Consider the following 57,671-nt stretch of genomic DNA (forward strand, 5'->3'; position numbering starts at 1 on the left):
AGTGTAGTGTTGATTGGACACCACACTTCATTTTTATTTTATGATTTAAAAGAAGATTTTAAATGATATGGCCCATCACCAATTAATGCTAGGCTGATTAATCCGACAATCCAGAACGCTGGATATTCCCAACCACCATTGGGATTGGTAAACCAGAAACCTGCCGCACCATGTACAGTAAAGATTGCACCAAGTAACACGGGAATCAGTGCCAGTGCTGCCAAACGTGGTTTAAAGCCTACTAGAAGTGCAATTGCTCCTACCACTTCCCAAGTGATCGTCACGTATGCCATCCAGCCAGGAACCCCCACAGATTCAAAAAATTTGGCTGTACCTGCAGGCGTAAAGACGAAAAATTTTAGCCCTGCATGTGCAAAAAATAAAATCGCCAGACTCACCCGCAACAGCAAAGCGGCATAAGGTGCGGTTCGTGCAGTATTCATGATGATTTCCTTTAACCATGTCGTTATGGAAATAGCATAATTATTTTTAATCTGTAGATTAATCACATAGCAAGCAAAATATTATTTCCAATTTGGAAACAATTTATGACCCTGATTCGCTTAGATCCCATTCTGGGCGGTTTTGGTAGTAATTTTTTAGAAAGTCAATCAAGCGTCTGACCTTGTTTGCCAAATGCCTTGATGGTGGATAAACCGCATATAGCCCACTGCTTTTGATCCGATAATTCGGCATGATTGGAATCAATTGCTTGGCTTTTAGTGACTGCCCACAAATAAAGGCAGGCATTCTACAAATCCCTAAACCCGCCAAAGCTGCTGTATGGCAAGCTTCAGTATTTGCAAAATGAATTCGACCCTGTATTTGTACCACTTCTTGTTGTTCAGGCTGTTGCACAGTGTTAAAACGCCACAATTCAGGCTCTTTAAAATTACGATCAATAATGCATTGATGCTCTAGTAAATCTTGTGGATGCTCGGGTAACTGTACCTTCTGCAAATAACTGGGTGCAGCCACAAGTAAAATCTGTATATCTAGCAAATGTCGGGCAATCAGGTTGCTGTCTTTTAAAGAACCAATTCGGATCGCAAGGTCAAAGCCTTCATCAATCACATTCACCAGACGATCGGTAAAACTGACATCAAGTTCAATTTCAGGATATAGCTGGGCAAAGTCAACTAGTGCATGACTTAACTGGTTCACACCAAAAGAATTGGGAACACTAATTTTAATACGCCCACTCGGTGTTTGTGACTGATTTTTAACACTCACTTCAAGCTCATCAAACTCAGCCATGAGTTGCTTGACTTGCAAGTAATAGGCCTGCCCAATTTCTGTAGTACGCAAAGAACGTGTTGAACGGTGCAGCAATTGCACACCCAATTCATTTTCCAGACGTGCAATCAGTTTAGAAGCCTGAGCCACACTGGTCAGACGCTGTTCGGCAGCTTTAGCAAAGCTGCCTTGTTCTATTACCGCAATCAACATCCGATTACATTCCAAGCGATCCATATCTGCAACTTATAACAATTTCATCCCAATATATTGATACTACAATAAAATCGTTTTGGGATAAAAAATCTTATCTGTATCTTAAAGCGCTATCCTTTTAATAAAATAATTACGTTGTAATGATGCAGTATATTTTTATGGTTTGACTCATTTGGCTGTTCACCAGATGCTTTAACTGATTGAAGTCAAAATATAGATAGAATGAAGGTTTTCTTTCGGAACTTTTTGAGTTGTATCAAATCCTCAATACAAAACTGGATCATGATTTGTCAGTAGAAAATCGGGCGCTGTTTGATATTTAGATACAATATAAAACTACATCTTTTTTTTACATCCGTGCATTGTAATAGAGTCGGTTAGAAAATCGTCAATCTTATAATTTTAGAAAAGGATGAATAAAATGACTAAGCAAAAACACACTAAGGATGAATTAGGGTCTAACAAAACTGAAGAGCAATCAAGTCTAGAAGATGCTCCAACTCAAAAGAACCCTAAAGATAAATCTAATGAGCATGAGCAGCATAAATCAAGCCATTATCATCAGCATCATGATAGTACCAGCAACTATAAGCAACCCCATTGAGCAGTTCTATATAGCTCTAAAGAATAGAAAGCATAAATTGATATTTATGCTTTCTAAGGGCTGCCGAGTTTGACAATATAATAAATAGTGAATAGATAAATTCTGTCGTTAGAGGCGATACATTAAATTATCTAATTACATGAATTTTCTACGATTGAAACCGTTCTTTATACTGAATAAAGAGGTGTTTCAATAATTCTGTCGTTATGTTCAGTAACTCGTATTTTATTCTGTGCTTCGTAAAAACATTAGAATTCAAGTGAGTGTAAAAACAACTTATAAAAAATCAGTGCAAAATAAACTGAAAACTTACACGGGTAAATGCTTATTACATAGTGCTTACATGGATTTATAAAACAAAAAACCACTTAGGATTAATGCACCTAAGTGGTTGTTTTATATGGTGGGCCCACACAGACTTGAACTGTGGACCAACGGATTATGAGTCCGCTGCTCTAACCAACTGAGCTATAGGCCCTATAAATTAAAAACATTATATATCAATGATTTTAATGTTTCTGAATAATACACAACTAGAAAAACCTTTGCAATAATTTTCTTTGTAGACGTTTTGTAGGCGCTACAGAATATTGCATGCTATTGTATATTAGTGCTAATGCGGGAATCGTACACTATGTCGGGTGAAAAAACAAAGCTAACCAAAACTTTTGTTGATTCAGTACCTTTATCTCCAAATCATGCAAAATTCTACAGAGACTCAGAACTTTTAGGTTTTGCACTGCGTGTGCTTTCCTCAAAAGTCTACATTGTTGAACGAAGAATTCACGGTAAATCTTCTGTACGCGTAACGATCGGAAAACATGGCAATATTACTGTTGCTCAAGCAAGAGAACAAGCACGATTCCTGCTCGACCAAATGTCACAAGGCATTAACCCAAACAAAGAGAAGCTACATAAAAAACAGAAACAACAGGAAAATGATGACATCGCTGAGCAGCAACCTTCTCTACAAAACACCTACAACGCCTACAAATCTGAGCGACAACTTGGAGAAAAGACACTAAAAGACTACGAACAATGCATGAATGATTATTTGGGTGACTGGAAAAATATCAGGCTTATAGATATCACGCAAAAAATGATTCAAGAAAAGCATGGCGAACTTACTCAAAGATCAGAATCCAGAGCAAACTTAGCAATGCGTTTTTTGCGAGCCATTTTCAATTTCGCAACTGAGCACTACTTAGATGTAAATAATAAAAGTATTATTGGTATCAAAAATCCTGTTTCCACTCTCACTACAAAAAAATCATGGAATACAGTCAAATTTAGAAAAAACTATATTCAAAACGATCAGCTATCCGACTGGGTAAAAGTCATTCTATCTACCCAATGGGTTGGGCAAAATTACTATAATTGCAATGCATACACCAATCAGGATTTCATCCTGACGGTTTTATTAACTGGTTTCAGGCGTGAAGAAACAGAAAAACTAGAGTGGAAGCATGTTGATTTAAAATATAAAACCATCACATCTGTAAACCCTAAGAATGGTAAACCGATTACATTACCTATGGGTGATATACTCACCTATATTATGCAGTCCAGATATAAACGATCTGCTGGTAAGCCTTACGTCTTTCAAGCCCGTCAGGGAGAAGGTCACGTCACAAATAGAAGCAAAGCACGATTGAAGATCGTTGAAGAGTCTGGAATTGAGTTTACTTACCATGATTTACGGCGCACATTCTCCAACCTAGCGAAGAGTATTAATGTTGGTTCAGATACAATCAAACGCCTTATCAATCATACTTCTGAAGATGATTCAAAAGATCTCACAGATGACGATGCACACATCTCATTTGAAGAGATGTATGACACAATGTGCAAAATTGAAAATCTAATTTTTAATGATGAAGCAAAATTGGTAATCAAAAACCGTACTTTTGATACACCACGTAGGCATCAAGCTTACTTTGAAAAATCCATAATGGAAAATACAAACCACATACATGGCATATCAAAAATAGAGCAGCTAAAAGAATTAATGAGTCAGCCTAAAGAAGTTAAAAAAACATCGTTATGATGGATTTTCTGCCTATTCAAAATACTTGTGATATCCCTGCATAAATTCGTCACTGGTTTTACATTCAGCAAATACTGGATCTTGGGTATCTCCAAGCTTTTCCATAAATTTAGTCCAAATTTATGATTGCTAGCTGTCAGCAGCCCTGAAACCTGACCAACTTCAATCCGTTAGCATGGTGCGAATACAACAGGTTCATATGTTAACTTGAGACACTGATTCGCTTAAATTTCCCCCTATCACATCACGATATTTAGCTTCATCTACATATTTGCTTTTTAGGGTTAACTTAACTCTTGGCTTTGAAATAATTCAGCGGTAATTTTAAATAAGATATTCCATTTTGCTCTGGCTTTGGAAAATTACCTGCAATCATATTAATTTGAATTGATGGCAAAATCAGTCTAGGCATGCTTAATGTCGTATCACGCTTTTGACGCATTTCAACAAAATCGGTTTTTTTTATGCCTATATGAATATGGATATTCGTTTGTTTTTGGGTTTTGATATCTGTTTCACAAATGTAATGATCGCGAGATTCTGGCAAATAGTCATGGCATAAAAAAACGCGTGTATCTTCAGGTAATTGATACAGTTTTTGTACCGAATCAAATAAGGTTGCTGCATTTCCCTTTGGAAAATCGCATCGTGCCGTACCATAGTCGGGCATAAATAGCGTATCTCCAACAAAAACAGCATTTCCAATCACATAGCTTAAACAAGCAGGTGTATGACCAGGGGTAGGAATATTGTAGGCTTGCAAATTTCCGATTGTAAATTGTTCATGATCATCAAAAACATGGTCGAAAGTCTGACTCAGACGAAGTTGATCGATATCAATGTTGTATATTGCACTAAAAGTTTCTTGTACCAATGAAATTCGATGGCTTATTGCTACTTTGCCACCAAGCTGCTGTTTTAAATATTGTGCTGCGGTTAAATGATCTGCATGTACGTGCGTTTCTAAAATCCATTCCACTGTTAATTGCTGTTCTTTAATATAATCAATGATTTGATCTGCATGAAATGTAAACGTGACAGCAGAAGCTGGATCGTAATCAAGAACACTATCAATAATTGCACATTGTTTAGTTACAGGATCTGAAACCACATAACTAAATGTATTTGTATTTATATCAAAAAAATCTTTTACATTTGGATGAAATGACATTTCCCTATCCCCTTGTCCAAAATCAATGCTTGATCGTTTATTTTATATTGAGCATATACTCAAAGTTTTAAAATCAGTTGAACTTTAATTTGTCACAGAAGGCATGGCTTGTTGCCACCATGATTTCATTCCCCCTTTGAGTTGTGTAGCGGAATAGCCCATTTTGTTAAGTATGCGTGTTGCAGGAATACTGCGGTGTGCCGATAAACAAATCGTTACAATGGGCTGATCCAGTTTGAGTCCTAAAGACTGTATTGCCGATTCTGTAAACTGAGTGATTGGTAAATTGACTGCACCTTCTATATGGCTGTGTTTAAATTCCTGAACACTACGAACATCAATGATTTTCACACGCCTGCGATTTTCCCATAATTCCTGACAAGTGATTTCAGGCACCTTACCCCAAGGTAAGTACATCAGAATATTCAATATTATTTTTCCCTATAAATATCTGTCAATTGCAAATTGAATAACACCACACTTACAGCAATGTAACTTTCTTTCTTGTCTGATCTACTCCACATAGATATGATCTTGATCAAATACATCTAGAATATAACGTGGATCGTACAAATTCGATGTTTTCAGAACTGCCTGTCCTGTATTGAATTTGCTCTTTCGAATACAGTTCACTAATAAACCATCTACCATAGTCTTACAGTAGAAGTTAAAAAAGCGACCTGTTGGCCGCTTTTTATTGGATAGTGATTTATTCAAAATTTCCATTAGCAAAGATTATTTTTCCTAATGAAAATTCTGTATTTAACTTCTTAATGATCACTTTATAGAATATGTCATCTATAATATTTACATGAGTAGATTGATTTGTAGGTTTTGCGAAATATATTTTTTCATGAGTATGTGAAGATTCAAATTTGTATATATCAAAAACTCTAATGACCTGTTTTTGATAATAAAAATGTACTTTATTTAAAGAAATATCTGAAACCTTAATATCTTGATCAAGAATTCTGTAAAAAGATTGTATATTTGGAGGAAGATCTCCAACATTAAAATCACCACCTTCTTCTTTTTCTACTTTAAACTTTAAAAAAATATCATCTTTCGCTAAATAGATAGATGAATCATCATCATTTGGTTGATACCATTCAGATTGCTCAAGCAACGTTTTTATATCATTAATATTCATATTATTTCCTATTAAATAAAATTTTTAAAAATATATGTTGTATATATTACATACAGATATTTTTAAAAAAATTCAAGATGCTAAATTGAAAAAACCAACATCAATGATGTTGGTTTTAGATATACCAAGATTATTTCTGTGTATGTGCCTATCTGGTCACGCCTTAGAAGAGTCAGCATTCATAGATTTATCAAGCACATCCTTTGCATACGCAATTTCGTTTGCAATGGTTTCTTGACTCGCACCACCTTGAGATAATTGCGCTTGATACATATTTAGAAATGTCGAAAGATTCATTTTTTTAGTATTAATAGAAGACACTACAGCAACAACTGTTAAAATTTTCTCTGGCTTATCTTCGAAATTATGAATCGTAATATTTTGATACCACGCTGTGATATCTATTCGAAGAGCTGACTGCCCTTCAAATGCAAGGTAACAAGCTCCGATCTCATCAGTATAATCTGGTCGATTAAGTAACATATCTAACTCAAAATAAACTAGAGAACTTATTGCTGATAGAGCAGCTTCCCGAACACCTGAAAGAAACATTTTTACTTCAGAATTGATCGTGCTGCGCATCTCGACAGATTCATTCGCTGAAAAGAAACGTACTGTATTAAAATTATAAACAATTTTCTGAACAGGAAATGAATCCGTCTTATCTTGAGCGTACTGTAAATTTTCTTCAATTTTAGCTCGAAAAAGGCTCGCTTTTGCATTCCCCAACTGAATAAGTAAATCTAGGGTTTCTTTTTGAGCCATACCTTCTGATGTTGAAATATCTATTTTTCTCAAATAGTTTCTTATTGATGACATAACTTTTATCCTGTTGTTTAACAAAGGATCTATATCCCGCTTAAAGTTTGCCTTAACAGATAGGCTTTTATAATATGCATATATACTTTTTTATTGATGCATTTCATTGAATGTCGGATTTGCAGCTCGGCATCAGTAAATACTTATCAACTGTACAGGAAGTAATATACTTGATAAAAGTCGCGCGGAGTCATAAACAGGATTCTTCATCAGCGATGGCTTTTTTGAGTTGTTTCAGATTGACAAAACCATAAGCGCTGTCCAGTTGGTAATTTAAATACGAACTATCAATCCACGCACCATCGTCACAAAGCATCAAAGCCTTATCGTTAGGGTCTTCAGATGACTTTTTGTATTCAACCCCTAATCGGTTTATATATTCAGATTCGTCACTGTCCACAGATAAAAATACATCTTTGCAAGCATCCAGACCCCGACCTTTTTCGATGATTTCATGCGACTGCACCAAGCGTTTTAGGTCACTCAGCAAAACTTCACTGTCCGAATCTAAATGCGAGTAGTAAGATCCATCGCTATAGGCATTGTCCCAGTGTGCATTTTTCACAACGTACTGTGCTTCAGCCCAGCCGTATTTTTTTACAAACGTATTTGCCTTCATACCACTCCTCCCCCTCAAATCCCACCTGTGCCAGATACGGCGCAAGTTTTTTACGTTGTTTAGGATGACTCAGTTTCAGCGCAATGCGCGCCGCAAGCTATTCATCGCTTTCCCCTGCTTCGGCAAACTTGCTTGACACTTCAGGATGATGTGTCAGCTTTTGAGCGAACAGGTTGATTTGTTTGTCAGAGAGCTTTTTCATTTTTGCTGTTTGATCTTGTGCCGCGGGTTGTTGCTCTCTGCTTTGGTATTTTAAACGAGCATTCAGTAACCAGCCAGCAAAGTAATAGTGCTACCAGGTTAGCGCACAGTTTTTTGTCTCTGCTATAGCGTTCAAATGGATTTTTCTCTCATTTGGCTCATGTTTTTGACAAGGTTCTTGAATCTGAAATTGATCAATTGCTTATTGCTGCAAAGTTTAAAGAAGCACTTTAGAGAACTAAGAGATGAATATGCCTGTTCCTCAAAAACTCAGTCAAAAAATTGAAAATGAATTAAAAGTCTTTTGCCAAGATCACTCTTTAGACAAACAGCAATATCAGTACCGATGCGAAATTATTGACAAGGCGTTATTTACTGACTGAGCAAGTTAAGTTGCACAGGTTGAAATTAATCAGCATTATCATGTGGTCTAAATACAGTAAATAATTTAAAAAATCCGAATATATTCAATTGAATATGCTGAAAAAATATCTGGTAATCCCATAAAAACACTCGATAAATGAGATGCAAGAAACCCAATAAAAAAACCATAAACCAAGGTTTGATAATTGAGAAGATCACGACTGATTTTAATTTTTAAGAATGGGATTTTATACAATAATTGCTGGATGGTTTTGGGATTTGACAGTGCCAATGCAATACAGAACCAACCGATATAACTGAGAGTTGGTGATTTATCCAACATCAACCACGAAGAGCTTTTTATATCATAAGCATAGGATAACCATGTTGCATGATTAGAATACAAGTAAGTAATAATTTTTCCTGGCAATAAGCCTAAATCTAAAAACCAAAAAAACCATAGAAAGTTTTTGAGTACAAAAAAACTAAATCCAACTTCGTTAAAAACATAATCTATATTTTTCTTATGCTCATCGGTACTAATTTTTGTTGAATTGTCCTTAGACCTAAACATGCAAATATCTCAAAAAAGAATCAACTGTCATTTTAGAGCATCTTACTCTGCTGTGCGTATAAATTTTAGTGAGAACAAGTCACAGATCGCCTATTTTAGAGGGTTCTGCTCTAATTTTTATTTAAAATTTAACCTCAATGCAACAAAACTCATGTTTTAACGCAAAGGCTTTACTTTACGCATCAATTTTTGTTGCTCAGCACATAAATTTGATTTTTTTATAATTAAATTAAGCATTTCATTGATTTTTTATTTTGTGTGGTGATCTGCATGAAAGTCCAAGTACGTTTTACGTGGCAATAACAGGTCTTGTTCATTCAATGGCATGACTTCTTGCAGGCTATGCAAACAACGCTGAGTCAGCTCAATATATTGCTGTGTGCCTTGAGTTTTCCATGCGATCTCTTCGACTCTTAATTCACGAATAATTTTTGCAGGGCTACCCAGTGCCAAGGTGTTGGCAGGAATCTTGGTCTTTGCCGTTACGGTGCTGTTTGCACCAATAATGGCATTTTCACCAATCTCGCAGTCATCCAGAATCACGCTGTTCATGCCAATCATGGCATTTTTTCCGACTTTACAACCATGCAAGATTGCGGCATGTCCTATATGCCCCATGTCTTCGACCACGGTAACGCTTTGCGGAAAGCCATGAATCACGCAGTTGTCCTGAACATTCGCATGGTAGCCGATGCGGATACCACCAAAATCGGCGCGCAGCACAGCCAACGGTCCAATATACGCCCCTGCATCTACCACTACATCACCAATCAACACGGCGGTTGGATGCACAAATGCCAGACGGTGAACCACAGGCATTACTCCATCAATTGCATAACATGGCATATACCGTTATCCTTTTTATAAAGTGGCAGCGAGTTCCAAGCCACCAAATCGCTTGTAAAAACTAGAATTAATCGCAGGCAGTGAACCTTCTGCAGTTTTGGCAATCGACAGAAAATATTCATCGGCCTGCTCAAAGATACGCTTGTAAATATTCACACTGAGATTTCGAGCATTGACCGCAGGCCAATCCGCAGGCAACAACTCCAACGGCAAAGATGGGTCTTTGAGTAAAATACGGCGATAATGATGAATCAATAAAATACGCAGTAAAAATGCCTGCTGCGGGCTAATTTCTTCCTGTTCCTGATTCAGCAAGGTCGCAATTTCTCGGAAATGTTCCAAAAATTTCAAATACCGCTGTTTAATCTCATCAATCGGCCAGTTGACTTGCAGCATACGCGCCACAGTGTCAGAAGAGCCTGACCACAAATCGAGGGTTTGAGCTTTAAACACCACCACCTGATCCATCATGTTCAGCTCAATCAACAGCTTTTGCAGCTTGGCTTGATCGCAACCAGGGTATGCCATCAGATTGGTGGCAATACTGGAAAAACCGAGCCATTCCAGTTCTTTTTTCAGCACGACTTTATTTTCCATCTCCACCGAACTGAGCAAAATCAAATCCCAATAGCGATCCCACTCACGCATCTGATGGTTATAAATACGCTGCTCCGCCTGCAAATACACTTTGCGACTGGCATCGGTAATCCGATAAAAACTGGTACGACCCACCTTTTGTGAATCGAGCCATTCATTTTTCACCAGACGAAATACGGCTGTACGTACCGCACGATCATTAAACCCAAACGGTTCAATCAGTTGAATCAGGCTTGCCAGACTAATATTGCCACCCCGATGCAAAATCGAATCCCCATAAATGCTCGACACCAAGGAAGTCGCACTGAGGGGTTCTTTCTCAATTAAATACTGAATAATGTGCTGAATACGTACGCTCATATCTCTCTAACTTTTAAATATGCAGGTTGTCCTGCTTAGGCGATCTTTCTTAAGTCAATGACGCGCTTTGCCTTGCCTTCCGATCTCGGCAGCATCGTTTCAGCCAGAATTTCAACCGTTACAGAAACACCAACCATAGTCTTGATTTTGTGCTGTAACTCTTGTGCGAGCTGTAATGCGGCAGTTTGCGTATATTGACTCATTTCCGTTCGGATATGCAATGTATCCATGTGCCCTTTCTTGGACACATGAATTTCATAGTTGGGAATCAGTTGTGGAATTTTAAGAATCTGCTCCTCGATCTGGGTCGGAAACACATTGACCCCGCGAATAATCAGCATGTCATCACTGCGCCCAACCACTTTTTGCATACGGCGCATGGCACAGTGCTGCCCCTGCATCAAAGAAGTCAAATCTCGGGTGCGATAGCGAATCACGGGCATGCCCTGTTTGGTAATGGTGGTAAATACAAGTTCACCTATTTCTCCATCAGGCAAGACTTTACCTGTTTCAGGGTGAATAATTTCAGGATAGAAATGATCTTCCCAAATGGTTAAACCTGTAATGTCATCTGCTGCCTGCATGGCAACCCCAGGCCCCATGACTTCAGACAATCCGTAAATATCCAGCGCCTTAATATTTAAACGGGTTTCAATTTCACGGCGCATTTCTTCTGTCCACGGTTCAGCACCAAAAATCCCGACTTTTAGAGAAGTTTCTTTGGCTGTGCCGCATTGCTTCTCTAATTGTTCAATAATATTGACACAGTAAGACGGCGTGACCATTAAGGCAGTCGGCTGAAAATCCTGAATCAGTTGAATCTGTTTTTCAGTCTGTCCGCCTGACATCGGAATCACCGTTGCACCGAGTCGCTCCACGCCATAGTGCGCACCTAAACCGCCTGTAAACAAGCCATAGCCATACGCCACTTGCACGGTATCCGAATGATCCAGCCCTGCAACACGCAAACAGCGTGCTACAAGATCGGCCCATGTATGGATATCTTGCTGGGTATAACCAACTACGGTAGGTTTGCCTGTGGTACCTGATGAAGCATGCAGCCTGACGATGTCCTGTTTCGGGACGGCAAACATGCCAAATGGGTAATTTTCGCGTAGATCCTGCTTGGTGGTGAAAGGAAACTTGGCCAAATCTGCTAGTGTGTGCAAATCATCGGGATGCACCCCCGCTGCATCAAACTTGCGCCGATACACAGCACTGTTTTCATAAGCGTGATGCAGCGTTTGCTTGAGGCGCTCAAACTGCAACTGACGTAAGGCTTCAAGTGGCAAGTTTTCATGAATATCCGTATGTTGAACCTGCATTTCTACTCTCCCTGAGTATTTTTATCTTATTATTTAATTGTCTTTAAACTGCACTGAGATTTTCCAGAATCAATGCCACACCCTGACCGACACCGACACACATGCTACACAAGGCATAACGTCCCTGACGCTGTTTCAGTTCATGGGTTGCGGTAATCACCAAGCGCGTACCACTCATACCGAGAGGATGCCCCAAAGCAATCGCACCACCATTTGGATTCACGCGAGCATCATCATCACTCAAACCCAACTCTCGCAGCACGGCCAATGACTGTGAGGCAAAGGCTTCATTGAGTTCAATCACATCCATTTGTTCTAAGCTCAGCCCTGTTTGCTTCAAGACTTTGTGTATGGCAGGCACAGGGCCGATACCCATATATTTCGGCTCCACACCCGCACTGGCATAACCCACCACACGTGCCAAAGGCTGCAACTGGTGTTGCTCGGCAAATGCCTGACTGGTCATCAGCACACATGCAGCACCATCGTTGACTCCCGATGCATTGCCTGCGGTGACTGTTCCACCTTGTGTACGAAACGGCGCTTTGAGTTTTGCCAACGCATCCAAGGTTGTCTCTGGGCGCAAGTGCTCATCTTGGGTAATCTTCGTGACCTGTTTTTTACGGTTGATGATCTCCACAGGCATAATCTCGACATCAAAACGTTTTGCCTGTTGGGCTTCTGCGGCTTTTTGCTGACTGCGTAGCGCAAACACATCCTGATCGGCACGGCTAATCTGGTATTTTTCAGCCACGTTTTCAGCAGTTTCAGGCATGCTGTCGACACCAAAATTCGCCTGCATTTTTTTATTTACAAAACGCCAGCCAATGGTGGTGTCATAGATTTCAGGGGTACGAGCAAAAGCTTCTTGCGATTTAGACTGTACAAAAGGCGCACGACTCATGGACTCAACCCCACCTGCCAGCATAAATTCTGCTTCGCCTGCTTTGACACTTCGCGCTGCCAACCCGACAGCGTCCAAACCTGAAGCACATAAACGGTTGACTGTCACCGCAGGCACACTTTCAGGCAAACCTGCCAACAGTGCTGCCATGCGCGCCACATTGCGGTTGTCCTCTCCCGCTTGATTGGCACAGCCCAAAATCACTTCATCAAGCTGTTCCCACGGCAAGTTGGGATGTTTATTTTTTAAATACTGAATCGGCAAAGTCGCCAAATCATCAGCACGCACTGAACTCAGTGCGCCCGCATAACGACCAATTGGGGTACGGATCAGGTCACAGATTACAACATTGTGCATAGTTCATTCCTTTATACTGACGCAGGCAAAGCTGCCAAATGTGAAAGTTGCTGTTGTTGAGCCAATAACTGTTTGAGATAAACACTCGGGCGATATTTTTCCTCGCCATAAAACTCATAAAGATTCTGCAAGGTTTTTAAAATGTGAGCCGTGCCGATTTGCTGTAACCATTCAAATGGGCCTTGCGGATAATTCACCCCATATTTCATGGCATTATCAATATCTTCAGCACTGGCAACACCTTGCTGCACAGCTTCACAGGCTTCATTAATTAATAAAGCAATGGTGCGTAGACTGAGCAAGGCTGGATGATCTTTTAACCAAATTACCGCAACGCCTAAACCTGCAAAAAAGGCCTCAACTTTCGCTACATCTTTAGCTTGGCAAGACAGGTTATGACTCAGCGCAATCGCTTCAGCACTGTGCCAGTTAGCATGCCAATCCATAACCACAGTTTTTTGCTGCGGATCGCTAAAATTAACGGCTTCACCGCTACTCAAGGTCACGGCAATATCATCAATCCATAACACACTCTGCTTGGCAGCGATCTGTCGAAACTCATAACTCGCCTGTATCCGTTCCACAAATGCAGGAAGGTTTTTCCAAGTGCCCACCAAAGTTAAGTCATCCCAATCGGCAGAAGTACTTTTGACTAAACTCGGCTGATAACGCACCCGACTTTCATCGGTATAGTTATAAAATCCCTGACCCGTTTTGCGACCATAACAGCCTGCATCGACCAGTTGCTGTTGCACCAGACTCGGACGATAGCGCGGTTCATAGAAGAATTGCTGATACACGGTTTGAGTCACTGAAAAGTTGACGTCTTGCCCAATCAGATCGGTCAGTTCACAAGGCCCCATGGCAAAACCACCACACTGACGCAACAGATAATCCAACTGCTCAGGCGAAACCACTTGCTCCTGCAAGGCACGAAAGCCTTCCGAGTAAAACGGACGGGCAATACGATTAACAATAAAACCTGGGGTTGACTGCGCCAAAACTGGAACTTTGCGCCACTTCAACATCAACTGCTGCAATGCCTGACACAATTGCAAAGGTGTTTTTAAGCCCTGAATAATTTCCACCAGTTTCATGATCGGTGCAGGGTTAAAGAAATGCAGTCCAACCACACGCTCAGGCTGTGGCACTTGTGAGGCAATTGCGGTAATTGAAATCGACGAGGTATTGCTGGCAAAAATGGTATCGGCTGAACAAATCTCGGCAAGTTGCTGAAACAAAGCCTGTTTGACCTGTTGTTTTTCGACAATCGCCTCGATCACAAGATCTACACTTTTTAGATCATCCAAAGCATTGGCAATCGCCAGACGTGACCATGCCTGTTCAAGTTGCTCGGCAGTCAGTTTTTGCTTGGCCACCAACTTTTCTAAAGTCGTGCGTAGTGCTGCAACGGCTTGCTGGGCTTTCGCCTGATCGGTATCGTACAAATAAGTGTGATGACCCTGACAAATGGCAAGCTGAACAATTCCCATGCCCATTGTCCCTGAACCAATGACCGCAATACGCGCATTGGACCAATCTCGATTCGCCATATCAACACCCCGTATAGTTGGGTTCGCGTTTTTGCATAAAGGCTTGTACGCCTTCACGGTAATCGTCAGAACGCCCTGCAATACGCTGTAAATCGCGTTCTAAAATGAGTTGCTGTTCAAACGTGTTATGATTGGACTGGTGAATGGCTTTTTTAATTAATGACAAACCAAATGTCGGTTGTTTCGCCAAGCGTTCCGCCAGTGCCGTGACTTTATCTTTCAGCTCGTCATCTTCGGCCACATCCCAAATCATGCCGAGCTGCTTGGCATCTTCTGCAGACAGTTTATCGCCCAGTAAAGCCAGCCCCATCGCCCGTGCATGCCCAACCGCACGCGGTAAAAACCATGTACCGCCCGAATCAGGCACCAGACCCAATCGGCAAAATGCCTGAATAAAACTGGCAGATTTTGCAGCAACCACCAAATCACATGCCAAAGCAATATTTGCACCTGCACCTGCGGCTACACCGTTTACTGCACAAATCACAGGCTTAGGCATATTCACTAAGGTTTTGATCAGTGGGTTATAAAATTTCTCAATCGAAATACCCAAATCTGGCGCAGCGGCCTCAGGATCGACCACACGATCACTCAAGTCCTGCCCCGCACAAAAGCCACGCCCTGCACCACTAATCACCACACAGCGGATATCAGGATTAATCGTCCAGTTTTTTAACACTTCCGCAACTTCCTGATGCATTGCAACATTAAAACTGTTGAGCTGCTTTGGGCGGTTCAGGGTCAGATAACCCACTTCATTGTGTTCTTCAACTAAAATATGCTGATAATCCATTATCTTATTGTCCTTTAAATACGGGTTTTCTTTTTTCAAAAAATGCACTAATGCCTTCTTGGCGGTCTTGGGTGGCAGCCAGCCAGACAAAACTTTGCCGCTCCAGTTTTAAGCCCTGACTCAAACTGGTTTCATGAATATTTTTGACGGATTGTTTAATGGCGCGTAATGCCAGTGGTGCCTGCCTAGCAATTTTTCCTGCAAGTTCCACAGCGTATTGCACCGTTAGTGCTGTAGGTGAAACCTGACTACAAACCCCATGCTGCAAGGCTTGCTCAGCACTGAGCATTTCGCCTGTCATCGCCCAGCGCATTGCCAATTGTTGTCCCACCAAACGGGCTAAACGCTGTGTCCCACCTGCACCAGGTAACATCCCCAAACCAATCTCAGGCAAGGCAAATTTGGCATTTTCACCGCAGAGCACGATGTCAGCATGCAGCACCAGTTCAAAACCTGCCCCCAGCGCATAACCATTCACCGCTGCAATCAGAGGCTTGGAAAAGCTGTCGATTTTTTGCCAAAGTTGTGGACGTTCATCAAGCTGTAAATTCACCACGTCCAGATCAGCAAGTTCTGCCAAGTCTGCACCCGCAGCAAAACAGGAAGCATGACCTGTGATGACCACTGCACCAACTTCAGGATTTTGCTCAGCCTGTTGCAACAGTTCAACCAAATAGCGCAAGGTGGCATTATTCAGCGCATTGCGTTTTTCAAGCCGATTCAAACTCAACAGCAGCACTTTTTCGGCGGGATAACTTTGCGTGATCAGTTCTTGCATCGTCATTCCCCTTACTCGTCAAAACTCAGACGTACATCGGCAGTTTTTGGCAGTGACTGACAGCTCAAGACATAGCCTTTTGCCACTTCATCCTCTTCAAGGCTATAGTTGATCAACATATCCACTTCACCCTGCAAGACCTTGCAACGGCAAGTCGCACACACCCCACCTTTACAGGCATACGGCAAATCTGCACCTGCACGTAGCGCAGCATCTAAAATACTGTCATCTTGCTGACCTACATCAATACGCAGTTCACGCCCATCCAGCACAATACTGACCTGAGCCTCCTGACGATCAGCCTGCTGTTCAGCCGAACGGCGTTTAATCTCGCCTGTATTAAAGCGTTCCGTGTGAATACGGGTTTTCTCGATACCCATTTCAGGTAAAACTGTTTCCACAGCCTGCATCATTTCTTCAGGACCACAGGCAAAACAGTGATCAAAAATCGGTTCAAGCACTTGATGATCAAACAGTTGTTGCAACTTGGCGGCATCAATCCGACCATTCATCAGTTCGCTTTCATTCAACTCACGAGAAAAAATATTGATGAGCTGTAATCGGGTTTTGAACTGGTCTTTCAAATCCATAATCTGTTCAGCAAACATGGTCTGTTTCCATGAACGGTTGCCATACAACAAGGTAAAACTGGCTTCAGGCTGTTCAAATAATACGTGTTTGATGATCGACAAGATCGGGGTAATGCCACTGCCCGCTGCCACACCTAAATAATGTCGACCACCCTGCTTGGCAGCTTTCTGAAAAAATACCCCTTGAGGTGGCATTACTTCCAAAACATCGCCCACTTGCAAATGTTCATTTGCCCATGTCGAGAACTGCCCCTGATCAATTTTTTTCACCGCAATACTGATGTCTTCGGTAGCAGCATGACTACAAATCGAATAACAACGGCGAATCTCACCCTGCTCTGTGAGATGACGAATCGTCAGATGTTGTCCTGCCTGAAAAGCAAACTGTGGCTGTGCATCATTGGGTACATCAAAGGCAATACAAATCGCCTGATCGGTTTGCGGTGTAATGGTTTTTACTTTTAATGGAATAAATGGGCTCATGGCTGATTTCCTTATCTTCAAACTCAAATGCACTTAAAATAGTCAAAAGGTTCGAGGCAACTCCGACATTGATATAGTGCCTTACAAGCCGTTGAACTAAACTCGCTAAGCAGTCGGGTATCGCTACTCTGACAATGCGGACAAGTCACACCATCACTCAATGCAACATGTGTTCCGCAGTGTTCAGCCTGACCTTGTGGCGGAGCAATCCCGTAAGCCTGCAATTTTTGCTTGCCTTGTTCAGACATCCAGTCGGTTGTCCAAGCCTCTGACAAATCCAACAAAACCTGTACTGGCTCAAAGCCCTGTTCATTCAGCGCCTGTTGAATTTGCTGTTTCAGCAAGTCTGTTGCAGGACAACCACTATAGGTTGGGGTTAAACGCACCAAAATTTCATTTGTGGCATTCAACTCCACTCCACGAATCATCCCCAAATCAATCACCGACAACACAGGAATTTCTGGGTCGCTGACACTTTCCAAAATCTGCCAGCACTGCTCAACACAATGTTGAATACGTTGCATGCCTCATCTCCCTGATTCGACTACCACACCATGTTGGGATACGTGCGTTGAATGGATTGCATTTCTGCCAGCAAATAACCCAAATGCTCGGTATGCAGACCTTGCTTTGCACCACGACGATATGCTGTTTCAGGTGCTTGTAAGCCAAAGCGTTGCAGCTCAGCAGCAATCTGTTCATCCCAAAGGCTTTTATTTGATGCAAGATCAGGAATCACGCCTGTATCTACCAAAGCCTGTTCTTCTGCAGTCAGCTCAAAAAGTTCCGCAGTAAAACGCCACAACTGATTGAGCGCTTGTTGCATACGTTGATGCGCTTCGCCTGTACTTAAGCTCAGACGTTCCATCCAGCCTGTGGAAAAACGCAGATGGTATTTGATTTCTTTTAATGACTTGGTTGCCAATGCAGCCACTTCGGCATGCTGTGCCTGTGCCAATGTACTCATTAACAAAACATGGTAATGATCGATTAACCATTGACGGACAATGGTCTGGGCAAAGTCGCCATTCGGCTGCTCACACAGCAGTAAATTCAGAAATTCACGCTCTTGACGAAAATACGCCAGTTGGTCTTCATCTTGCGGCGGGTTTTGTTGCTGCCCTGCCAAAGTTAAAAAATTTCGTGCCTGTCCCAGCAAGTCCAGTCCAATGTTTGCCAGTGCAATATCCACTTCAAGTTCAGGTGCATGCCCGCACCACTGCACCAAACACTGTGCCAGTACCAGTTGACTGTCGCCAATATGCAGCAGGAATTTTGATAATGCTAAATTCGTCATCTTGATCCTCCTTGCTTACATGTACTCAATGCCATCTGGAATGTGATAAAAAGTCGGGTGGCGATAAACCTTGTCTAACGATGGATCGAAAAATTCAGGTTTTTCATCAGGCTGAGAGGATTTGATCAGTTCAGAACGTACCACCCAGATGCTAATGCCTTCATTACGTCGGGTATAAACATCGCGGGCATGTTGTAGTGCCATTTCGTCATCCGCAGCGCGTAAGCTACCGACATGACGGTGGCTTAAACCTTGTTTGCTGCGAATAAATACTTCATAGAGTGACCAGTGATTTTTATGTTGCATGGCTGATATCCTTATTCAAAAATTTGTGTTGTTAGGCAACTTTGCTCTGAGCGACTGTTTGTTTTTGTGCATACACTGCGGCTGCATCGCGCACCCACTGACCGTCCTGCCACGCTTTACGACGTGCTTCGATACGCTCATGGTTACATGGACCTTGCCCCTGAATCACCGCCATGAACTCATCCCAGTTAATCTCGCCAAAGCTGTAATGCCCTGTGCTCTCATTCCATTGCAAATCTGGATCAGGCACTGTTAAGCCAAGCTGCAACACTTGCGGTACGGTGTTATCCACAAATTTCTGACGCAGTTCATCATTACTGAAGCGTTTAATTTTCCACGCCATGCTCTGCGCACTATTCGGTGAATGATCATCGCTTGGGCCAAACATCATCAGTGCTGGCCACCAGAAACGATTGACCGCATCTTGTGCCATCTGTTTTTGCTGCTCGCTGCCTTGTGCTAGAGCCATCATCGCTTCAAAACCCTGACGCTGATGGAAACTTTCTTCTTTACAGATGCGTACCATGGCACGGGCATAAGGGCCATAAGAAGTACGGCACAATGCCACCTGATTGACAATTGCCGCACCATCGACCAACCAGCCAATCGCTGCAACATCTGCCCATGTCAGTGTTGGATAGTTAAAGATTGAGGAATATTTCATTTTCCCTGCAATCAGTTTTTCCATCATGTCATCACGGTCAGCACCCAGCGTTTCCGCGGCACTGTACAAATACAAACCATGCCCAGCTTCATCCTGTACTTTGGCAAGAAGTACCGCTTTGCGTTTTAAAGTTGGTGCGCGGGTAATCCAGTTGCCCTCTGGCAACATGCCAATCACTTCAGAATGCCCATGCTGCCCAATCTGACGAATCAAGGTCTTACGATAGGCATCAGGCATGTCGTCTTTGGCCTCTATGGCGATGTCTTGTTCGATACACGCATTAAATTTCTGATACTTATTTTCCACAGCAGCAATCCTTTTTGCTTCACATCCATGTTTGTATTTTTTGATACATTAATCATCATGTCAACATGTTTTTATGTATCACTTTTTAAAAATAATATTTAATTTAAAATATTTAAAATAAATACAATAACTTATACTAAAAAATAAAAATCAATTAGCATAAAAATAATTAAAATATGATTGACAATCTAAAAAAAATAAAAGAAATTATGAATCATATATTTTATTAAATTAATTTTTGCGTATCATAAAATGGAGTTTTAAGATGCTAGATTTCGATACTACAAATCCAATCGAACCCAGTTCAACAACCAGTACTGCTCATAGCGAAAAAATTCTAAGTCTGGCCTCTTTTGTGTATGGGACATGGCATCATGCAACACAAGATTTTCGCGAGGTCTACCATGCAATTAGTAGCGAACCCATCTATCGGGTCAGCAGTCATGGCATCGACATGGCAAAAGCTGTCAACTATGCAAAACAGCATGGCGCTGAACTGGCAAACTGGACATTCCACCAACGTGCCAATGCCTTAAAACAGATTGCTCAGGCACTACTTGAACGCAAAGAAGAGTTTTACGCGCTAGCAATCGCAACAGGCGCTACCCGTAAAGATGCATGGGTGGATATTGAAGGTGGGATTCAAACTTTATTTGCCTACTCAAGCTTGGTTCGCCGTGAACTGAATGATGAAAAAATCATTACTGAAGATGCGTGGATTCCACTGTCAAAACACGGCACTTTTGGCGCAAAACATATTTTATCGGCCAAGGCAGGCGTTGCAGTACACATCAATGCGTTCAACTTCCCGATTTGGGGCATGCTGGAAAAGATTGCCCCTACGCTCTTGGCAGGCGTGCCCTGTATCGTTAAGCCTGCAACGGATGGTGCACAACTGACCCAAGCAGTGGTTCATGCCATTTTGGACGCCAAGTTACTTCCACAAGGCGCTTTGCAACTGATCTGTGGGCAGACCTATGATTTGTTTGAGCAACTTTCAGCGCAAGATTGCGTTACATTTACAGGTTCAGCAGATACAGGGCAAAAATTACGTCAGCACCCGCACTTAAACCGTTATTCCATTCCATTTAGCATGGAAGCCGACTCGGTTAACAGTGCCATCTTAAGCCCTGAAGCCAATGAAACCACCATTGAACTGTTTGTACGCGAAGTCTTCAGAGAAATGACCAGCAAAGCAGGACAAAAATGTACTGCCATTCGCCGTGCTTTTGTACCTAAAAACCTGCTCGATACCGTCCAGACCCAATTGATCAATAAACTCAAAAAAGTGGTCGTTGGCGACCCTTCTCGAAGCGATACAACAATGGGCGCACTGGCAAGCCTAAAACAAAAACAAGATGTTACTCACAAAGTCCAGCAACTAGCACAAGAAGCCGAAATCGTGTTTGGTGGCAATGCTGATTTTAAATTCAATGCAGAATTCCCAGAACGTGGCGCATTTTTCCCGCCGACCTTACTACGCTGTACAACCCCAGATCAGGCCTCGATTGTTCATCAAACCGAAGCTTTTGGTCCTGTTTGTACACTGATGCCCTACCAGTCCATTGAGCAACTTGCCCATCTGGTTGCCCGTGGTGAAGGGAGTCTTGTAGCATCGATTGTTAAAAACAGCGATGAGAATATCGAAACACTGGTACAAAAAATTGCACCGTGGCATGGTCGCTTGCACATTTTAGATGAAGAATCTGCTAAAGAAAGTACAGGTCACGGCTCACCTTTACCCCACTTGGTACATGGCGGACCTGGTCGTGCAGGTGGCGGCGAAGAGCTGGGCGGTATTCGTGCAGTCAAACACTACATGCAACGGACTGCCATCCAAGGATCACCTAATAGCCTGACGCAAGTCACACATGCATGGACAGCAGGCTCAACTGTCCGTGAAGACCGTGTTCATCCTTTCAAGAAAGATTTTGATGAACTGGTGATTGGAGAGCGCCTACTCACTGCGCGCCGCACCGTGACTGAATCTGACCTTGTAAATTTTGCTTGTCTCAGTGGCGATCATTTCTATGCGCATACAGACAAGATCGCTGCCGCCAATTCCTTCTTTGGAGAACGCGTGGCGCATGGTTACTTTATTGTCTCAGCTGCCGCAGGTTTATTTGTCGATGCGGCTGAAGGACCCGTGATCGCAAACTATGGTATGGACAATCTACGCTTTGTTGAACCTGTTAAAATTGGTGACTCGATTCAGGTCGAACTTACCTGTAAACAAAAGACACCAAAACCGCAAAAAGACCCGACACAAGCTGCACATGGCGTTGTAGTATGGGACATTAAAGTGAAAAATCAGCGTCAGGAACTGGTGGCAACTTACGATATTCTCACTTTGGTTGCCCGTGCAGCAAACCACTAAATCGAATGATGCTTATGTTGTTGATTCAGCATAAGCATCCCGCAATACACATGGATATTTAAAATAAAACAATGGAACTGCAATGAACAAGATCTATCCCGATAGTCAGTCGGCAATTCTCGATATTATTCAAGACAATATGGTTCTCGCTGTCGGTGGCTTCGGACTATGTGGTATTCCTGAAATGCTGATTGAAACTGTACGTGATTCCAATGCTCAAAACCTGACTTGTATCAGTAACAATGCAGGCATTGATGGCATTGGTTTAAGCTTGCTACTCGAATCCCGTCAGGTTAAAAAAATGATTTCCTCTTACATTGGTGGCAACAAGGAATTTGAACGTCAATATCTGGCAGGTGAACTGGAAGTTGAACTCACCCCACAAGGCACTATGGCAGAAAAACTGCGTGCCGCAGGTGCAGGCATTCCTGCTTTTTACACCCGTACAGGTGTAGGTACAGTCGTACAAGAAGGCAAAGAAGTGCGTAATTTTGATGGCAAAGACTATCTGCTCGAAATGGCATTACATGCAGACATTGCACTCATAAAAGCGTATAAAGCAGACAAAGCAGGCAATCTGGTCTTTCGTAAAACTGCCCGAAATATTAACCCTGACTGTGCTGTTGCAGGCAAAATCACCATTGCTGAAGTCGAACAACTGGTTGAAATCGGCGATCTGGATCCCGATGAAATCCACCTACCTGGAGTTTACATTGATCGTATTGTGGTCAATACCAACCCGACTAAACACATTGAAATTCGTACTGTCAAAACTAAAACTGCATAACGGAATACACTCATGGCTTGGACGCGTGAACAAATGGCTCAACGAGCCGCTCAGGAATTACATGATGGCTTTTATGTCAATTTAGGCATCGGGCTACCTACACTGGTTGCCAATTACATTCCTGAAGATATCCATGTCTGGTTACAGTCTGAAAATGGATTACTCGGGATTGGTGAATATCCACACGAACATGAGGTCGATGCCGACCTAATCAATGCTGGCAAACAAACCATTACCACCAAGAAAGGTGCTTCACTGTTTTGTAGTTCAGAATCATTTGCCATGATTCGCGGCGGGCATGTTGATATTGCGATTCTAGGTGCCATGCAAGTTTCAGCGACGGGTGACATTGCCAACTGGATGATTCCGGGGCAAAAAGTCAAAGGCATGGGCGGTGCCATGGATTTGGTCGCAGGTGCAAAGAAAATTGTGGTACTAATGGAACATTGCAGCAAAACTGGTGAAGCCAAAATTTTGAATCAATGTAGCTTACCGCTTACAGGCTTGGGAGTAGTTTCCCGTATTATTACTGATTTGGGGGTATTTGATATTACACCCGAAGGCATCAAAGTGGTTGAACTGGCAGATCAGGTAGAATTTGAAGAAGTACAGCAAAAAACTGGCGCATCACTTATCAACCAACAACACTATCTGCAAAGCGCCTAAAAACATGAAAAGTGATTTTCATAAAAAAAGATGCCATTCGGCATCTTTTTTTATCATGCTATCCTGCTTAACGCAAAATACCACGCTGTGACTGTTCTAAAGAATCAATCAGCAACTGAACTTCAGCCACCTCTGGCAAGATTTCTGCACGAATACGCTCAAGCGCTTCCACGGTTGTCAGACTTTCTTTATAAATGAGCTTGAATGCTTCACGTAAGCCTTGAATCACTTGTTTTGACCAACCTTTACGACGCATTCCTTCAATATTCAAACCAAAAGCATGGGCTGGATTTCCAGATGCCATCACATAAGCAGGCACATCTTTCACAATTAAAGATGCCGCACCGATCATGCTATAAGAGTCAATCTTACAGAATTGATGAATTCCAGAGTTCCCACCAACCACAACATAACTTCCAACATGAACGTGACCTGCCACGCCCACATTATTGGCAAAAATATTATGATCACCAATCTGACAATCGTGAGCAATATGTGTATTGACCATCAGTAAGTTATAACTACCTACTTTGGTTAAACCATGATCTTGCACCGTACCACGATGTAAGCTGCAATGCTCACGAATCACATTATGATCGCCAACTTCAAGCCATGTTTCCTCGCCTTTATATTTAAGGTCCTGACAGACCTCACCTACACTAGCGAACTGGAAAATCTCATTGTGCTCACCAATACGAGTATATCCGCCAATCACAACGTGAGAGTGAAGTTTAGTACCTGCACCTATTGTCACGTGAGGACCAATCACACAGTAAGGACCAACTTCTACATCTGGTGCAATAACTGCAGATGAGTCAATAATAGCGGTTGGGTGGATATATTCTTTATTGCTCATGCCTACTCTAGATTCTTTGATGAGAGATAATAATTTCAGCCGTTGTTGCCACAATACCATCAACGCTAGCAGTACAGTTGTATTTGTAAATACCGCGTTTTTGCATGACAAGCTCAGATTTCAGCACGAGCTGATCACCTGCAACAACTTGCTTCTTAAAACGAACTTTCTCTGCACCTGCAAAAAGGAACAAAGAACCTGGTTGTGGTTTTTCATTATTTAATACGAAACCCAACACACCAGAAATTTGTGCCAATGCCTCAACGATTAAGACACCTGGCATAATTGGATATTCTGGAAAATGCCCTTGAAGAAATTCTTCATTAATAGACACATTTTTATAACCAACGATACTGTTATCGGTAATTTCTGTCACTCGATCCACCAACAAGAATGGATAGCGATGTGGCAAATATTCACGAATTTGTTGAATATTCATTGGTAATTCTGGTTTATTCAAATCTTGATTTTGTGACTCTGTCATATTCATTTACGCATATTAAAAGTTGATTCAAGTGACTCAATACGAGTTTGTATATGATCTAGTCGTTTGACAATTTGGGTCAATGGCACATCTGCTAATTGTCTCAAGCGAACAATCGTACGACGCCAGTGTCCACTTTCAAACAAACCAGTTCCTGAAGAATATGTACCAGACTCAAAAATACTTTTTGTGACCATTGACATTCCCGTTAATGTAACATTGTCTACAATTTTTAGGTGTCCAGCCACCCCACAAGCGCCCGCAAGTATACAGTTTTTGCCAATCGTTGTACTACCTGCAATGCCTGTTTTTGCAGCAATCGCAGTATTTTCACCAACATGCACATTATGGGCGATTTGCACAAGGTTATCTACAATGACCCCATCTTCCAAAATTGTGTCATCTAATGCACCACGATCAATACTACAATTTGATCCAATGCGCACATTATTGCCAATTTTCACAGAGCCTAACTGTGCAATACGATGCCACTTTCCTTGATAAGGAGCAAATCCAAAACCCTCACTTCCGATCACGGTATTGGCATGAATGCGCACATTGTTACCAATTTTGCTAAATCCAGTAATCGTGACATGTGAATCAATAAAACATTTCTGCCCAATTTCCACACCATCATCAATCTTAGCATGTGACTCAATAAACGTATCATCCCCAATGACACAGTTCTCACCAATGACCACATAATGACCAATATAGGCAGTATCTGAAATCATGGCAGAAGGATGAATTTGGGCTGTACTCTCAATCCCCACATCTGTTTTTTTAATTTCAAACACATGTGTAAGCATTGCAAAAGCAAGATATGGATTTTCAACAACGATAAAATTCTGATGTGTTGTGAATTGAGATTGTAAGTCACGTGTGACGATTAAAATAGCGGCCTTCGAAGCAAGTGCTTGCTCTAAGTATTTATCCCCATTCACAAAAGAAATCTGCTGAGATGTCGCTTGCTCTAAACTAGACAAACCTGAAACTTTCGTTTCAGGTTGTCCAATTAATTCACCATGTACTAAAGATGCTAATTCTTTAAGTGTATATGAACGCTGAATCATTGATTATTTCATCGCATTAACCTTTTGAATCATTTTATCAGTTAAGTCGTTCTTAACGTCATAGGCAAGTGCTGAATTTTTATTCAAAACGAAATCTAAACTGTTTTCTTTACGCAATTGTTCTGCAGCTTGCTGCACACGTGTGGTAAAAGTTTGCCCTGTCGCCTGAGAAGTAGACTGTACGCGCTGCTGAATGTTTTGTTCCAATGAATTAATTTCTTTTACTTTTGCATCATATTGTGTTTTAAGCTGCTGCACTTCTGCTGGTTTAGCTGTGGCTGCTTTGTTTTGCAAATCCTGGATCTCTTTATTTAACTGCTCAACACGTGTAGCAGCAGGTTTTACTGCTTGTTGTAAACCATCATTTTGCTGTTTCAAATAAGTACTGTTTTCAACAACACGTTGCATGTCAATCACACCATAACCCGCAGCGTGTGCCATACCCATAAAACCTAAACCTGCTACTAATGCTACTGCTAATTTTTTCATTGATATATCCTTAAATCATTACATTTTTAACGACTGGCTGAAGGCCGAACTTAGAAAGTTCGACCAATCTGGAATTGTACCGCTTGTGTTTGATCAGTTGTTTTCTTATTCAACGGGAAAGCATAACTGATTGAAAGAGGACCAATCATGGTATTCCAAGTCAGACCAAAACCAACACTATAACGTAAATTACCTAAATCAAAACCGTAGTTATCTTTACAGTATTGCTTTGCTCCAGCATCTGTAGACGTGCTTGGAGTAGCAGGATTGTTATAAGCAGTTACATTACATGTTGTATCAAAGACATTACCACCTTCAGCAAACAACACAGGACGAACATTACGTGCCCAGTCAGCTTTTGATGGCACAGGTAAAATCAATTCTCCGCCAAATTGTACGAGTGCATTTGCACCTGTAGAATCTCGACTACTGCTTTGCGCTATGTTATTCGCACTATAGTACACTCCAGGATAAGCTGGCCCTAAAGTATTGTCTTGATAACCACGAACTGATCCCCAACCACCAGCATAGTAGTTTTTCCAGAACGGCAGATCATGACCATAACCTAACTTACCATAACCATGAACTCCCCAACCTTTACTACCAATTGGGAAAAATACTTGGGTACTATAAGTCAATTTCTGATATGCAGCATCACTACCTGGCAAAGCAACTTCCAGATTCACACTGTGCAACTGACCTGATGTTGGTAACATTGGTCGGTTTAGAGTATTAAATGACCAACCCAAGTTTACAAGGTAATTTAGATAGCTTCCATCAAACTCACTCGCGTAAGGCTCACCACCAGCAGTTGGCGTTGCCGTTGCTTTCACTTTACCACCATGACTCAACAAATAGTCTCTAAATGCAACAGAACCATACTGGTCAGTAGAAATATCAGTACTTTCTAAACCAAATGAGCCACTAACACTCTGGTTCTCATCGATTGGATAAGACAGGCTTGTATTGGCGCCGAGCGTTTTAGAGTAGTAATCACTAACATGGTAGTCTTGGTATGGCTTAGTTTCTTTATAGTAGACATTATAACCAGCACTTACGCCATCAATCGTAAAGTATGGATCTGTGACTGCTAAACTATAAGACGTTGCATACTGAGACTTGGTAAAGTCAAAACCTACACTTTTACCTGTACCCAGAAAGTTAGACTGGCTAATCCCAGCTTGATAAGTAATACCACCACTTTGTGAGTAACCCAGTGCTAGAGTACTTGTACCTGAATGTTGCTCTTCAACATTAACATCCAAATCAATTTGGTCTGGTACATTTGGAATACGTACAGGTTTAACATCAACAGTTTTAAAGTAACCCGTACGTTCTAAGCGCACTTTAGACAAGTCAATTTTCTCGTTACTTGCCAAAGCACCTTCCATTTGACGCATTTCTCGACGCAATACCTGATCTTCAGTTTTAGTATTGCCTGTAAAGTTAATACGACGAATCGTCACTTGCTGACCTGGATTAATGTAATAATTCAGATCAACGATTTTCTTATCATTATCAATTTGTGGAACAACATTGATTTCAGCAAAGTAATAACCTGCATTACCATATTTATGCAATAACAGATTTTTAACGGCATCAATTTTTTCTTGAGAATAAGTATCGCCATCTTTATAAATTTGCAGCGTTTTTAATTCTTCAGGTTTAAATAAAGTATCACCTAAGAACTTAGTCTGACCAACCTTGAATTGCTGACCTTCAGTAATTGAAACTTCAACAAAAATATTTTTCTTATCATTACTGATATTCAAATTTGATGAATTCACAGCAAAATTGACATAACCTGCATTCAAATATAAGGCACGTAATGCTTCCAGACTTGCCGCCATGCGCTCTTTAGCATAACGGTCATTACGAGTAACGATAGATGACCAACTGCTTTCTTTAAGTGCGAATGCTCGCTTAATATCATCATCGCTAAAAACTGTGTTACCAATCACGCTAATATTGACAACTTTAGCAGCCTTACCTTCATTAAAATTAATGGTTAAGTCAACACGGTTATTTGGGCGTGGTGTGGTTTCAACTTTAATATCAGCATTATAACGACCTTGCTGATTGTATTGCTGCTCAAGCTCTGTCTCAAGATTTTGCAGAGTCGACTTTTTCAGCACTTCGCCTTCTGCGATTCCCATTTTTTTCAAGCCGTCTTGCAAAGCTTCTTTAGGAATGAGCTTGTTGCCTTTAAATTCAACTTTAGAAATAATCGGACGTTCAACAACATTAAAAACTAAAGTATTGCCCTGTTGGGTTGCTTTAATGTCATCAAATAAACCTGAATCATATAAAGTATGTATAGCATTATTGAGGGTCGCATCATTTACACGATCACCACTTTTTATTGGCAACATACTATAAATATTGGCAGGGGTTAAGCGAACTAAACCTTCGATTTTAACATCTTGGGCAACAAACTCATCCGCGGCATAAACTTGTTGTACAGCAGCCATTGCACTCACCAGTGCTAAAGGCATTAAAAAATGTGTGTGACGCATGCCTATTTTTTCCACTAAGTTGGATATTTCGTAATTCTGTTATAAACGCATAAAATCATTAAATAAAGCAAGGACCATCATGCTACCTAGCAATACCATACCGATTTTAAAACCAATCATTTGTATTTGTTCAGAAACAGGTTTACCTCGAATTGCTTCTATAAAATAATAAACTAGATGTCCACCATCAAGCATTGGAATTGGTAATAAGTTCAAAATCCCCAAACTTACACTCATCAATGCCATAAATGAAATAAAAGTTTGCCAACCCATTTCTGCACTTTGTCCAGCAACTTTAGCAATCGTAATTGGACCTGATAAATTTTCCAAACCAATTAAACCACGAACCATTTTGGTCATTGAATTTAAGATCATACTGGAAATTTCACCAGTCTTTTGTACCGCTTTTCCAAACGCTTGTACAGGTGTATATTGAATAGTTTGCTTATATTGGCTAGGAACAGTAATGTGTGCTGACTTGGTTTGAACCCCTAGCATGCCTGTCACATTTCCCATATTGTCACGCTTGCCTTGAGGCATGACCTGCAACTGGAGAACCTTGCCTTGCCGCTCAACATCAATTTTAAGTAATTTTTCTGGCGACTTTTGTACGATATCAACCACATCAAACCAGTCAGGTGTTTTCACCCCATCAATTGCAAGAATCTTGTCGCTTTTTTGCATACCTTGACGACTAGCCGCGCCATCTGGCACAAGCTGATCAATAATAGGTTCAATTTTTGGACGATATGGCAAAAATCCTAAAGTATCTAAAGCAGACTGTGTTTGATCTTTTAAGAAGTGCTGAATGGGTAGACTAAAATTTTTGAGTTGACCCTGATGTTCAGCCTGTACCTGAATTTGCCCTGTCTCTCCCGCACGATCAACCAGTGCAAAATTTAAGGCTTCCCAAGTCGAGGTCGTTTTACCATCAATTGCAACAACTTTATCACCGACCTGTAAACCTGCAATCGCTGCAGGCGTTTCAGGTATCACTTTACCAACGCGAGTATTGAGCTGTTCCTGTTGGGGTAAAAACAGTACCCAAAATAATAAAACTGCAAAGATCAAGTTAATCAGTGGTCCTGCTGCAACAATCGCGATGCGTTTCCAAGGAGACTGACGGTTAAATGCAAAAGGAAGATCTTCAGCCTTAACATCACCTTCACGTTCATCCAGCATTTTGACATAACCACCCAAAGGCAATGCCGATAACCGATACTGAATTCCCGACTTTTTAGATGTCCAATTAAGTACAGTTGGCCCAAAGCCAATTGAATAGACCAGAACCTTGACACCCAATTTGCGTGCAACCCAATAATGACCAAATTCATGAATGGCAATCAGTGGCCCAAGCAAAAAAATTGCTGCAAGCACAATAAATAAAATACTCATTATTTTAGCCTTAAAGCATCAACACGCTGAGTTGCTATATTACGAGCAAATTGATCTGCTTGTAAAATAGTCTCTAGCGAATTGGCCTGAGCATTTTCCATATCATTTAAGGTATGTTCTACAACTTCAGGAATTGCGGTAAATTTTATTTTTTGCTGTAAAAATGCAGCAACTGCAATTTCATTGGCAGCATTTAAAATCGCTGGGGCAACACCACCTGCTTGCATAGCATGACGAGCTAAACGTAAGGCAGGAAATTTAATCGTGTCGGGCTGTTGAAAATTAAGCTGTTGATGTACAAATAAATCCAAAGCATCTACGGGCGTTGAGATGCGCTGTGGCCAAGCCAATGCATGTGCAATTGGCGTACACATATCAGGATTACCCATTTGAGCCAAAGTTGAACCATCCACATATTGAACCATAGAATGAATAATACTTTGTGGATGGATAACGACTGTAACAAAATGTTCTGAAATTGAAAACAAATGACATGCTTCAATCAATTCCAGACCTTTATTCATGAGAGTTGCTGAATCGACGGATATTTTCTGGCCCATTGACCAATTTGGATGTTTGCATGCCTGCGCGGGGGTCACATCATGTAAGTCATTCAATGATGTATTTAAAAATGGGCCACCTGATGCAGTCAGCAGAATTCGAGAAACACCTTGTTTGGGTTGACCTGTACGCTCTGACTGACAATAGCCATTTGGCAAACACTGAAAAATCGCATTATGCTCAGAGTCTACAGGCAGCAAAAGCGCCTGATGCTGTTCAGCCGCTTGCATCATGATTTCGCCAGACATAACCAAAGCTTCTTTGTTCGCAAGCAGTACGCGCTTACTGGCTTTGACTGCTGCTAATGTTGGCAGCAATCCTGCTGCACCAACAATTGCCGCCATGACAATATCAACCTGTGGATGCTCAGCAACAGCAACCAAACCAGCTTCATCAGTAAAAATTTCTGTATAATCAATCTGATGCTGTTTAAATAACTGTGCCAGTCGATCTTGTTGCATTGAGGGAACAACAGCAACTTGAGGATGGAACTGTTTGCATATTTCAACCAATTTTTCAAGTCGACTATATGCCGTAACTGCAAAAACCGAGTATTTATCTGGATGTTGCAGCAATACTTTTAATGTACTTTCACCAATTGAACCAGTTGCACCCAATATACAAACAGATTGAGACATTTAGAGATCTACACCGATAAGTTTTAGTAAATAAATTCCTGTTGCAAAAATCGGTGCTGCTGCGAGCAATGAATCAATACGATCCAAAACACCACCATGCCCAGGAAGAATTCGACCCGAATCTTTCACACCTGCTCGGCGCTTAATCATTGATTCAAACAAGTCACCTTGAACCGAACCAAGTACAGTGATAATCGAGAGGATTAGAAATAGTACATGTTGTAATAAAGTTAAATGTAAATAATGACTTTGAACAATAACAACAATAATACCTGAAGTGATTAAGCCACCAAACAAACCTTCAACCGATTTATTGGGGCTAACATTTGGCGCCATTTTACGCCGACCCAACTTTCGCCCAACAAAATATGCACCACTATCTGCACCCCAAACCAAGAGGAATAGATACATTAGCCACCACGGCGAATGTTCCCAGACAGAGAAAATTGCACTCACTGCTGCTGAAATCAGGATCAGGCCAACCAGATTCAGGCTTTTATTATACCAGCCATCATATTCTGGAAAGTTTTTCACCCAATATACACTGGTGAGCCACACCAAAATGGAAGCTATCCAAAAAAGCAATGTAATATCATGAACATACAATGCAATCACAGATACAATCAAGGCGATACAAGCATATCCAAAAACAAAAAATGGTCGTATCGATGCATCCTGCTTTGGCATTAATTTATACCACTCATACCCTGCAATCGTTGCAGCAATGACCATCAATGCTTGCATAGGGTAATGCGAGGTTGTAGCAAACATACAACTTAAAACAATTGCTACCAATACCAACGCGGTTTTAATCCGCTCAAACATGTATTATTTCTCAGTTTTCTCTTGTTGGATTTGTTCAGAGGTTTTACCAAAACGGCGTTCACGCTGTGCAAATACCTTAAAGGCTTGGTTGAGTTCTTCGACTGAAAACTCAGGCCATAATGTTTTAGTAAAATAAAGCTCTGCATATGCAGACTGCCACAGCAAGAAATTAGAAATTCGATAATCTCCGCCTGTTCGAATGAGCAAGTCTACTGGAGGCAAATCTCCAAGGTGAATATATTGACCAAACAGTGCGGGATTAATCTGATCAACTGTAATTTTGTGGTCAAGTACATCTTGAGCAATACGCTTGGCTGAATCCGCAATATCCCACATACCACCATAACTAATCGCGATCGTCAGCGTCATTTGCTTAAAGTGAGCAGTTTGTTGCTCAGCAGTATTGAGTAACTCTTGCAAATGTAATGGAAGTCGAGAACGCTCACCGATAAAACGTAGAGCAATCTCAAACTTGATCATCCGCGGGATTTGCTCATGAACAGTCTGCTCTAGCAAATGCATAAGCAAATCAACTTCAGGTTGAGGTCGATTCCAGTTTTCACTTGAAAAAGCAAAAACCGTCAAGGCCCGAACCCCAAGCTCACGGCAGCGCTCTACGACAGGATCTAGCGTATTTTTACCTTCTTTATGCCCAGCGCCTTGCGCAAGATGCATTTTTTTAGCAAAACGATTGTTGCCATCCATAATGATGGCAACATGTTGAGGAAGGTGGTGAATGCCGTTTAAACTCGTCATTCATTAAACCTTCATTAACTCTTCTTCTTTTGCAGCTAGACGCTTATCTACTTCAGCTACATATTTGTCAGTGATCTTTTGAATATCATCACTTGCACGGCGTTCATCATCTTCAGAAATTTCTTTTTCTTTCAATAATGTTTTTAAGTCACCCAAAACATCACGGCGGATGTTACGAATTGCAACTTTGGCATTTTCAGCTTCAGTACGTGCAACCTTTTGCATATCACGGCGAGTTTCTTCAGTGAGTGCTGGTAATGGCACACGAATTGCGTCGGCAGTAATTGGATTTAAACCCAAATCACTTTCACGAATCGCTTTATCAATTGCAGAAACCATGGTGCGTTCAAATGGTTGAACAATCAACATACGTGAATCTTCAACACCCACGTTTGCCACTTGGTTTAATGGCACATCCGAACCGTAGTAAGGAACCATGACACCATTTAAAATAGATGGGTGCGCACGGCCAGTACGAACTTTTGCAAATCCTTGCTCCAAGGACTCGAGTGACTTTTGCATTCGCTGTTCGCTGTCTTTTTTAAGATCGTTAATCATATGATCTTCCTTACTTTCTCAAAATGTAAAATAAAATTAGCGCTAGTATAAAGAGCTTTCTCAGTTACGTATATTACTTCGTAACGTGAGTTCCCTCTTTTTCACCCATCACGATTGAAAGCAATGCACCAGATTTGTTCATATCAAATACTTGTAAAGGCACATTATGATCACGACATAAGCAAATCGCAGTAAGATCCATTACACCCAACTTTTCATCCAACACTTGATCAAAAGTCAAACGATCATATTTTACTGCATCATCATATTTACTTGGATCTTTATTATAAACGCCATCAACTTTAGTGGCTTTTAGGATAAGGTTCGCTTCAATCTCAATACCACGCAAACATGCAGCTGTATCTGTTGTAAAGAATGGATTACCTGTACCAGCCACAAATACACAGACTTCACCTTGGCTGAGGTGACGAATCGCATCACGGCTTGAATATGGCTCAACTACAGTACCAATAGACAACGCAGACATCAGACGAGTTTTGATATTACGACGTACCAGCGCATCACGCATAGCCAAACCATTCATAACGGTTGCAAGCATACCCATTTGGTCACCTGTAACACGTCCAACGAGACCATCTTTTTGTAATTGACTGCCGCGATATAAGTTACCACCGCCTACTACGATGCCCACTTGTACACCCAAACCCACCAAATGTGCAATAGACAGTGACATTTGATCAAGAACTTGAGCATCAATCCCCATCTCACGGTTGCCTGATAGTGCTTCACCAGACAACTTGAGTAAAATACGTGAGTAACGAGGACTATTTGTTTCTGCCATGACGGTGCTCCGAAAAAGTTTTCATTCGAATAAAGTTAAATTTGTAAATTTGAGTTGATTAATTTGCTTTAATTTTAATCAATTTAGCAAACAGATCATATTCATCCGCATCGGTAATTTCGACTTCTAGCAAATCGCCCTCTTTAATTTGTGATTTATCAATGTCTTCAACAAAAACATTGCCATCAATTTCCGGGGCATCTGCATAAGAACGCGCAACCGCAACTGGATATTCATCCTCCAGACCATCAACCAATACCGTCATAGTTTGGCCAATGCGTTGTTGCAATTTTGCTGCTGAAATCTCTTGTTGTACCTGCATAAAGCGTTCATAACGCTCTTGTTTGATCTCTTCAGGAACATGATCTGGCAAGTCGTTGGCTGTTGCACCTTCTACTGGTGAATAGGTAAAGCATCCAACACGATCAAGCTGCGCTTCTTTGAGCCAGTCAAGTAATATTTGGAAATCTTCTTCAGTTTCACCTGGGAAGCCAACAACAAAGGTTGAACGAATGACTAATTCAGGGCATTTTTCACGCCAAACTTGTAAACGCTCTAGCGTATTTTCGCTATGTGCGGGGCGTTTCATGAGTTTTAAAATGCGCGGACTTGCATGTTGGAATGGAATATCCAGATAAGGTAAAATTTTACCTTGTGCCATCAAATCAATCACTGCATCAACATGTGGATATGGGTAAACATAGTGTAAACGTACCCAGATACCTAACTGACCGAGTGCTTCACACATGTCATAAAATTTGGTTTTGACGGGTTGTCCGTTCCAGAAGTCCAATTTATATTTAGTGTCGACACCATAGGCTGACGTATCTTGAGAAATCACCAAGACTTCTTTAACGCCTGCACGTTTTAGTGCCGCAGCTTCTTCAAGGACTGAACCTACAGGACGTGAAACCAAGTCGCCACGCATACTTGGAATAATACAGAAGGTACAACGGTGGTTACAGCCTTCCGATATTTTTAAATAAGCATAGTGTTTTGGCGTAAGACGCACACCTTGCTCAGGGACTAAATCAATAAATGGGTTATGTTTTGGTGGAGCAGGTACATACTCATGTACAGCTTCCATCACATCTTGATATGCTGCTGCGCCCGTCACTTTCAATACATTTGGATGCATTTGACGGATTTTATCTTCATCTTTCCCCAAGCAGCCTGTCACAATTACACGACCATTCTCATTCATGGCTTCGCCAATTGCATCTAACGACTCTTGTACCGCAGACTCGATAAAACCGCAGGTATTTACCACAACGAGGTCAGCACCATCATAATCTGATGCAACCTGATAACCTTCAGTACGCAACTGGGTTAATATACGCTCAGAATCGACCAATGCCTTAGGACAACCTAAAGAAACAAAACCGACTTTGGGGGATTTCATGCAAACAACACTCCACTAGAATGCGCGTATTGTATGACTTTTCCCTGCGTAAGCATAGGCATAAACGGTAATGTTTCAGCCATGCACCAAAATATTGCTCATGTTTTAACAAAACAAATAAGTAGCACCAAGATAGTGCTAAAAACTCCTCATTTTGATACTGTTTTAGAGATGAATGCATAAAAGTCACTTTAAAAGCGTGCCAAAGGCTAATTTTTGCCTAAAAACAAGTCATTTTATAAAGTTGGCTTACATTTTGCTTTAATCAGGCTAGTTTTAATTTTAGAAAATGTTCCATAACAGGGAGCAAATACAATGACAAAGATGCCATTGCGCTATTTTACATCAGGAAGATTACGCTAATGGACCCTACTCCAACGATTGATTACCGTCTACTCGTCGACAATTTGACCACAGCCATCTTACTGGTCGATAAAAATTTAAATATTTTTTACCTTAACTCGTCTTGTGAAGCACTTTTTGACATGAGTTTGTTACGTGCTTCAGGTATACCTGTTGTTCAGCTTCTACAAGCACCAAATGATACCTTTGATACGCGTGAAGCATTATTTAACACGTTAAATACTGGGCAGGCTTATACACGTCGCGAAGCCATTATTAATGTCAATTTTAAAGACATTCATGTGGATTATTCTGTTTCACAGCTTAATGCTGGACGTCCCTATCATCCTTTATTACTGATTGAACTCAATCCGATTGACCGAATGCTGAAAATTTCCAAGGAAGAAAACCTGATTCAGCAACACCAAGTCACACGACAACTGATTCGTGGCGTCGCACATGAAATCAAGAATCCGTTAGGTGGCATTCGTGGGGCAACCCAGCTTTTGGCACGTAGCCTAAACGATCCAAAATACAATGAGTTCACCGACATTATCATTAGTGAGGTGGATCGCTTACGTACACTTGCAGACACCATGCTCGGTTCGCGCCAACTGCCTAGCTATGTTGATGTTAATGTGCATGAGCCTTTAGAACGCGTACGCTCTCTGATTACCAATCAGACCAAAAAGAAAATTAAAATTACACGTGATTATGATTTATCACTCCCCGATGTCAAAGCGGATCGTGACCAACTGATTCAGGTCATGCTCAATATTAGTGTCAATGCGGTACAAGCCATGCTAGAGCACAAGGATTTTTTCCAAGAACATAAGCCTGAACTGATCTTACGCACCCGTATTCAGCGTCTTGTTACCATTAATGGCGTTTTACATCGCTCTGCAGTGCGCGTTGACATTGAAGACAATGGGCCAGGTATTCCTGAAGAAATTTTAGAGTCTGTATTTTATCCACTGGTCACAGGTCGTGCCAATGGCACGGGGCTTGGACTCAGTATTGCACAAAATATTATGCATCAGCACAACGGCATGATTGTTTGCCATTCTGTGCCGAGTAAAACCATTTTTAGCTTATATTTACCTTGGGAGTCGCACCATGTCGCGAAATAAAATTTGGGTCATTGATGATGATCGCGCCATGCGCTGGGTGTTGGAAAAAACCTTCAAAGAAGAAGGCTTCGATGTCACCAGTTTTGAGGAAGCTCAAAGCGCATTAGACCAGCTACCAAATGAATCGCCCGATGTCATTTTAACTGATATCCGTATGCCTGGAATCGATGGTTTAACCTTTTTAGGCAAGGTAAAAGGTAGCTATCCTGAACTGCCCGTCATTATTATGACGGCGCATTCAGATTTGGAATCTGCTGTTTCAAGTTATCAAACTGGTGCATTTGAGTACTTACCCAAGCCGTTCGATATCGATGAAGCTTTGGCGTTGGTGAATCGTGCGATTTTGCACATTACTAAGCTACAACAACAAGAATCTGCGAATAAAACCAGCTCTCCAATTCATTCGACTGAAATAATCGGTGAATCGCCTGCCATGCAGGAAGTCTTCCGCGCAATTGGTCGATTATCTCAATCGCATATTACAGTTCTCATTAATGGCGAATCAGGTACAGGTAAAGAGCTGGTTGCACATGCACTGCACCGCCATTCACCACGCAAGAGCAAACCTTTTATTGCCTTAAACATGGCAGCGATTCCCAAAGATTTGATTGAAACCGAATTGTTTGGACATGAGAAAGGTGCCTTCACAGGCGCAAATACACAACGCCAAGGTCGTTTTGAACAAGCCAATGGCGGTACATTATTCCTTGATGAAATTGGCGATATGCCATTTGAAACCCAAACCCGTTTATTACGCGTGTTGGCAGATGGCGAGTTTTATCGGGTTGGTGGTCATATTCCAGTCAAAGTCGATGTGCGTATTGTTGCTGCCACGCATCAAGATTTGGAAAAACTGGTCAATGAAGGACGTTTCCGCGAAGACTTGTACCATCGTTTAAACGTCATTCGTATCCATATTCCGAAACTGGCGCATCGTAGCGAAGATATTCCGATGCTGGCACAACATTTCTTGGCACAAGCAGGCAAAGAGCTTGGCGTTAGCCCAAAAATCTTACGCCCAGAAACCATCAGTTATATGCAGCAATTGCCTTGGCCTGGTAATGTGCGTCAACTGGAAAATACGTGTCGCTGGCTCACTGTTATGATTACAGGTCGAGAAGTTTATCCAGAAGACTTGCCAAATGAGCTAAAACAAATCCCGATTCAAAAATCTGGTGATCCTGTTGCTAATGCCAATATCAGCAATGAACGCGTAAGCGTACAGCATTGGGATGAATTACTTGCTCAATGGGCAATACAAAAATTGCGTAACGGCGAGATGAAAATTCTGGATATTGCCACCCCGATGTTTGAACGCACATTAATCAATGCCGCATTACAACAAACACGTGGACGTAAACGCCATGCAGCCGAATTACTGGGTTGGGGACGCAATACACTGACACGCAAGCTCAAAGAGTTGGGGTTGGATTCTGTCGATGACGATGAAGAAGAAGATCAAAAACTCTCAACTCTAGAATAATTTCAATAAATTGAAGGCAAAAGGTCATGCTCAGCATGGCCTTTTTTATACACAAATATGCATTTATCCTGCCCATCAATTGCAAATCGCATAGAGAATCATCATTCCGTGAGCATCCTCAAACGATATAGAATTCATTTGAGCAAAGAATCGTAAAGTGAACAATACACTCACAGGCTATTGCGCCATTTTAGTTCAGATTTGCTATACTTAATGATTAACCGTGATATCTTTATTTATTTCCTATGTCAGATCAACTTTACTGTTATTGCAACGTGCCACCCCAAACCAAACGTGGGTTTGAGCGACATCTTGCCTTTGTAATATCTGCTACGGAACTTTTTTTAGAAAAAGGATATGACGCTGTTTCCCTCGATGATATTGTGAATCATGCGGGCGGATCAAAAGCTTCCTTATACAAATATTTTGGGAATAAAGACGGTTTATTTAAAGCGATCTGCGAACATCGGCGCGATATTTTTTTCAAAGAACTATTTTTAAAAATTGCCCCGCAAACCAGCAACCTCAAAAGCTTACTGGTCAGCATTTTAAATAATTTTTATCAACATATTTTAAAACCTGAAAATCGTAAATTTGTTCGATTACTATTCGAACAAACCAAGCAAAACCCTGAGCTTGCAATCTATTTATATGAAGAATGCCCGGAGAAAATGCTGCACAGTGTAAGTCAGCGACTCATTCAAGCACATGAACAAGGTCAAATCGTCTGCTCTAACCCATTACACTCGGCCAAAATGTATCTCGGAATTTTATGGCATTTTGAATGGCAAGTCTTAATGGGCGTTGAACCTCAAGAAAGCCTTGAAGAAATCAATCATTATATTGAATATAGTGTCGAACACTTTTTAAAAGCCCTTCAATATCGATAAGTCTTTGGCAAAATAGACAGCTTATAGTATAGTAATCGATTACTTTTTCTTTAACGAACAACTACTAATTGTTGATGCCATCGCGATTCAACAATTATGTGGAGTAACCATGGCTCTACGGCATTTCCTAACTTTACGTGATCTTTCTACAGCAGAACTTAATCGCATTATTGCACGCGCACAAGAGCTTAAGCGTCTGCAACATGAAAATACTGTTTACCAACCGTTTGTTGGTAAAGTTCTTGGCATGATCTTTGAAAAATCTAGCACACGTACCCGCGTTTCTTTTGAAGCAGGTATGAGCCAGTTTGGTGGTAGTGCTATCTTTTTATCACCACGTGACACACAGTTAGGTCGCGGTGAACCGATTGAAGATTCGGCACGCGTCATTTCAAGCATGCTTGATATTGTAATGATTCGTACCTTTGGACATCACATCGTAGAACGTTTTGCTTCTTATTCAAAAGTCCCTGTGATTAACGCATTGACCGATGATCACCACCCTTGCCAACTTCTTGCTGACATTCAAACTTATGTTGAGCATCGCGGTAGCATTGAAGGTAAAACTGTGGCATGGATTGGCGACGGCAACAATATGTGCAATTCATATATTGAAGCTGCACATATGTGGGGCTTTAAATTAAAAATCGCCTCACCAAAAGGCTACGAGCCAAAACCTGAGTTCTTGTCTGAGTTTGCACACTGTGCAGAATTGGTTGGCTCAGCAGAAGACGCAGCCGTAAATGCTGACCTTATCGTCACTGACGTTTGGGCATCTATGGGGCAGGAAGAAGAACAGAAGATTCGTGAAAAAGCATTTGCAGATTATCAAGTAAATGAACACTTGATGAGCCTTGCTCACCCTGACTGCCTGTTTATGCACTGTTTACCTGCTCACCGTGGTGAAGAAATTTCTGAAACCATGCTTGACCACAAAAATGCCGTGGTGTGGGATGAAGCAGAAAATCGCTTGCATGCACAAAAAGCGCTCATGGAATTTTTATTGCTAGAAAATTTGAAAAAAGACTGATAAAAAAAGTCTAACTTCAAGTTACAGTCATCAGTTAAGGAGATTATTCATAATCTCCTTAATTTTTTAAATAAACCAAACTTAAAATTATCAATAAAAATATCTTGTTATTATTAAATCATTTCAACTCAGCAGAGATGAAACTTCGCACTGAAAGTATCTTGTATTCCTCACCGCAAAATTCGGCAAATTTCTTGATTTGCATCTTCAGTTACAGAAATAGTTTTAAAAAAATTATTTTGCTTCGAATAATTGCAGATGAGATGCTCACGAAACCAGATAAGCTCATCAATCAATTCACTCTGTTCGGCATTATTAATCGCTTCAAGGCTTATTAATGTTTATGTGAGCAAAATAAATAATTCAAGCAAGCAAGCATGATAATGTTGACATGAAATCGTATAGAAACTTTGAGCTTTTGTTGTGTTTTGCTAAAAATCCTTGTTTAGCACTTTCAAGTCGATATCCTATACGGGTCTTTTGTGAAATGAATAGACGGTATGAAAACAGAAAATTTTGTTCTTATTGGACAAGCTTTATTTGGCGAATCTTGGCAAAGTCAGGTTGCCGATTTTTTAAATATTGATACACAAGAGATTCAAGACTGGATTCGCTCTGGTGATATTCCCCATTGGGTCAATGGAGATTTGATTAAACTGACAGATATGCGACTTGAACAAATGCAACATGTTGCTCATTTATTAAATCATAAATCTATTGCTTAACTGATAAAAAAGAGGCTGTTATAAAAGCCTCTTTTTTATACACATAATTTAAAGAAACTTAAACCATAAATGTATAGCGACTGGCCCAACTAAAACCATTAAAATGCCTGCAATCACCATCGTTAGACTAGCAATTACACCTTCTTCACTATCACGTTGCTGGGCGCGCACTGTACCAAAACCGTGTGCGGCATTACCAAAGGCAGCACCATTGGCAATATTGGAACGCACTTTAGTCATTGCCAAAATAAAGTCACCACACACCATGCCAAACAGTCCCGTAATCAGGGTAAATAAAGAAGCCAATGCCGCTGATCCATGAATATTCTCTGCAAATATCATTGCAAACGGCGTTGAAATCGAACGCGCCATCAAGCTATTGGTCACTTCTGGACTAAATTTAAAAATCTGCGCCAACTGATAAGCACTTACAATACCAACACTCATTCCGACCACAATAGCCAGTGACAAGACACCCAAATGTTGACGGATCATGTGCCGATAACGATAAATAGGCACAGCAAATACCACTGTCGCAGGTCCCAACAAGTTGACAATCCACTGGGTATCTTGCTGATACGTCTGATATGAAACACCAAAAATCATCATGAGGATAATCGTCAACACAGGGACCAAAATCGCAGGTGAAAACCAGAGTTTCGGATATTGCTGATAAACTCGTTTTGTGACCGCATATGCCACTAGTGTCCAAATTAAGCATAGACCTGCCCAAAGATTCATTATTATGACTCCAGTTAATGCATGCGATGTTGTAAACGCTTACGGACGTGCCAGTATTTTTTCAGGCGATATGTATAGTGAATGGTTAAACTGGTGCTCAACATCACCAGCATCGTTCCGATTCCAATACTCACCACAATTTGCCAGCCCTCGGTCAGAAATAACTGCTTATATTGCACTACAGCAACCACAATGGGCACAAAAAACAAAACTAACTCAGCCAGTACTGCATTTGCCCCAAGTGCCACCTGCTCTAGCTTAATCCAACCTGCAAACAGGCAGATGAGCAATAAAAACATGCCCAAAATACCTGAAGAAATCGGCAAGCTAAATTTTTGATGGATCAGGTTTCCACACCACCAGAAAATGGCTAACAAGCCAAGCTGTGGCAGCAATTTCAACAGTTGAAAACCCATATTCAGCTTTGTGTTCATAGCAAATTTCAAACAACACGTTTAATTCAATACAATGATGTTAAGCAAAAATTGATATACCAAACATGAATTATTTAATTTAAAATTATTCTATTTTGGAATAATAAAAACTCAATTATGCTCTCATTTAAACTTTTACGCTGTTTTGTGACTTTGGTGAAAACCAAAAGCTTCACGCATACTGCCGATGAACTACATCTCACTCAGCCAACCATCAGTAAAATGCTCCAGCAGCTTGAGGAGCAACTCGGCGTACAGCTTTTAGTGAAAGCCGAATCTGGGCGAAAACGACAAATTGAACTGACTGAAATTGGCGAGCGGATTTACCAGCACGCTTTAGATCTATTACAAACTCAACAAAATATCTTTCAAGAAATTGAAAACTATCAAGCCTTAAAAACAGGAACGCTGAGACTTGGAGTTCCGCCACTCGGCGCGCAATTGCTCACCCCTGCTCTATTTGACTATCATCAGCAATGGTCAAAGATTGAATTGTCTTTTTTAGAAGTAGGCTCGCGTGGCATTGAGCAAGCGTTGTTGAACAATGAACTGGATGTCGGGGTATTATTGCAGCCTTTTGATACCAACATTTTTAATGCCATAGAGTTGTGTGATTATCCTTTAATGGTGTTATTGCGCCGTGATTCGTTATGGGCAACCCGTACATCCATTCGCTTAGAAGAATTGCAACAGCAGTCATTTTTGATGTTTCCTGAGAATTTCTCGCTCAACAGCATCATTATGAATGCCTGTCAACATTACGGCTTTGAACCTAATATTGTCTGCAAAACCAGCCAGTGGAATTTGTTGGCTGATATGGTTTTGCAGCGCATGGGAATCGCATTGCTGCCTCAATATTATACCAATATGCTTGATCAACACCTGTTTGCAGCGGTTCCATTACAGCAGCCTTATATTCGTTGGCACTTGTTTATGGCATGGAGAAAAAATTATGCCATTTCACCTGCAGTTCAGGCATGGATTAAAATCATGCAACAACACTTTCCACATAAAAAACCAGATTAAGCAAAGTATGCTGCACGGTTGGTTGCGCAATGGCTGCAACAACAGTCACAGCGCCATTTAAGTTAGACATTTCAAAGATAATGAAGATTGCAGGCATGGCACCTGCAATCTTTTTTATGTGTTAGATTTGACTCGAAGCTGAGCAGCGTATGCTACAGCATCATCTTCTGGGGCTTGCGATTTGTTATATGGTTTTGCTACAAACATATAGATTAGACCACTGCCGATCACAAAACCAAGACCAATCAAGACAATCCAGCGATCAACAAACGAGTTCCCTGCTGCAGGTTGTGCTAATAAATAGATCGCGAAAATACCGTATGCCAGTGCCAAGATGTTGATGATCATTCCCCAGCCGCCAACAGTCCATTCACCTGCGGGTTTCCAGCCTTTAAAACGCTGACGCAGTGCCGCCAGTACCACCATCTGAAATGCACAATAAATCCCGATCACGGCAAATGCAGTAATACGTGCCAAGCTGTCAGGCTGGAAGTAGACTAAGAAACACAACAAAATAGGTAAGATACAGCTCACAATCATGGCATGGTCAGGTACACCTTGTTTTGACAATTTTGCCATCCATTGGCTATTTGGCAACATATCATCGCGCGCAAATGAGAATACCAAACGGCTTAAAGCAGCTTGCAATGACAAGATACATGACAACATCGCCACAATCGCAATCACAATAAAAATGTTCGCGCCCGTTGTCCCCAATGCTTCATTTAAAATCGCAGGAATTGGATCAGTCACTTTACCCGATACGATTTTCAGCAAGTTCGGTGATGCCATCAAATAACCCAATACCGATAAAATCGCAGACACCGCACCAAACACAATACTTAAAATCATCGCCACAGGAATTTGGCGGCTTGGGTTTTGTACTTCTTCTGCTACGTTTCCACAGGCCTCAAAACCGAAGAACATAAACAAACCCAACAGAGATGCTGACATAAAGGCACTAAAGTAGGAGCCATTACTCGCCAACACCCCCATCGAATCAAACACCACTGAAAATGGCTGCGCACGGTGGAAAATCAGTAAATATAACCCCAAGCCAATCACGCTCAGGATTTCACACCAAAATCCAATACGCGCAACGCGTGCCAGATTTTTCGTGCCCGACATGTTAACCATCATAATCGTCAACAGCAAAATCACTGAGGTAATGAGGTTATTCATGGCAGTCGATGGTAAATGCAGTAATGTCAACACAAAACCACTACTGTATTCCACAATCGAAGTAACCGTTACGACCAATGCCCAGAGATAAATCCATGCGGCCATCCATGCATATTTGCGTCCCCACAAACGGCGCGCCCACGGATATAATCCCCCTGTGATGGGATACTGTGACGCGGTTTCCCCAAATACTACCGCCACCAACAACTGTCCAATCGCAACAATTAAAATCCACCAAATCGATGGTGGCCCCGCCAAAGTAATCGCCAGTGCGAACAGTGAATACACCGCAGTTAATGGTGATAAATAGGTAAAGCCCAACGAGAAATTTGAAATCAGACCAATCGAGCGTTCAAATTGGGTGGCTTCCTGATCTACCGCATGTGCGATGTGTTTGACTTCATCGACCACCAGCCCCACATCTTCTTTAATCGAATGTTTTGTCATGTTATTTCCTGATATTGCCCCTGTCTTTTGCCACAAATGACTCATGAACAGGTGTGCTCGGAATTGCCAAAATGGGAATTGAGTATGCCCCAGCCCAATTCCCATCTGACGATCTTACCAACCCAGTTGTTTGTTGAAGCCTAAAGCATCGTAGTAGTCACCCTGATAAGTAATCTTACCATTGTGAATACGCACAAAACTCACCCCTTCAAATGACAGCGGTTTACCTGTAGCAGGTGTTTCTGCACTCCATGCGCCTGTATTGGTTCCACTAAAACGCCACTGGAAAGCAATGCCATCTTTACTGACCAATGGCTTACTGATCATTTCCCATTTCAAATTCGGTACAGCCCCAACAAAAACTTTAATCACATGATCCCGTGCAGCAACACGTCCTTTTTGCGGCGTACCCACTGTAACATCATAGTAAACTGCATCTTGTGCCAAATATTTCGATGCTTTTTCAGCATCATGCGCATTCCATGCTGCCATATAAGCCGCAATGACTTTTTGTGGGTCTTCCTGTGCAGCATGTGCCGCACCAACCAATGCAATTAAAGTGATAAAACTAAAAGCACGTACTGTCTGTTGCATGCTGTTCTCCCTGATCGGAATTTATTATTGTTTAAATTAATCTTCGTAAGCGCTCATGACATGCTTGATACGGGTATATTCTTCAAAACCGTAGCCCGATAAATCTTTGCCATAACCTGATTTTTTGAAGCCGCCATGTGGCATTTCTGCGGTGAGTGGAATGTGGGTATTAATCCACACCGTACCAAAATCCAAATCGCGTGACAGACGCATGGCGCGGGAGTGATCTTTGGTCCATACACTCGATGCCAAGCCATATTCAACATCATTGGCTTTGTCCAAAGCATCAGCTTCATCGCTAAATTTCTGCACGGTAATAACTGGCCCAAAAACTTCGGTTTGTACCACTTCATCATGCTGTGCCAAACCTGTGATTACGGTCGGTTCAAAATAGAACCCCGCCTGCTCAGCTTTTTTCCCGCCTGTTTCAATTTTGGCATGTGCAGGTAAGCGTTCAATAAAACCCTGAATCCGTTTTAATTGCCCTTCATTGTTAAGCGCGCCATATAAAGCATCCTGATCATCTGGTAGACCAAAATGAGTGTTTTTAGCAGCTTGGACGAGTTTTTCTACAAACTGGTCATGCACCTCATCAGCAACCAGAACACGAGTCGCTGCGGTACAGTCTTGGCCTGCATTGAAATACCCAGCCAGCGCAATATGTTCAGCAGCTTTGTCCAAGTCCGCATCATCAAAAATCAACACAGGCGCTTTACCACCGAGTTCCAAATGTGCTTTGGCAAGATTGGCGGCTGCCGATGCTGCCACCTGCAAGCCTGCACGTACTGAACCTGTAATGGAAACTAATGCAGGAATACGATGCGATACCACCAGTGCACCGACTTCAGCATTCCCCAGTACGACGTTAAACGCGCCTTTTGGAAACAGTGGTGCAGCAAGTTCTGCCAGTAACAAAGTGCTTTCTGGCGTAGTATCACTCGGTTTGAGTACCACCGTATTGCCTGCGGCTAGAGCAGGGGCAATTTTCCAGACAGCCATTAAAAATGGATAATTCCACGGTGCAACCTGTCCAACCACACCCAATGGTTCACGGCGAATGCTTGACGTGGTTCCTTGTAAATATTCCCCTGTCGATTTGCCTTCCAGACAGCGTGCTGCACCTGCAAAGAAACGGATTTGGTCAGCGGCGGTGGCGACTTCTTCTGAAGCAATCAAGTGTTTGAGCTGCCCCGTGTTTCGACTTTGTGCTTCCACAAGACGCTCTGCATTTTGTTCAATCACATCTGCCAACGCCAACAATGCTTTTTGACGGACAGACGGTGTACTTTTCCCCCACACGGCAAACGCAGATTTAGCAGCCTGATAAGCAGCATTGACCTCAGCTTCGGTCGCATTTGGCGACTGAGCATAGACCTCGCCTGTTACTGGGCTAATCAGGTCAAAGTACGCTCCCCCAAGCGATTCAACGTATTCCCCATTAATAAAATGTTTGAGCTTATGTGTATTCATTGTGTTGTTCATTCCCTATGTACAGTTATTAAAAATAATACCTATAATGTTATATGTATTATTTTTAAAATTTCCTGTCAATCATTTTTGTTGAAAATTTTGTTTTTTATTTCGTCAAATTACATCGGAAACCAAATGCGCACAAAACATGCTAAAGCCGCCTCATTCTGAGCAGGTCAAAACGACTACGCAATTCAAGGAAGTGCCAATACTATACTTGCAACAAACTTCGGATAAAGACGCGATATTTACAGAAAATGTTAAAAATGTGTCGTAGGGAAAATGTTTAGATACAGGAGGTATTTTTCGAATTTTATTTTGAGTAAAACTCGAAGATCTGTGATAAAAATATATAAAATCATATTTTTAGTTTTAATAAATTCAAATAAAATAAATTAAATATCAGCGCATGAACCGCAACATGAAATATTCTGTTCTCCTTAGCATACTGATCGGCTGTCTTTTATCGACAACGACACAAATTCATGCGAACCCTGTCTATTCTGTCAATATTTTAAATCGCCCTTGGAACTGCTCATTTTATAATGGCTATCAAGTTCCGATTTATCTCGATCCAAATCTCAATAATGTTGGCGTAGCAGGAAATAGCCCACCGCATATTGTTTTAAACCCAGTCGTCATGAATCAATTTTCACCGACCATGCAAATATTCTGGCTGGCACACGAATGTGTTCATGCAACCTATCAACCTGCTTCTGCAAATGAAAATCAGGAAATGACTGCCGACTGCATTGCAATTAAACAGTTAAGGCAACTGAATTTAAGCCCAAGAGAAGTCAATGAAATTGCTTGGCAAACGTTGCCTTTGCTTGGCAGTACACATACGGGGCACTTACCTGGCCCACTCAGAGCACAGCATATTATGCAATGCTATATGTCACCTTAGAGAAATAATCCTCAATAAAAAAGTGCTATTTCCCCAACTCAATTGAAGAAATAGCACTCATTTTTCACACGTCAATATATCTAATAAAATTAGATACTAAGCATACTATTTAAAGTTTCAGCCACATTTTTAGATTTGACTTGTGCTTTCAAATCCAACAACTGTTGTTGTACTGTCGAACGCTGCGGCTCTGCCAAAGTGTACCAACGAGACAACACTTGTAGCATACGTGAACCTACAATCGGGTTTTTCTCATCCAGATACCGAGCAAGCTCAATAAAGTGCTGCACCCCGAAACTCAACGTATTCACAGGATTGGCATTCAAACCGCCACTCACCGCACGAATACGGTTTGGTGTTCCCAAATCATAATCAGGGTGTGAGGTTAAATACTGAATGGTTTCCGCATTAGCTTTTGGATGTGCAGCTTGCAACATAAACCATTGATCGAGTGCCAATGCTTCATCATTAAAGCGATTATAGAAATCAGCAAGACACGCTTTGGCTTGTGGCGCATCATTCCAGACCAACACTTTCAACGCACCCAAGCGCTCAGACATGTTTCGGGTCGTTTGATACTGTGACTCGGCCCAAGTAAAGGCATCAGTATCACCCTGACGCGCCATATAACTCAGTGCAATATTTTTCAACGCACGTTCACCCATTGCCTGTGAAAATTCATTTTGCAGCTCTGGATCAAGCGTCTGATAGATCTCTTTCCAGAAATCTCCCATTTCACGGGCAAACGTATCTAATAAAGTATTACGTTTACTTTGAACAACTTCTGGTTGGTAGTTCTGATCAATACGGCTACCCAAATAACCTTCAGCAGGCACATCCAGTAAACGCGAAGCTAGCAACGGATCACGCTGCACTAGCTCAGGTAAGGTATTTTTCAAGGCTTGAATATAAGCATCTGCCGAATGATCTTCGAGTAAAATTCGTTCCAGCAAAGTTTGGGTTGCTTGCCACTGATTGAAACCATTGGTTTCATGCTGAATTAAAAATGCCAGTTCATCGTTCGAATAGTCAAAATCCAGATTCACAGGTGCAGAGAAATTACGCAGCAATGACACGACAGGTTGCTCATTGACTCCGGTAAATTCAATCGTTGCCCGATCCTGATCAAACAAATACACGCCATCTTTGACGTTATTTACAAACAGGTCGGCTGAACGCAAGGTATATTGTTCACCTGTATTGGCATTAAACAGCGCCAATGCCACAGGAATCGGCACAGCTTTTAGATTTGGGTATTTTGGATGTGCTTTTAGGCTTTGTTTCAGGCTCAAACGATAAGTCTGAGTCGCTGCATCATATTCACCTTTGGCTTCCAGTTTTGGCGTTCCAGGTTGATTGTACCAGTTTAAAAATGCCGATAAATCCACACCTGAACCTGCTGAAAGTGCAGCCACCCAATCTTCAACCGTAACAGCTTGACCATCGTGACGGCGGAAGTATTCGTCTGTGCCCTGACGGTATTTTTCCTGACCAAGCAAGGTCGACATCATGCGGTTAATTTCCGCACCTTTTTCATAGACTGTTGCGGTATAAAAATTATTAATTTCAACAAAGTGATCTGGGCGCGGCGGATGTGACAGTGGGCCAGCATCTTCAGGGAACTGATGTGATTTCAGTACTGCAACATCATCAATACGCTGCACCGCCGCAGACTGTAAATCTTCCGAGAAAGACTGATCACGGAACACCGTTAAGCCTTCTTTTAAGCACAACTGGAACCAGTCACGACAGGTAATACGGTTGCCTGTCCAGTTATGGAAATATTCGTGTGCAATAACTGATTGCACACGCATAATTGCAGCATCAGTGGTGTATTCTTCATCGGCAAGTACGCACGAAGTATTAAAGATATTTAAACCTTTATTTTCCATTGCGCCCATGTTGAACTGGCTCACCGCTACAATCATATAATTATCAAGATCGTAAGCGCGGCCATAATGCTCTTCATCCCAACGCATGGAGTGTTTCAACGCTTCCATCGCGATGTGGCATTTTGGAATGTCTTTTTCAATCGCATAAATTTCTAAAGCGACATCACGCCCTTCTGAAGTGACATAGCGATCTTTCAATACAGCCAAATTACCAATCACACAGGCAAACAGATAACTTGGTTTTTTGGTTGGATCTTGCCACAGCGCATAATGACGACCTTCACCTGCTTCACCAGTTTCCAGCAAGTTACCATTCGCCAGTAATACAGGATATTTTTTATCAGCTTCTACACGCGTGGTAAAGACAGACAAAACATCTGGACGGTCTGGATAAAAGGTAATTTTACGAAAACCCTCAGGCTCATTTTGGGTAACAAACAAATCACCTGCCTGATACAAGCCTTCTAGCATGGTATTGCTTTCAGGATGAATAATCACTTGGGTCTGGATCACTGCCTGATCTGGAATATTGGCAAGTACAAGCTGCTCTGCATCAAGCTGATACTCGGTTTCAGATAACAAATCACCATTTAGACGAATTGATTTGAGTTCCAGATCTCGCCCTAGCAGCACCAGATCTCCTGCTGTTTGACGCTTTATATTTAACGTTGCATCCACAATCGTGTGGTCGTCATAGACTCGAATGTCTAAATCAATCGAATCGACAAGAAAGCTTGGTTTTTGATAATCTTTTAAATAAACCGTTTGATCGGCTTCAACCACTGGATTTGCTGCAATATTCATATATCGTCCTAATTTTTTTCTGAACTCAACACCACATGACTTGATCATACTTGGTGTTATTTCAGTTGTCTTTAACTGTCGCAGATTAATATTGGGCAATTTGCAGCATTTTCAATTGAATTCGATTTTAGTGATGAAATCACACACAGTTTTACTTTTCAAAAATCTTAATATTTATATGATTCGCGATGATTGAACTCAAGATAAATCGTCCAGTATTGTTGATCAGTAAATCTTGGAATAACGACATGGATGAAAAGAGAAAGAAAAAATTTAATGAGGACTGATATTACTTTGCGTTCACAGCGCTTTAGGAATCACCTCTTTATAGATTTAATTACAGAAAGCTCATAAAACTTGTTATTTTTCCTCGTTGTGAAGTGAACAATCGCGAATAAGGAGAGTCTGATGACAAATGGCTGGGTAATGTTGCTCCATATTCTTGTTTGCAATCTAGACATGCCCCGATTTGATTAAATAAAAACATGTCTAGATTGCACGATTAACAAACTCAGATTTGAGCTGCTGTTACCGCAATTTCAATTAACCATTTCGGGTTAACTAAATCTGCTTGAATGGTAGCACGCGCAGGAGTTGCATTGCCTTTTAACCAATCCACCCAGATTGCGTTAAATTTTGGGAAATCTTCTAGATTTTTGATGAAAACTTGCGCTGAAATTAATTTAGTTTTATCGGTGTTTGCCAAAGCTAACAACTCATCAATCGTTGCCAAGATTTCTTTGGTTTGACCTTCAATATCCAAATCGGTGTTTTTAGGTACTTGACCGGATAAATAAACAACGCTATTGAATACAGTCACTGCACTCATGACTTCAGTTGTTTTAAAATGCTCAATGCTAGAATTTGACATGTGTGATTTCTCTACGGTTGATTTAAAAAAGTAACTCTTGATGTGACGGCACACATCAGTTCATAGCCGACAGTTCCAGATGCGCTCGCGACTTCATCAATCGGTAAAATTGTGCCAGAAGAAGATTTACCCCAAAGTACAACTTCACTACCAACTTGTGCATCGCTAATATGGGTGACATCGACAGCAAGCATATCCATACTTACTCGTCCAATAAGTTGAGTGCGGACCCCATTCACCAAAACTGGCGTACCTGTTGGTGATACACGTTGATATCCATCTGCATAACCACAAGCCACAATTCCGATTTTCATGGGCCCTTCTGTAGTGAAAGTCGATCCATAGCCAATCGTTTCATGATCTTGTAAATCCTGAATTGCGATTAATTCGCTTTTCAGTGTCATAGTTGGTTTCAGATTCCAGTCATGGATAGTATGTGTTGGATAATCTGGTGAACTGCCGTAAAGCACAATGCCGCTACGAACATAATCCGAATGAAGCTTGTATCGAAGAATGGCCGCACTATTACTGACTGAACGTTTACCTGGCAAATCTTTAACGGTTTCTTCAAAGGTTTCTAATTGATAATGAATGCCTGGTTTTCCTAAACGCTCACCATCCGCATCAGAAAAATGCATCATATGTGTGATGCTTTTGATTGCAGGATTTAAATGTAATTGATTCCAAGTACTTACATATTCGCTCGGTTTAAACCCTAAACGGTTCATACCGCTATTCATTTTTAAAAATACATCAAATTGAGCAGGATATTGATGTTGCTGAACCCATTTCACCTGTGTTTCATTATGAATCGCAAAACTCAAGTTATATTGAGCGCAATCAAAAAGGTCTTGAGGTGAGAATATCCCTTCGAGCAATATAATCGGCCCTTCCCATCCTAAAGCACGTAACTTTTTCGCTTCAGCAATATCGAGTAGCGCGAAGCCATCCGCTGTTTTAAATGCACTGTAAACATTTTCAATGCGATGACCATATGCATTTGCTTTGACTACGGCAAAGACTTGACTATTTTCAACGGTACTACGAACCATAGCCAAGTTATGTGCTAATGCTTCATGATGAATAATTGCCGTAATTGGACGTGACATCGTTTATTCCCAACCTATATTTGAAATCTTGATGAATGACGATTTGGCCTTTTCACCAATTTCTAGATGCTGCTCTCTAAATTGATAACTAAAAGAAGAAGGTATTGACGTATTGAGATCATCATTTGCATCGCGTCCACGACCAAAAAATGCATAGAAAATAAAAGTATATTTTCAATTGATTGATCTTCAAGGTGATGTAAATCGTTGGCTGTATGAAATGATAAATTCTGGGGCTTAAGCCAAAATCTATTTTGATTCATCCAATGAATCTACCCGCAATAATCCGTCTAAATCTAGTTAATTTAACTAGTATATTTTTAAATAAACAGGTGATTTCACTATTTTTATGGCAAATTTATAGACAATTTATTTATTTTTCTCGTCTTCATTAGAAAAAGCCAATAATTTTTTTATAGCACCACTTAATCATGCTGGGAATTTAGCTAGAAAAGCTGTTGAGAACAGTTTTGCGATTATGAATATTAAACCATCCTAGAGTGTATCCTGATTTGGCTTTGCACCAAATCAAAGCAATCCCAATCATAGGCTAAAAGTTTTGTGCAAGTTTAGCCAATCAAATGACGATCACACCAAACTATTTTCATCTTGCACAGGCATCTCCAGTTAAATGCTCCAAGCAATATACTCATTTACCGAACATCCTGATATTTCTTCTGTTCTTTGGACAACGAACATCATAAAACGGCATAGTAAATTGAACTGATTATCAAATATCTTTGGCGACTAGCGTGCAGGCCATTGAAGATTAATCCACTATTCTTCTTATTTTCATTCAATTAAAATCTAAGCAAAGCTTAATATTGCCGTCATTCAATTGGCGGCCAAGTTAAATAAAAAGCACAGTGCTTTTTTCTGAGGTCATGATGTCACTAGAAATGCTTAATTTCCAATTATTTGGACTTATCAATGCATCAGCAAATCCAAATCCTTTGTTGGTCAAATTTGCAATTTTTATCTCGCATGATCTTGTCACCATATTTGTTATTGGATTATTGGCTCTCACCTTTTTTCGCCCTAAGCGTTTTAAAATTCCAGCCATCAAGGCAGCAGTTTTTACAGCGATTACCTCTATCATCGCAGCCCTGATTGACAAATTTTATTATCACCCTCGCCCTTTTGCACTTAATTTGGGACATAAGCTGATTCACCATGCGGCAACCAATTCTTTTCCAAGCCACCATATGCTTGCTATGAGCAGCATGGCGTTGGCATTTTTATTATTTAGCCGCGAAAAATTAGTCGGCAGTATTTGCCTCGCACTGGCTTGGCTTGTGGGCTGGTCACGGGTGTATCTTGGCGTACATTTTCCTGTTGATATTGTCGGCGCGTTTTTACTAGCTTTATTTATCAACATCTTAGGTAACTTGGTGTTATACAAATACTTGGAATTTCGTAAATCCCAACAAAAACCATCTGCTCATATCTAACAAGACTACCTCAAAAATTAGTGTAGTATTTAAGGAGATCATTACTCATCTCCTTAAATCCACCAGATAACAACAATAATTAATTTTAAATACAAATCAAAAACTTATTTCTTTTTCTAAAAATAGAAAGAGAAGCATTTTGCTGTACAGATATTTCTCACAGCAAAACTCAACACATTGCTGTATTTCAATCGTCAAATTTAGATGAGCCTACCCACAAAATGGATTCTTTGAAATTTTTTCAATTGCTCATCTTTAAGGCAAATAATTAAGCATAAATTTTATGCTTTATCTGGTCACAAAACACTTTTTATGTCGCTGTATGGTCAACATAAAAAGTAAAGCGTGAACTATAATCAATCGGGTTTATCGTTGTTTCTTTTAAATTTTAAGTCTCTAAGAATTGATCTCATCCATAAAAAACTGTTATTCATTGATCGAGCATCCACCTTGTAAAGGTGCAAATCCGTAACAAAGCTTCTCATAAATGTCCACACTCAACCTGAGTGATTTAGTCCGAATTATGCTATGCTCTTGCTGCTTCACCTAACCCTTGGCTTTATAAATCTTTGTAGTGTAAAGAGAATATGGCGAAAGTCCCTTTCAGCGTTGGTACACATCTGATTGTGAAACACTTTGGTTACACCCATCACGGTATTTATGCAGGACGTGGGCGTGTCATTCATTATTCTGGTTTTGCCCATCTGTTTAAGAAAAAACCTATTGAAATGACCAGCCTCGCCCAGTTTTCGCATGGTAAAAAGATTCTGGTCCGCAATTATCAACAGCCAAAATATAAAGGACGAGCAGTGGTTCGGCGTATGCGCTCACGTATGCACGAAAACGACTATCACCTCATTATCAATAATTGCGAACACTTATGCAGTTGGGCAATTACAGGTCTGGAAAGTAGTCCACAAGTCATTAAAATGATGAATAGACTCACCACAATTGGCTATGTGAGTTCTATTATGAGTTATATGAATAGCCTGTTCTTAACCATCGCAACCACCAGTTTTGCACTGGTGTTATACATCAAAAAGAAATTGCGTGACAAAGCCAAAACTCAGCTCTCAACCCATCTGACTTACAAGCAAGAGCCTAAAAAATAACGACTAAATACCATGCCAGTCGACGCGTGCATTACGCTCGGTTGCATAGATCTGCATCACATATTGCCCAATCGGCAAGTTTTGTAATTGCAATGAAAATGCATAAGCCTCGTCAGAAATCCTATCAAAACTGTCGAGCTCCCATGGTGTTCCTGCAATATTTAACAAGGGAGCCAGCATTGAACATACCGCGATATCAGCCAGTGTTAGGCGCTCGGCGAGCAAATAGCGCGGCTGTGTTGTAAATTTTTCAGCGAAGGTCAAAATATATTGTTTAGATTCTGCCAGTCTTTCCGCATCTAGTTGAAAACCATGACTAATTAAAGTTTTCACCAAAGGTTTGGAGTATTTTTTTAATTTACGTAAATAACCACTTTCACCCAACAAAGTATCTAATGAAGTATTATTGCGGACAATCATTTGTGACCACACCCAGTGACGCACGTGTACACCGAGTAAATTGGCTTCATGATTAAGATGTAAAACTTCTTCCCGCAACCCAAAACGGTTTGGCAGCAGATTATGCTCTGGGTAGGTTTCATCCAGATAACGGGCAATCTCGGTCGAATCCGCAATCCAGTGAGTGTCATCCTTTAAAATAGGCAAATTATTTTGTCCGGTTTTCAAGCGTGCAAATGCCCGATGAAAGCCTGGAACCAGATTATGAGCGACAAAATCCAGCTCTTTATGATCGAGTAACCAACGCGCTTTTTCACAAAAATGTGACAATGGAAATTGGTATAAAGTGCGCATAGATCTCTCCTAATTGATCACTATTTTAATTATAGATTCGGGCATACCTTATTACTTTAGTGAGGAAATTGAGCAAACTCAATGCCCATTTATACCGAGTTAAACATGCAAATGTTCAAAAATAAAAACTTTCATGCACTTTTTATATGGTAGATAACCCATCATCACTCGATCATCACCTGACTTTAACGCTGCTTTGTTGTAAAATCACTAGCAATTTTACATAACAACTTTTGTGAGTCTTGCATGGGTTTTAATTGTGGTATTGTTGGTTTACCAAACGTCGGGAAATCAACGCTTTTTAATGCATTAACCAAAGCTGCGATTGCTGCGGAAAACTTTCCATTTTGTACCATTGAACCCAACACAGGGATTGTGCCTGTTCCAGATGCACGTCTAGACAAATTGGCAACGATCGTTAATCCTCAGCGTATTCTACCGACGACAATGGAATTCGTAGATATTGCAGGGCTTGTCGCTGGTGCGTCTAAAGGTGAAGGTTTAGGTAACCAGTTCTTGGCAAATATTCGAGAAACCGATGCGATTGCCCACGTAGTGCGTTGTTTTGAAGATGAAAACGTCATTCACGTCAACGGTAAAATCGATCCGCTAGATGATATTGCCACAATTAACACCGAACTTGCACTTGCGGACATGGACACTGTAAGCAAGTCTTTAACCCGTTTAGTCAAAATCGCCAAAAGCGGTGATAAAGAAGCAATTGCAACCAAAGCTATTCTAGAAAAAATCCTGCCTTTACTTGATGAAGGTAAACCTGCTCGCGCTGCGGATTTGTCTGATGATGATCGTAAACTGCTACGCGGTTATGGTTTATTAACGCTCAAACCAACCATGTATATTGCCAATGTCGCAGAAGATGGTTTTGAGAACAACCCGCATCTTGATGCTGTGCGTAAACTGGCAGAAGAAGAAA

Annotated in this window: 57 protein-coding genes and 1 tRNA gene (1 of these 58 running past the window's edge); 16 read left to right on the plus strand and 42 right to left on the minus strand. The window is 41.1% G+C overall.

Annotated features, from left to right (window positions below; all coding sequences use genetic code 11):
* Window positions 1–38: 38 nt before the first annotated feature.
* Together ACX1N5_RS12420 and ACX1N5_RS12425 are read right to left on the minus strand one after the other, a co-directional pair.
* Window positions 39–443: a DoxX family protein gene (locus tag ACX1N5_RS12420; protein WP_458802443.1), complete on the minus strand. Its 405-nt coding sequence runs from the start codon at window positions 441–443 to the stop codon at window positions 39–41.
* Window positions 444–546: 103 nt separating this feature from the next.
* A complete protein-coding gene (locus ACX1N5_RS12425) occupies window positions 547–1,449 on the minus strand; it encodes a LysR family transcriptional regulator (protein ID WP_458802445.1) in 903 nt (300 codons plus the stop codon).
* Between the two features lie 424 nt (window positions 1,450–1,873).
* On the opposite strand from ACX1N5_RS12425, the gene ACX1N5_RS12430 reads away from it, so the two are divergent.
* A complete protein-coding gene (locus tag ACX1N5_RS12430; RefSeq protein WP_131381687.1) occupies window positions 1,874–2,056 on the plus strand; it encodes a hypothetical protein in 183 nt (60 codons plus the stop codon).
* A 401-nt stretch (window positions 2,057–2,457) separates the two neighbouring features.
* Here the strand turns inward: ACX1N5_RS12430 and ACX1N5_RS12435 are convergent.
* A tRNA-Ile gene (locus ACX1N5_RS12435) sits at window positions 2,458–2,534 on the minus strand.
* A gap of 156 nt (window positions 2,535–2,690) precedes the next feature.
* Between ACX1N5_RS12435 and ACX1N5_RS12440 the strand changes: the two genes are divergently transcribed.
* Complete coding sequence (locus ACX1N5_RS12440) at window positions 2,691–4,103, plus strand: tyrosine-type recombinase/integrase (RefSeq protein ID WP_458802448.1); 1,413 nt, start codon at window positions 2,691–2,693, stop codon at window positions 4,101–4,103.
* A gap of 289 nt (window positions 4,104–4,392) precedes the next feature.
* Here the strand turns inward: ACX1N5_RS12440 and ACX1N5_RS12445 are convergent, their stop codons facing one another.
* The 5 genes from ACX1N5_RS12445 to ACX1N5_RS12465 form a co-directional block, all read right to left on the minus strand.
* Window positions 4,393–5,274, minus strand: a complete 882-nt coding sequence (locus tag ACX1N5_RS12445) for an MBL fold metallo-hydrolase (protein WP_131381689.1) — start codon at window positions 5,272–5,274, stop codon at window positions 4,393–4,395.
* Between the two features lie 84 nt (window positions 5,275–5,358).
* The gene (locus tag ACX1N5_RS12450) at window positions 5,359–5,691 is read right to left on the minus strand and encodes a rhodanese-like domain-containing protein (RefSeq protein WP_131381690.1); all 333 of its coding nucleotides are present in this window, start codon (window positions 5,689–5,691) and stop codon (window positions 5,359–5,361) included.
* Between the two features lie 292 nt (window positions 5,692–5,983).
* The gene (locus ACX1N5_RS12455; RefSeq protein ID WP_131381691.1) at window positions 5,984–6,424 is read right to left on the minus strand and encodes a hypothetical protein; all 441 of its coding nucleotides are present in this window, start codon (window positions 6,422–6,424) and stop codon (window positions 5,984–5,986) included.
* Between the two features lie 156 nt (window positions 6,425–6,580).
* A complete protein-coding gene (locus tag ACX1N5_RS12460) occupies window positions 6,581–7,243 on the minus strand; it encodes a hypothetical protein (protein WP_131381692.1) in 663 nt (220 codons plus the stop codon).
* 190 nt (window positions 7,244–7,433) lie between these two features.
* Window positions 7,434–7,862, minus strand: coding sequence for a hypothetical protein (locus ACX1N5_RS12465; protein WP_458802452.1), 429 nt, complete (start codon window positions 7,860–7,862; stop codon window positions 7,434–7,436).
* Between the two features lie 452 nt (window positions 7,863–8,314).
* Between ACX1N5_RS12465 and ACX1N5_RS12470 the strand changes: the two genes are divergently transcribed.
* The gene (locus ACX1N5_RS12470; protein ID WP_458802454.1) at window positions 8,315–8,446 is read left to right on the plus strand and encodes a hypothetical protein; all 132 of its coding nucleotides are present in this window, start codon (window positions 8,315–8,317) and stop codon (window positions 8,444–8,446) included.
* Window positions 8,447–8,511: 65 nt separating this feature from the next.
* Here ACX1N5_RS12470 and ACX1N5_RS12475 read toward each other — a convergent pair whose 3' ends face one another.
* The 13 genes from ACX1N5_RS12475 to paaA form a co-directional block, all read right to left on the minus strand.
* The gene (locus ACX1N5_RS12475) at window positions 8,512–9,000 is read right to left on the minus strand and encodes a hypothetical protein (RefSeq protein ID WP_131389449.1); all 489 of its coding nucleotides are present in this window, start codon (window positions 8,998–9,000) and stop codon (window positions 8,512–8,514) included.
* 249 nt (window positions 9,001–9,249) lie between these two features.
* A complete protein-coding gene (locus ACX1N5_RS12480; RefSeq protein WP_458802456.1) occupies window positions 9,250–9,846 on the minus strand; it encodes a gamma carbonic anhydrase family protein in 597 nt (198 codons plus the stop codon).
* Between the two features lie 15 nt (window positions 9,847–9,861).
* Window positions 9,862–10,803: a phenylacetic acid degradation operon negative regulatory protein PaaX gene (paaX, locus tag ACX1N5_RS12485; RefSeq protein ID WP_458802458.1), complete on the minus strand. Its 942-nt coding sequence runs from the start codon at window positions 10,801–10,803 to the stop codon at window positions 9,862–9,864.
* Between the two features lie 35 nt (window positions 10,804–10,838).
* Window positions 10,839–12,128, minus strand: a complete 1,290-nt coding sequence (gene paaK, locus ACX1N5_RS12490; RefSeq protein WP_458802460.1) for a phenylacetate--CoA ligase PaaK — start codon at window positions 12,126–12,128, stop codon at window positions 10,839–10,841.
* A gap of 43 nt (window positions 12,129–12,171) precedes the next feature.
* Entirely contained in the window at window positions 12,172–13,389 is a 1,218-nt protein-coding gene (gene pcaF, locus ACX1N5_RS12495; protein WP_458802462.1) for a 3-oxoadipyl-CoA thiolase, read from the minus strand.
* A gap of 11 nt (window positions 13,390–13,400) precedes the next feature.
* Window positions 13,401–14,942: a 3-hydroxyacyl-CoA dehydrogenase gene (locus ACX1N5_RS12500; protein ID WP_458802464.1), complete on the minus strand. Its 1,542-nt coding sequence runs from the start codon at window positions 14,940–14,942 to the stop codon at window positions 13,401–13,403.
* 1 nt (window position 14,943) lies between these two features.
* Window positions 14,944–15,735 carry a 2-(1,2-epoxy-1,2-dihydrophenyl)acetyl-CoA isomerase PaaG gene (paaG, locus tag ACX1N5_RS12505; protein WP_458802466.1) on the minus strand — a complete coding sequence of 264 codons (792 nt, stop codon included), beginning with the start codon at window positions 15,733–15,735 and terminating at the stop codon, window positions 14,944–14,946.
* 4 nt (window positions 15,736–15,739) lie between these two features.
* Complete coding sequence (locus ACX1N5_RS12510; protein WP_458802468.1) at window positions 15,740–16,513, minus strand: enoyl-CoA hydratase-related protein; 774 nt, start codon at window positions 16,511–16,513, stop codon at window positions 15,740–15,742.
* 11 nt (window positions 16,514–16,524) lie between these two features.
* A complete protein-coding gene (gene paaE, locus ACX1N5_RS12515; RefSeq protein WP_458802470.1) occupies window positions 16,525–17,586 on the minus strand; it encodes a 1,2-phenylacetyl-CoA epoxidase subunit PaaE in 1,062 nt (353 codons plus the stop codon).
* Window positions 17,587–17,609: 23 nt separating this feature from the next.
* Window positions 17,610–18,110: a 1,2-phenylacetyl-CoA epoxidase subunit PaaD gene (gene paaD / locus ACX1N5_RS12520; protein WP_458802472.1), complete on the minus strand. Its 501-nt coding sequence runs from the start codon at window positions 18,108–18,110 to the stop codon at window positions 17,610–17,612.
* 20 nt (window positions 18,111–18,130) lie between these two features.
* Window positions 18,131–18,883, minus strand: a complete 753-nt coding sequence (paaC, locus tag ACX1N5_RS12525) for a 1,2-phenylacetyl-CoA epoxidase subunit PaaC (protein ID WP_458802474.1) — start codon at window positions 18,881–18,883, stop codon at window positions 18,131–18,133.
* 15 nt (window positions 18,884–18,898) lie between these two features.
* Complete coding sequence (gene paaB, locus ACX1N5_RS12530) at window positions 18,899–19,189, minus strand: 1,2-phenylacetyl-CoA epoxidase subunit PaaB (RefSeq protein WP_458802476.1); 291 nt, start codon at window positions 19,187–19,189, stop codon at window positions 18,899–18,901.
* A gap of 31 nt (window positions 19,190–19,220) precedes the next feature.
* The gene (gene paaA, locus ACX1N5_RS12535; RefSeq protein WP_458802478.1) at window positions 19,221–20,159 is read right to left on the minus strand and encodes a 1,2-phenylacetyl-CoA epoxidase subunit PaaA; all 939 of its coding nucleotides are present in this window, start codon (window positions 20,157–20,159) and stop codon (window positions 19,221–19,223) included.
* 265 nt (window positions 20,160–20,424) lie between these two features.
* Here paaA and paaZ point away from each other — a divergent pair, with 265 nt between their 5' ends.
* The 3 genes from paaZ (at window position 20,425) to ACX1N5_RS12550 (ending at window position 23,989) form a co-directional block, all read left to right on the plus strand.
* Window positions 20,425–22,536, plus strand: a complete 2,112-nt coding sequence (gene paaZ, locus ACX1N5_RS12540) for a phenylacetic acid degradation bifunctional protein PaaZ (protein ID WP_458802480.1) — start codon at window positions 20,425–20,427, stop codon at window positions 22,534–22,536.
* 82 nt (window positions 22,537–22,618) lie between these two features.
* Window positions 22,619–23,323: a CoA transferase subunit A gene (locus ACX1N5_RS12545; RefSeq protein WP_458802482.1), complete on the plus strand. Its 705-nt coding sequence runs from the start codon at window positions 22,619–22,621 to the stop codon at window positions 23,321–23,323.
* A 12-nt stretch (window positions 23,324–23,335) separates the two neighbouring features.
* Complete coding sequence (locus ACX1N5_RS12550; RefSeq protein ID WP_458802484.1) at window positions 23,336–23,989, plus strand: CoA transferase subunit B; 654 nt, start codon at window positions 23,336–23,338, stop codon at window positions 23,987–23,989.
* 67 nt (window positions 23,990–24,056) lie between these two features.
* Here ACX1N5_RS12550 and lpxA read toward each other — a convergent pair whose 3' ends face one another.
* The 12 genes from lpxA to rimO all read right to left on the minus strand — a co-directional run bounded on the left by lpxA (window position 24,057) and on the right by rimO (window position 36,344).
* Window positions 24,057–24,845 (minus strand): acyl-ACP--UDP-N-acetylglucosamine O-acyltransferase, encoded by a 789-nt coding sequence (lpxA, locus tag ACX1N5_RS12555; protein WP_458802486.1) that lies wholly within the window; start codon window positions 24,843–24,845, stop codon window positions 24,057–24,059.
* Window positions 24,846–24,852: 7 nt separating this feature from the next.
* Complete coding sequence (gene fabZ, locus ACX1N5_RS12560; RefSeq protein ID WP_034426211.1) at window positions 24,853–25,329, minus strand: 3-hydroxyacyl-ACP dehydratase FabZ; 477 nt, start codon at window positions 25,327–25,329, stop codon at window positions 24,853–24,855.
* A gap of 2 nt (window positions 25,330–25,331) precedes the next feature.
* Entirely contained in the window at window positions 25,332–26,402 is a 1,071-nt protein-coding gene (gene lpxD, locus ACX1N5_RS12565) for a UDP-3-O-(3-hydroxymyristoyl)glucosamine N-acyltransferase (protein ID WP_458802488.1), read from the minus strand.
* Between the two features lie 3 nt (window positions 26,403–26,405).
* Window positions 26,406–26,891, minus strand: a complete 486-nt coding sequence (locus ACX1N5_RS12570) for an OmpH/Skp family outer membrane protein (RefSeq protein WP_004751928.1) — start codon at window positions 26,889–26,891, stop codon at window positions 26,406–26,408.
* A 50-nt stretch (window positions 26,892–26,941) separates the two neighbouring features.
* Window positions 26,942–29,407 carry an outer membrane protein assembly factor BamA gene (gene bamA / locus ACX1N5_RS12575; RefSeq protein WP_131381711.1) on the minus strand — a complete coding sequence of 822 codons (2,466 nt, stop codon included), beginning with the start codon at window positions 29,405–29,407 and terminating at the stop codon, window positions 26,942–26,944.
* Window positions 29,408–29,446: 39 nt separating this feature from the next.
* Window positions 29,447–30,802, minus strand: a complete 1,356-nt coding sequence (gene rseP, locus ACX1N5_RS12580; RefSeq protein ID WP_131381712.1) for an RIP metalloprotease RseP — start codon at window positions 30,800–30,802, stop codon at window positions 29,447–29,449.
* Complete coding sequence (gene ispC / locus ACX1N5_RS12585; protein ID WP_458802491.1) at window positions 30,802–32,001, minus strand: 1-deoxy-D-xylulose-5-phosphate reductoisomerase; 1,200 nt, start codon at window positions 31,999–32,001, stop codon at window positions 30,802–30,804. The genes rseP and ispC overlap by 1 nt, the downstream gene beginning before the upstream one ends.
* Window positions 32,002–32,826: a phosphatidate cytidylyltransferase gene (locus ACX1N5_RS12590; RefSeq protein WP_004751919.1), complete on the minus strand. Its 825-nt coding sequence runs from the start codon at window positions 32,824–32,826 to the stop codon at window positions 32,002–32,004.
* 3 nt (window positions 32,827–32,829) lie between these two features.
* Entirely contained in the window at window positions 32,830–33,582 is a 753-nt protein-coding gene (gene uppS, locus ACX1N5_RS12595; RefSeq protein WP_458802493.1) for a polyprenyl diphosphate synthase, read from the minus strand.
* Window positions 33,583–33,585: 3 nt separating this feature from the next.
* A complete protein-coding gene (gene frr / locus ACX1N5_RS12600; RefSeq protein ID WP_004751915.1) occupies window positions 33,586–34,140 on the minus strand; it encodes a ribosome recycling factor in 555 nt (184 codons plus the stop codon).
* 73 nt (window positions 34,141–34,213) lie between these two features.
* Window positions 34,214–34,942, minus strand: coding sequence for a UMP kinase (gene pyrH / locus ACX1N5_RS12605; protein ID WP_004751913.1), 729 nt, complete (start codon window positions 34,940–34,942; stop codon window positions 34,214–34,216).
* A 58-nt stretch (window positions 34,943–35,000) separates the two neighbouring features.
* On the minus strand, window positions 35,001–36,344 hold the full coding sequence (gene rimO / locus ACX1N5_RS12610) for a 30S ribosomal protein S12 methylthiotransferase RimO (RefSeq protein WP_004751911.1): 1,344 nt from the start codon (window positions 36,342–36,344) through the stop codon (window positions 35,001–35,003).
* 362 nt (window positions 36,345–36,706) lie between these two features.
* Between rimO and glnL the strand changes: the two genes are divergently transcribed.
* The 5 genes from glnL to ACX1N5_RS12635 all read left to right on the plus strand — a co-directional run bounded on the left by glnL (window position 36,707) and on the right by ACX1N5_RS12635 (window position 41,944).
* Window positions 36,707–37,816, plus strand: a complete 1,110-nt coding sequence (gene glnL, locus ACX1N5_RS12615) for a nitrogen regulation protein NR(II) (RefSeq protein WP_004751909.1) — start codon at window positions 36,707–36,709, stop codon at window positions 37,814–37,816.
* A complete protein-coding gene (gene glnG, locus ACX1N5_RS12620) occupies window positions 37,803–39,299 on the plus strand; it encodes a nitrogen regulation protein NR(I) (RefSeq protein ID WP_458802497.1) in 1,497 nt (498 codons plus the stop codon). Before glnL ends, glnG begins: the two co-directional genes overlap by 14 nt.
* A gap of 245 nt (window positions 39,300–39,544) precedes the next feature.
* Window positions 39,545–40,189 (plus strand): TetR/AcrR family transcriptional regulator, encoded by a 645-nt coding sequence (locus ACX1N5_RS12625; protein ID WP_458802499.1) that lies wholly within the window; start codon window positions 39,545–39,547, stop codon window positions 40,187–40,189.
* Window positions 40,190–40,298: 109 nt separating this feature from the next.
* Entirely contained in the window at window positions 40,299–41,219 is a 921-nt protein-coding gene (gene argF, locus ACX1N5_RS12630) for an ornithine carbamoyltransferase (protein ID WP_458802501.1), read from the plus strand.
* Window positions 41,220–41,719: 500 nt separating this feature from the next.
* Entirely contained in the window at window positions 41,720–41,944 is a 225-nt protein-coding gene (locus ACX1N5_RS12635; RefSeq protein ID WP_004751901.1) for a MerR family transcriptional regulator, read from the plus strand.
* A gap of 48 nt (window positions 41,945–41,992) precedes the next feature.
* On the opposite strand, the gene ACX1N5_RS12640 is transcribed toward ACX1N5_RS12635, so the two are convergent.
* Together ACX1N5_RS12640 and ACX1N5_RS12645 are read right to left on the minus strand one after the other, a co-directional pair.
* The gene (locus tag ACX1N5_RS12640; RefSeq protein WP_458802503.1) at window positions 41,993–42,685 is read right to left on the minus strand and encodes an LrgB family protein; all 693 of its coding nucleotides are present in this window, start codon (window positions 42,683–42,685) and stop codon (window positions 41,993–41,995) included.
* 14 nt (window positions 42,686–42,699) lie between these two features.
* A complete protein-coding gene (locus ACX1N5_RS12645) occupies window positions 42,700–43,119 on the minus strand; it encodes a CidA/LrgA family protein (RefSeq protein ID WP_458802505.1) in 420 nt (139 codons plus the stop codon).
* Between the two features lie 117 nt (window positions 43,120–43,236).
* Between ACX1N5_RS12645 and ACX1N5_RS12650 the strand changes: the two genes are divergently transcribed.
* Entirely contained in the window at window positions 43,237–44,145 is a 909-nt protein-coding gene (locus tag ACX1N5_RS12650) for a LysR family transcriptional regulator (RefSeq protein WP_458802507.1), read from the plus strand.
* Window positions 44,146–44,259: 114 nt separating this feature from the next.
* Here ACX1N5_RS12650 and ACX1N5_RS12655 read toward each other — a convergent pair whose 3' ends face one another.
* The 3 genes from ACX1N5_RS12655 to ACX1N5_RS12665 all read right to left on the minus strand — a co-directional run bounded on the left by ACX1N5_RS12655 (window position 44,260) and on the right by ACX1N5_RS12665 (window position 47,838).
* Entirely contained in the window at window positions 44,260–45,774 is a 1,515-nt protein-coding gene (locus tag ACX1N5_RS12655) for an APC family permease (RefSeq protein WP_458802509.1), read from the minus strand.
* Between the two features lie 114 nt (window positions 45,775–45,888).
* Complete coding sequence (locus ACX1N5_RS12660; protein WP_131381722.1) at window positions 45,889–46,368, minus strand: ester cyclase; 480 nt, start codon at window positions 46,366–46,368, stop codon at window positions 45,889–45,891.
* A gap of 36 nt (window positions 46,369–46,404) precedes the next feature.
* Window positions 46,405–47,838 carry a gamma-aminobutyraldehyde dehydrogenase gene (locus ACX1N5_RS12665; RefSeq protein ID WP_458802511.1) on the minus strand — a complete coding sequence of 478 codons (1,434 nt, stop codon included), beginning with the start codon at window positions 47,836–47,838 and terminating at the stop codon, window positions 46,405–46,407.
* A 421-nt stretch (window positions 47,839–48,259) separates the two neighbouring features.
* On the opposite strand from ACX1N5_RS12665, the gene ACX1N5_RS12670 reads away from it, so the two are divergent.
* Window positions 48,260–48,745, plus strand: coding sequence for a hypothetical protein (locus ACX1N5_RS12670; RefSeq protein ID WP_458802513.1), 486 nt, complete (start codon window positions 48,260–48,262; stop codon window positions 48,743–48,745).
* 89 nt (window positions 48,746–48,834) lie between these two features.
* Here the strand turns inward: ACX1N5_RS12670 and pepN are convergent, their stop codons facing one another.
* The 3 genes from pepN to alr all read right to left on the minus strand — a co-directional run bounded on the left by pepN (window position 48,835) and on the right by alr (window position 53,421).
* Entirely contained in the window at window positions 48,835–51,441 is a 2,607-nt protein-coding gene (gene pepN / locus ACX1N5_RS12675) for an aminopeptidase N (RefSeq protein WP_458802515.1), read from the minus strand.
* Window positions 51,442–51,952: 511 nt separating this feature from the next.
* Entirely contained in the window at window positions 51,953–52,312 is a 360-nt protein-coding gene (locus tag ACX1N5_RS12680; RefSeq protein WP_004751881.1) for a RidA family protein, read from the minus strand.
* An 11-nt stretch (window positions 52,313–52,323) separates the two neighbouring features.
* Window positions 52,324–53,421 (minus strand): alanine racemase, encoded by a 1,098-nt coding sequence (gene alr / locus ACX1N5_RS12685; RefSeq protein WP_458802517.1) that lies wholly within the window; start codon window positions 53,419–53,421, stop codon window positions 52,324–52,326.
* Window positions 53,422–54,320: 899 nt separating this feature from the next.
* Between alr and ACX1N5_RS12690 the strand changes: the two genes are divergently transcribed.
* Together ACX1N5_RS12690 and ACX1N5_RS12695 are read left to right on the plus strand one after the other, a co-directional pair.
* Entirely contained in the window at window positions 54,321–54,872 is a 552-nt protein-coding gene (locus ACX1N5_RS12690; protein WP_228259289.1) for an undecaprenyl-diphosphatase, read from the plus strand.
* 587 nt (window positions 54,873–55,459) lie between these two features.
* Window positions 55,460–55,984 (plus strand): lecithin retinol acyltransferase family protein, encoded by a 525-nt coding sequence (locus tag ACX1N5_RS12695; protein ID WP_131381729.1) that lies wholly within the window; start codon window positions 55,460–55,462, stop codon window positions 55,982–55,984.
* A gap of 3 nt (window positions 55,985–55,987) precedes the next feature.
* Here ACX1N5_RS12695 and ACX1N5_RS12700 read toward each other — a convergent pair whose 3' ends face one another.
* Window positions 55,988–56,737: a glutathione S-transferase family protein gene (locus ACX1N5_RS12700; RefSeq protein WP_131381730.1), complete on the minus strand. Its 750-nt coding sequence runs from the start codon at window positions 56,735–56,737 to the stop codon at window positions 55,988–55,990.
* A gap of 246 nt (window positions 56,738–56,983) precedes the next feature.
* On the opposite strand from ACX1N5_RS12700, the gene ychF reads away from it, so the two are divergent.
* Window positions 56,984–57,671, plus strand: the 5' portion of a protein-coding gene (gene ychF / locus ACX1N5_RS12705) for a redox-regulated ATPase YchF (protein WP_458802522.1). It continues 404 nt past the right edge of the window; the window shows 688 of its 1,092 coding nt (coding positions 1–688); its start codon is at window positions 56,984–56,986; the stop codon falls past the right edge of the window.

Source organism: Acinetobacter sp. ANC 4636 (assembly GCF_054454555.1).

Bases quoted from the DNA above. Each gene is read 5' to 3' on its own strand.
- bamA (WP_131381711.1), bottom strand. From the start codon at position 29,407: ATGCGTCACACACATTTTTTAATGCCTTTAGCACTGGTGAGTGCAATG.
- ACX1N5_RS12450 (WP_131381690.1), bottom strand. From the start codon at position 5,691: ATGTACTTACCTTGGGGTAAGGTGCCTGAAATCACTTGTCAGGAATTA.
- pyrH (WP_004751913.1), bottom strand. From the start codon at position 34,942: ATGGCAGAAACAAATAGTCCTCGTTACTCACGTATTTTACTCAAGTTG.
- ACX1N5_RS12635 (WP_004751901.1), top strand. From the start codon at position 41,720: ATGAAAACAGAAAATTTTGTTCTTATTGGACAAGCTTTATTTGGCGAA.
- ACX1N5_RS12475 (WP_131389449.1), bottom strand. From the start codon at position 9,000: ATGTTTAGGTCTAAGGACAATTCAACAAAAATTAGTACCGATGAGCAT.
- lpxD (WP_458802488.1), bottom strand. From the start codon at position 26,402: ATGATTCAGCGTTCATATACACTTAAAGAATTAGCATCTTTAGTACAT.
- ACX1N5_RS12465 (WP_458802452.1), bottom strand. From the start codon at position 7,862: ATGAAGGCAAATACGTTTGTAAAAAAATACGGCTGGGCTGAAGCACAG.
- ACX1N5_RS12690 (WP_228259289.1), top strand. From the start codon at position 54,321: ATGCTTAATTTCCAATTATTTGGACTTATCAATGCATCAGCAAATCCA.
- paaD (WP_458802472.1), bottom strand. From the start codon at position 18,110: ATGCAACGTATTCAACATTGTGTTGAGCAGTGCTGGCAGATTTTGGAA.
- alr (WP_458802517.1), bottom strand. From the start codon at position 53,421: ATGTCACGTCCAATTACGGCAATTATTCATCATGAAGCATTAGCACAT.
- ACX1N5_RS12430 (WP_131381687.1), top strand. From the start codon at position 1,874: ATGACTAAGCAAAAACACACTAAGGATGAATTAGGGTCTAACAAAACT.
- ACX1N5_RS12640 (WP_458802503.1), bottom strand. From the start codon at position 42,685: ATGAATCTTTGGGCAGGTCTATGCTTAATTTGGACACTAGTGGCATAT.
- ACX1N5_RS12480 (WP_458802456.1), bottom strand. From the start codon at position 9,846: ATGCCATGTTATGCAATTGATGGAGTAATGCCTGTGGTTCACCGTCTG.
- ACX1N5_RS12680 (WP_004751881.1), bottom strand. From the start codon at position 52,312: ATGTCAAATTCTAGCATTGAGCATTTTAAAACAACTGAAGTCATGAGT.
- ACX1N5_RS12570 (WP_004751928.1), bottom strand. From the start codon at position 26,891: ATGAAAAAATTAGCAGTAGCATTAGTAGCAGGTTTAGGTTTTATGGGT.
- ACX1N5_RS12455 (WP_131381691.1), bottom strand. From the start codon at position 6,424: ATGAATATTAATGATATAAAAACGTTGCTTGAGCAATCTGAATGGTAT.
- ACX1N5_RS12440 (WP_458802448.1), top strand. From the start codon at position 2,691: ATGTCGGGTGAAAAAACAAAGCTAACCAAAACTTTTGTTGATTCAGTA.
- lpxA (WP_458802486.1), bottom strand. From the start codon at position 24,845: ATGAGCAATAAAGAATATATCCACCCAACCGCTATTATTGACTCATCT.
- ACX1N5_RS12700 (WP_131381730.1), bottom strand. From the start codon at position 56,737: ATGCGCACTTTATACCAATTTCCATTGTCACATTTTTGTGAAAAAGCG.
- paaC (WP_458802474.1), bottom strand. From the start codon at position 18,883: ATGACGAATTTAGCATTATCAAAATTCCTGCTGCATATTGGCGACAGT.
- ACX1N5_RS12695 (WP_131381729.1), top strand. From the start codon at position 55,460: ATGGCGAAAGTCCCTTTCAGCGTTGGTACACATCTGATTGTGAAACAC.
- argF (WP_458802501.1), top strand. From the start codon at position 40,299: ATGGCTCTACGGCATTTCCTAACTTTACGTGATCTTTCTACAGCAGAA.
- uppS (WP_458802493.1), bottom strand. From the start codon at position 33,582: ATGACGAGTTTAAACGGCATTCACCACCTTCCTCAACATGTTGCCATC.
- ACX1N5_RS12420 (WP_458802443.1), bottom strand. From the start codon at position 443: ATGAATACTGCACGAACCGCACCTTATGCCGCTTTGCTGTTGCGGGTG.
- paaK (WP_458802460.1), bottom strand. From the start codon at position 12,128: ATGCAGGTTCAACATACGGATATTCATGAAAACTTGCCACTTGAAGCC.
- paaB (WP_458802476.1), bottom strand. From the start codon at position 19,189: ATGCAACATAAAAATCACTGGTCACTCTATGAAGTATTTATTCGCAGC.
- ACX1N5_RS12460 (WP_131381692.1), bottom strand. From the start codon at position 7,243: ATGTCATCAATAAGAAACTATTTGAGAAAAATAGATATTTCAACATCA.
- frr (WP_004751915.1), bottom strand. From the start codon at position 34,140: ATGATTAACGATCTTAAAAAAGACAGCGAACAGCGAATGCAAAAGTCA.
- ACX1N5_RS12510 (WP_458802468.1), bottom strand. From the start codon at position 16,513: ATGCAAGAACTGATCACGCAAAGTTATCCCGCCGAAAAAGTGCTGCTG.
- ispC (WP_458802491.1), bottom strand. From the start codon at position 32,001: ATGTCTCAATCTGTTTGTATATTGGGTGCAACTGGTTCAATTGGTGAA.
- pepN (WP_458802515.1), bottom strand. From the start codon at position 51,441: ATGAATATTGCAGCAAATCCAGTGGTTGAAGCCGATCAAACGGTTTAT.
- ACX1N5_RS12445 (WP_131381689.1), bottom strand. From the start codon at position 5,274: ATGTCATTTCATCCAAATGTAAAAGATTTTTTTGATATAAATACAAAT.
- paaG (WP_458802466.1), bottom strand. From the start codon at position 15,735: ATGGATTATCAGCATATTTTAGTTGAAGAACACAATGAAGTGGGTTAT.
- ACX1N5_RS12670 (WP_458802513.1), top strand. From the start codon at position 48,260: ATGAAATATTCTGTTCTCCTTAGCATACTGATCGGCTGTCTTTTATCG.
- ACX1N5_RS12425 (WP_458802445.1), bottom strand. From the start codon at position 1,449: ATGTTGATTGCGGTAATAGAACAAGGCAGCTTTGCTAAAGCTGCCGAA.
- ACX1N5_RS12625 (WP_458802499.1), top strand. From the start codon at position 39,545: ATGTCAGATCAACTTTACTGTTATTGCAACGTGCCACCCCAAACCAAA.
- ACX1N5_RS12655 (WP_458802509.1), bottom strand. From the start codon at position 45,774: ATGACAAAACATTCGATTAAAGAAGATGTGGGGCTGGTGGTCGATGAA.
- ACX1N5_RS12665 (WP_458802511.1), bottom strand. From the start codon at position 47,838: ATGAATACACATAAGCTCAAACATTTTATTAATGGGGAATACGTTGAA.
- ACX1N5_RS12500 (WP_458802464.1), bottom strand. From the start codon at position 14,942: ATGGCGAATCGAGATTGGTCCAATGCGCGTATTGCGGTCATTGGTTCA.
- glnG (WP_458802497.1), top strand. From the start codon at position 37,803: ATGTCGCGAAATAAAATTTGGGTCATTGATGATGATCGCGCCATGCGC.
- paaZ (WP_458802480.1), top strand. From the start codon at position 20,425: ATGCTAGATTTCGATACTACAAATCCAATCGAACCCAGTTCAACAACC.
- ACX1N5_RS12650 (WP_458802507.1), top strand. From the start codon at position 43,237: ATGCTCTCATTTAAACTTTTACGCTGTTTTGTGACTTTGGTGAAAACC.
- ACX1N5_RS12645 (WP_458802505.1), bottom strand. From the start codon at position 43,119: ATGAACACAAAGCTGAATATGGGTTTTCAACTGTTGAAATTGCTGCCA.
- ACX1N5_RS12470 (WP_458802454.1), top strand. From the start codon at position 8,315: ATGCCTGTTCCTCAAAAACTCAGTCAAAAAATTGAAAATGAATTAAAA.
- ACX1N5_RS12545 (WP_458802482.1), top strand. From the start codon at position 22,619: ATGAACAAGATCTATCCCGATAGTCAGTCGGCAATTCTCGATATTATT.
- ACX1N5_RS12660 (WP_131381722.1), bottom strand. From the start codon at position 46,368: ATGCAACAGACAGTACGTGCTTTTAGTTTTATCACTTTAATTGCATTG.
- fabZ (WP_034426211.1), bottom strand. From the start codon at position 25,329: ATGACAGAGTCACAAAATCAAGATTTGAATAAACCAGAATTACCAATG.
- glnL (WP_004751909.1), top strand. From the start codon at position 36,707: ATGGACCCTACTCCAACGATTGATTACCGTCTACTCGTCGACAATTTG.
- paaX (WP_458802458.1), bottom strand. From the start codon at position 10,803: ATGAGCGTACGTATTCAGCACATTATTCAGTATTTAATTGAGAAAGAA.
- rimO (WP_004751911.1), bottom strand. From the start codon at position 36,344: ATGAAATCCCCCAAAGTCGGTTTTGTTTCTTTAGGTTGTCCTAAGGCA.
- paaE (WP_458802470.1), bottom strand. From the start codon at position 17,586: ATGAGCCCATTTATTCCATTAAAAGTAAAAACCATTACACCGCAAACC.
- rseP (WP_131381712.1), bottom strand. From the start codon at position 30,802: ATGAGTATTTTATTTATTGTGCTTGCAGCAATTTTTTTGCTTGGGCCA.
- ACX1N5_RS12550 (WP_458802484.1), top strand. From the start codon at position 23,336: ATGGCTTGGACGCGTGAACAAATGGCTCAACGAGCCGCTCAGGAATTA.
- ACX1N5_RS12590 (WP_004751919.1), bottom strand. From the start codon at position 32,826: ATGTTTGAGCGGATTAAAACCGCGTTGGTATTGGTAGCAATTGTTTTA.
- pcaF (WP_458802462.1), bottom strand. From the start codon at position 13,389: ATGCACAATGTTGTAATCTGTGACCTGATCCGTACCCCAATTGGTCGT.